This is a genomic window from Ruegeria sp. D4, assembly GCF_056534475.1.
This window is the reverse complement of record NZ_JBQFPJ010000014.1, coordinates 57672-115342: the sequence shown is the minus strand read 5'-3', so window position 1 is coordinate 115342 and position 57671 is coordinate 57672. Positions and strand designations below refer to the sequence as shown.

At 55.2% G+C, this 57671-nt stretch carries 51 protein-coding genes, 1 tRNA gene and 1 pseudogene (1 of these 53 only partly in view); 31 read left to right on the top strand and 22 right to left on the bottom strand.

The features are described 5' to 3' along the window. From ACR0MI_RS17615 to ACR0MI_RS17595, 5 genes are all read left to right on the top strand, one after another. On the top strand, nt 1–288 hold the 3' portion of the coding sequence (locus ACR0MI_RS17615) for an isochorismatase family protein (protein WP_170816914.1). Its footprint begins 327 nt before the window's first position; the window shows 288 of its 615 coding nt (coding positions 328–615); its start codon lies beyond the left edge, outside the window; the stop codon is at nt 286–288. 229 nt (nt 289–517) lie between these two features. Continuing rightward, nucleotides 518–1345: a Rossmann-fold NAD(P)-binding domain-containing protein gene (locus ACR0MI_RS17610; RefSeq protein ID WP_480855041.1), complete on the top strand. Its 828-nt coding sequence runs from the start codon at nt 518–520 to the stop codon at nt 1343–1345. Nucleotides 1346–1543: 198 nt separating this feature from the next. Further along, nucleotides 1544–2557, top strand: coding sequence for an AraC family transcriptional regulator (locus tag ACR0MI_RS17605; RefSeq protein ID WP_170816912.1), 1014 nt, complete (start codon nt 1544–1546; stop codon nt 2555–2557). A 136-nt stretch (nt 2558–2693) separates the two neighbouring features. Then, the gene (locus tag ACR0MI_RS17600) at nt 2694–3521 is read left to right on the top strand and encodes an NAD(P)H-binding protein (RefSeq protein WP_170816911.1); all 828 of its coding nucleotides are present in this window, start codon (nt 2694–2696) and stop codon (nt 3519–3521) included. Between the two features lie 28 nt (nt 3522–3549). After that, nucleotides 3550–3978: a DUF4345 domain-containing protein gene (locus ACR0MI_RS17595; protein ID WP_170816910.1), complete on the top strand. Its 429-nt coding sequence runs from the start codon at nt 3550–3552 to the stop codon at nt 3976–3978. A 391-nt stretch (nt 3979–4369) separates the two neighbouring features. Here the strand turns inward: ACR0MI_RS17595 and ACR0MI_RS17590 are convergent, their stop codons facing one another. From ACR0MI_RS17590 to ACR0MI_RS17575, 4 genes are all read right to left on the bottom strand, one after another. Then, nucleotides 4370–5347, bottom strand: a complete 978-nt coding sequence (locus ACR0MI_RS17590) for a 2-dehydropantoate 2-reductase (protein ID WP_170611056.1) — start codon at nt 5345–5347, stop codon at nt 4370–4372. A gap of 4 nt (nt 5348–5351) precedes the next feature. Next, nucleotides 5352–6887, bottom strand: coding sequence for an acyl--CoA ligase (locus ACR0MI_RS17585; RefSeq protein ID WP_170611059.1), 1536 nt, complete (start codon nt 6885–6887; stop codon nt 5352–5354). Between the two features lie 60 nt (nt 6888–6947). Continuing rightward, on the bottom strand, nt 6948–7631 hold the full coding sequence (locus ACR0MI_RS17580; protein WP_170611062.1) for a fumarylacetoacetate hydrolase family protein: 684 nt from the start codon (nt 7629–7631) through the stop codon (nt 6948–6950). A 194-nt stretch (nt 7632–7825) separates the two neighbouring features. After that, nucleotides 7826–8506 (bottom strand): FadR/GntR family transcriptional regulator, encoded by a 681-nt coding sequence (locus ACR0MI_RS17575; RefSeq protein ID WP_170611065.1) that lies wholly within the window; start codon nt 8504–8506, stop codon nt 7826–7828. Nucleotides 8507–8689: 183 nt separating this feature from the next. On the opposite strand from ACR0MI_RS17575, the gene ACR0MI_RS17570 reads away from it, so the two are divergent. The 5 genes from ACR0MI_RS17570 to ACR0MI_RS17550 are packed head-to-tail and all read left to right on the top strand — an operon-like array spanning nt 8690 to nt 13390. Beyond that, nucleotides 8690–9562 (top strand): fumarylacetoacetate hydrolase family protein, encoded by an 873-nt coding sequence (locus tag ACR0MI_RS17570; protein ID WP_480442362.1) that lies wholly within the window; start codon nt 8690–8692, stop codon nt 9560–9562. Between the two features lie 58 nt (nt 9563–9620). Further along, nucleotides 9621–10649: an ABC transporter substrate-binding protein gene (locus ACR0MI_RS17565; protein ID WP_170383461.1), complete on the top strand. Its 1029-nt coding sequence runs from the start codon at nt 9621–9623 to the stop codon at nt 10647–10649. Beyond that, on the top strand, nt 10646–11455 hold the full coding sequence (locus tag ACR0MI_RS17560) for an ABC transporter ATP-binding protein (protein ID WP_170336353.1): 810 nt from the start codon (nt 10646–10648) through the stop codon (nt 11453–11455). The genes ACR0MI_RS17565 and ACR0MI_RS17560 overlap by 4 nt, the downstream gene beginning before the upstream one ends. Beyond that, on the top strand, nt 11452–12324 hold the full coding sequence (locus tag ACR0MI_RS17555) for an ABC transporter permease (RefSeq protein WP_480855036.1): 873 nt from the start codon (nt 11452–11454) through the stop codon (nt 12322–12324). Before ACR0MI_RS17560 ends, ACR0MI_RS17555 begins: the two co-directional genes overlap by 4 nt. Next, complete coding sequence (locus tag ACR0MI_RS17550; protein WP_170611072.1) at nt 12314–13390, top strand: Ldh family oxidoreductase; 1077 nt, start codon at nt 12314–12316, stop codon at nt 13388–13390. The genes ACR0MI_RS17555 and ACR0MI_RS17550 overlap by 11 nt, the downstream gene beginning before the upstream one ends. A 42-nt stretch (nt 13391–13432) precedes the next feature. Here ACR0MI_RS17550 and ACR0MI_RS17545 read toward each other — a convergent pair whose 3' ends face one another. Further along, complete coding sequence (locus tag ACR0MI_RS17545) at nt 13433–14107, bottom strand: GntR family transcriptional regulator (RefSeq protein WP_170611075.1); 675 nt, start codon at nt 14105–14107, stop codon at nt 13433–13435. 9 nt (nt 14108–14116) lie between these two features. Further along, nucleotides 14117–16960 (bottom strand): FAD-binding and (Fe-S)-binding domain-containing protein, encoded by a 2844-nt coding sequence (locus ACR0MI_RS17540; RefSeq protein ID WP_480855034.1) that lies wholly within the window; start codon nt 16958–16960, stop codon nt 14117–14119. Nucleotides 16961–17127: 167 nt separating this feature from the next. Here ACR0MI_RS17540 and ACR0MI_RS17535 point away from each other — a divergent pair, with 167 nt between their 5' ends. Then, on the top strand, nt 17128–18291 hold the full coding sequence (locus ACR0MI_RS17535; RefSeq protein WP_170611081.1) for an aminotransferase class V-fold PLP-dependent enzyme: 1164 nt from the start codon (nt 17128–17130) through the stop codon (nt 18289–18291). On the opposite strand, the gene ACR0MI_RS17530 is transcribed toward ACR0MI_RS17535, so the two are convergent. From ACR0MI_RS17530 to ACR0MI_RS17490, 9 genes are all read right to left on the bottom strand, one after another. Then, a complete protein-coding gene (locus ACR0MI_RS17530; RefSeq protein WP_170816909.1) occupies nt 18278–19363 on the bottom strand; it encodes a cytochrome c peroxidase in 1086 nt (361 codons plus the stop codon). The two genes, ACR0MI_RS17535 and ACR0MI_RS17530, sit on opposite strands and share 14 nt — an antisense overlap. A gap of 41 nt (nt 19364–19404) precedes the next feature. Beyond that, complete coding sequence (locus ACR0MI_RS17525) at nt 19405–19782, bottom strand: hypothetical protein (RefSeq protein WP_170611089.1); 378 nt, start codon at nt 19780–19782, stop codon at nt 19405–19407. Beyond that, nucleotides 19779–20594, bottom strand: a complete 816-nt coding sequence (locus tag ACR0MI_RS17520) for an amidohydrolase family protein (RefSeq protein ID WP_480536037.1) — start codon at nt 20592–20594, stop codon at nt 19779–19781. Before ACR0MI_RS17520 ends, ACR0MI_RS17525 begins: the two co-directional genes overlap by 4 nt. A 12-nt stretch (nt 20595–20606) precedes the next feature. Then, complete coding sequence (locus ACR0MI_RS17515; RefSeq protein ID WP_170611094.1) at nt 20607–21473, bottom strand: dioxygenase family protein; 867 nt, start codon at nt 21471–21473, stop codon at nt 20607–20609. A gap of 10 nt (nt 21474–21483) precedes the next feature. Further along, complete coding sequence (locus tag ACR0MI_RS17510) at nt 21484–22788, bottom strand: TRAP transporter large permease (protein WP_010437378.1); 1305 nt, start codon at nt 22786–22788, stop codon at nt 21484–21486. Then, the gene (locus tag ACR0MI_RS17505) at nt 22785–23336 is read right to left on the bottom strand and encodes a TRAP transporter small permease subunit (RefSeq protein WP_480855031.1); all 552 of its coding nucleotides are present in this window, start codon (nt 23334–23336) and stop codon (nt 22785–22787) included. Before ACR0MI_RS17505 ends, ACR0MI_RS17510 begins: the two co-directional genes overlap by 4 nt. 30 nt (nt 23337–23366) lie before the next feature. Beyond that, the gene (locus ACR0MI_RS17500; RefSeq protein ID WP_170816908.1) at nt 23367–24440 is read right to left on the bottom strand and encodes a C4-dicarboxylate TRAP transporter substrate-binding protein; all 1074 of its coding nucleotides are present in this window, start codon (nt 24438–24440) and stop codon (nt 23367–23369) included. Nucleotides 24441–24587: 147 nt separating this feature from the next. Beyond that, nucleotides 24588–25253, bottom strand: coding sequence for a malonic semialdehyde reductase (locus tag ACR0MI_RS17495; RefSeq protein WP_170611104.1), 666 nt, complete (start codon nt 25251–25253; stop codon nt 24588–24590). Then, complete coding sequence (locus ACR0MI_RS17490) at nt 25250–26134, bottom strand: fumarylacetoacetate hydrolase family protein (protein WP_170611106.1); 885 nt, start codon at nt 26132–26134, stop codon at nt 25250–25252. The genes ACR0MI_RS17495 and ACR0MI_RS17490 overlap by 4 nt, the downstream gene beginning before the upstream one ends. An 84-nt stretch (nt 26135–26218) precedes the next feature. Here ACR0MI_RS17490 and ACR0MI_RS17485 point away from each other — a divergent pair, with 84 nt between their 5' ends. The 5 genes from ACR0MI_RS17485 to yghX all read left to right on the top strand — a co-directional run bounded on the left by ACR0MI_RS17485 (nt 26219) and on the right by yghX (nt 31111). Further along, nucleotides 26219–26581, top strand: coding sequence for a YciI family protein (locus ACR0MI_RS17485; protein WP_170611109.1), 363 nt, complete (start codon nt 26219–26221; stop codon nt 26579–26581). Nucleotides 26582–26647: 66 nt separating this feature from the next. Then, on the top strand, nt 26648–27313 hold the full coding sequence (locus ACR0MI_RS17480; protein WP_170611112.1) for a GntR family transcriptional regulator: 666 nt from the start codon (nt 26648–26650) through the stop codon (nt 27311–27313). A gap of 1 nt (nt 27314) precedes the next feature. After that, nucleotides 27315–28613, top strand: coding sequence for a malonyl-CoA decarboxylase (locus ACR0MI_RS17475; protein ID WP_170611115.1), 1299 nt, complete (start codon nt 27315–27317; stop codon nt 28611–28613). Then, nucleotides 28610–30133, top strand: coding sequence for a malonate--CoA ligase (locus ACR0MI_RS17470; RefSeq protein ID WP_170611118.1), 1524 nt, complete (start codon nt 28610–28612; stop codon nt 30131–30133). Before ACR0MI_RS17475 ends, ACR0MI_RS17470 begins: the two co-directional genes overlap by 4 nt. Before the next feature lie 90 nt (nt 30134–30223). Next, nucleotides 30224–31111: a YghX family hydrolase gene (gene yghX / locus ACR0MI_RS17465; protein ID WP_170611121.1), complete on the top strand. Its 888-nt coding sequence runs from the start codon at nt 30224–30226 to the stop codon at nt 31109–31111. 464 nt (nt 31112–31575) lie between these two features. On the opposite strand, the gene ACR0MI_RS17460 is transcribed toward yghX, so the two are convergent. Further along, on the bottom strand, nt 31576–32517 hold the full coding sequence (locus ACR0MI_RS17460) for a LysR family transcriptional regulator (protein ID WP_480442350.1): 942 nt from the start codon (nt 32515–32517) through the stop codon (nt 31576–31578). Nucleotides 32518–32617: 100 nt separating this feature from the next. Between ACR0MI_RS17460 and ACR0MI_RS17455 the strand changes: the two genes are divergently transcribed. The 3 genes from ACR0MI_RS17455 (at nt 32618) to ACR0MI_RS17445 (ending at nt 33792) form a co-directional block, all read left to right on the top strand. Beyond that, complete coding sequence (locus ACR0MI_RS17455; protein WP_170611124.1) at nt 32618–32842, top strand: DUF1127 domain-containing protein; 225 nt, start codon at nt 32618–32620, stop codon at nt 32840–32842. Next, nucleotides 32832–33059 carry a DUF1127 domain-containing protein gene (locus ACR0MI_RS17450; RefSeq protein WP_170611126.1) on the top strand — a complete coding sequence of 76 codons (228 nt, stop codon included), beginning with the start codon at nt 32832–32834 and terminating at the stop codon, nt 33057–33059. The genes ACR0MI_RS17455 and ACR0MI_RS17450 overlap by 11 nt, the downstream gene beginning before the upstream one ends. A 181-nt stretch (nt 33060–33240) precedes the next feature. Then, the gene (locus tag ACR0MI_RS17445; RefSeq protein WP_170611129.1) at nt 33241–33792 is read left to right on the top strand and encodes a GNAT family N-acetyltransferase; all 552 of its coding nucleotides are present in this window, start codon (nt 33241–33243) and stop codon (nt 33790–33792) included. A gap of 159 nt (nt 33793–33951) precedes the next feature. On the opposite strand, the gene ACR0MI_RS17440 is transcribed toward ACR0MI_RS17445, so the two are convergent. From ACR0MI_RS17440 to ACR0MI_RS17430, 3 genes and pseudogenes are all read right to left on the bottom strand, one after another. After that, entirely contained in the window at nt 33952–34215 is a 264-nt protein-coding gene (locus tag ACR0MI_RS17440; protein WP_170611131.1) for a PfkB family carbohydrate kinase, read from the bottom strand. A 165-nt stretch (nt 34216–34380) separates the two neighbouring features. Continuing rightward, entirely contained in the window at nt 34381–36264 is a 1884-nt protein-coding gene (locus ACR0MI_RS17435) for a DUF3604 domain-containing protein (RefSeq protein WP_170611134.1), read from the bottom strand. A gap of 10 nt (nt 36265–36274) precedes the next feature. Next, a pseudogene (locus tag ACR0MI_RS17430) lies at nt 36275–38206 on the bottom strand (DUF3604 domain-containing protein). 118 nt (nt 38207–38324) lie between these two features. On the opposite strand from ACR0MI_RS17430, the gene ACR0MI_RS17425 reads away from it, so the two are divergent. The 3 genes from ACR0MI_RS17425 to ACR0MI_RS17415 all read left to right on the top strand — a co-directional run bounded on the left by ACR0MI_RS17425 (nt 38325) and on the right by ACR0MI_RS17415 (nt 41271). After that, a complete protein-coding gene (locus ACR0MI_RS17425) occupies nt 38325–39023 on the top strand; it encodes a Crp/Fnr family transcriptional regulator (RefSeq protein WP_480855024.1) in 699 nt (232 codons plus the stop codon). Nucleotides 39024–39222: 199 nt separating this feature from the next. After that, on the top strand, nt 39223–40152 hold the full coding sequence (locus ACR0MI_RS17420; RefSeq protein WP_170816906.1) for a hypothetical protein: 930 nt from the start codon (nt 39223–39225) through the stop codon (nt 40150–40152). Nucleotides 40153–40605: 453 nt separating this feature from the next. Beyond that, on the top strand, nt 40606–41271 hold the full coding sequence (locus ACR0MI_RS17415) for a hypothetical protein (RefSeq protein ID WP_480855022.1): 666 nt from the start codon (nt 40606–40608) through the stop codon (nt 41269–41271). A gap of 281 nt (nt 41272–41552) precedes the next feature. On the opposite strand, the gene ACR0MI_RS17410 is transcribed toward ACR0MI_RS17415, so the two are convergent. Next, the gene (locus tag ACR0MI_RS17410; protein WP_170611144.1) at nt 41553–42551 is read right to left on the bottom strand and encodes an aldo/keto reductase; all 999 of its coding nucleotides are present in this window, start codon (nt 42549–42551) and stop codon (nt 41553–41555) included. A 203-nt stretch (nt 42552–42754) separates the two neighbouring features. Between ACR0MI_RS17410 and ACR0MI_RS17405 the strand changes: the two genes are divergently transcribed. Beyond that, a protein-coding gene (locus tag ACR0MI_RS17405) for an IS5 family transposase (protein WP_170815938.1) occupies nt 42755–43512 on the top strand; the annotation gives its coding sequence in 2 pieces (ribosomal slippage) (nt 42755–43079 and nt 43079–43512; 759 coding nt in all). A 123-nt stretch (nt 43513–43635) separates the two neighbouring features. On the opposite strand, the gene ACR0MI_RS17400 is transcribed toward ACR0MI_RS17405, so the two are convergent. Beyond that, nucleotides 43636–43720, bottom strand: a tRNA-Leu gene (locus tag ACR0MI_RS17400). Between the two features lie 422 nt (nt 43721–44142). Continuing rightward, a complete protein-coding gene (locus ACR0MI_RS17395) occupies nt 44143–45591 on the bottom strand; it encodes a trimethylamine methyltransferase family protein (protein ID WP_480855019.1) in 1449 nt (482 codons plus the stop codon). A 351-nt stretch (nt 45592–45942) separates the two neighbouring features. Here ACR0MI_RS17395 and ACR0MI_RS17390 point away from each other — a divergent pair, with 351 nt between their 5' ends. The 8 genes from ACR0MI_RS17390 (at nt 45943) to ACR0MI_RS17355 (ending at nt 57474) form a co-directional block, all read left to right on the top strand. After that, nucleotides 45943–46434: a hypothetical protein gene (locus ACR0MI_RS17390; RefSeq protein WP_480441549.1), complete on the top strand. Its 492-nt coding sequence runs from the start codon at nt 45943–45945 to the stop codon at nt 46432–46434. A gap of 3 nt (nt 46435–46437) precedes the next feature. Further along, complete coding sequence (locus ACR0MI_RS17385; protein ID WP_480855017.1) at nt 46438–48450, top strand: dynamin family protein; 2013 nt, start codon at nt 46438–46440, stop codon at nt 48448–48450. Between the two features lie 35 nt (nt 48451–48485). Continuing rightward, on the top strand, nt 48486–50186 hold the full coding sequence (locus ACR0MI_RS17380; RefSeq protein WP_480855015.1) for a dynamin family protein: 1701 nt from the start codon (nt 48486–48488) through the stop codon (nt 50184–50186). Nucleotides 50187–50238: 52 nt separating this feature from the next. Next, the gene (locus ACR0MI_RS17375; RefSeq protein ID WP_170611158.1) at nt 50239–50640 is read left to right on the top strand and encodes a hypothetical protein; all 402 of its coding nucleotides are present in this window, start codon (nt 50239–50241) and stop codon (nt 50638–50640) included. Nucleotides 50641–50662: 22 nt separating this feature from the next. Beyond that, nucleotides 50663–51517, top strand: a complete 855-nt coding sequence (locus ACR0MI_RS17370; protein ID WP_170611161.1) for a hypothetical protein — start codon at nt 50663–50665, stop codon at nt 51515–51517. Between the two features lie 67 nt (nt 51518–51584). After that, the gene (locus tag ACR0MI_RS17365; RefSeq protein ID WP_170611163.1) at nt 51585–53627 is read left to right on the top strand and encodes a dynamin family protein; all 2043 of its coding nucleotides are present in this window, start codon (nt 51585–51587) and stop codon (nt 53625–53627) included. Further along, nucleotides 53624–54916 (top strand): dynamin family protein, encoded by a 1293-nt coding sequence (locus tag ACR0MI_RS17360; protein ID WP_170816904.1) that lies wholly within the window; start codon nt 53624–53626, stop codon nt 54914–54916. The genes ACR0MI_RS17365 and ACR0MI_RS17360 overlap by 4 nt, the downstream gene beginning before the upstream one ends. A gap of 338 nt (nt 54917–55254) precedes the next feature. Further along, nucleotides 55255–57474 carry a serine/threonine protein kinase gene (locus tag ACR0MI_RS17355; RefSeq protein WP_170611168.1) on the top strand — a complete coding sequence of 740 codons (2220 nt, stop codon included), beginning with the start codon at nt 55255–55257 and terminating at the stop codon, nt 57472–57474. Nucleotides 57475–57671 lie beyond the last annotated feature (197 nt).

Genomic DNA, 57671 nt, shown 5'->3' with positions numbered 1-57671 from the left:
ATCTTCGCCGGGCTGTCGCTGGAAGTCTGCGCCGCGTTTCCCGCGATGCGGGCCGTGCGCGAAGGGTTCGAAGCCTACATCGCCGTAGATGCCAGCGGGACGTTTAACATGACAAAACGTGAGACGGCTTTGCACCGGCTTACACAAGCCGGAGTTGTCATCGCGGATGGTGCCAGCATGATGATCGAAATTCTTGCAGATAATGCGAACGCGCAGGCCGGTGACGTCTATAGCGCCTTGGGCATGGATTGGTCGATCCTAGTCGGCCAAGTTCGGGCGAGTGTATAGCGATGCGCCGCGAAACTCATACAACCCAACGCTGGCAGCTGGTCCGCAATTCGCGTTTGCACCGGGGATCGCAAGTCCAGTTCTACGTGATCTATCTCCCATCGCTTGTTTTCTTCGTCGCGATGGGACTGGCGGCCGCTGAGTTTCTTTAACCTCAGTAGTAATCCGACCAACTCCATTCCAAATCACACACAACCAACGAGCTCTCAGCTCACCATAGGAAATAACTATGACCAACCAACCCATTCTCGTAATTGGCGCCACCGGAAAAACCGGATCGCGCGTTGTAACCAAGCTTGAAGCCAAGGGCCTGCCCGTTCGTCGTGGCACGCGCCTCTCTGAAACGCCCTTCGATTGGGAAGACCAAAGCACATGGGCCCCGATCCTGACCGGCGTATCCAAAGCCTATGTCACCTACTTCCCCGATCTTGCCTTCCCGGGCGCGGTGGAAAAGTTGGAGGCTTTTGCCAAGGTCGCTCTGGAGACCGGCCTGCAACACATCGTATTGCTGTCTGGCCGAGGAGAACACTTCGCCGGCATGGGTGAGGAAGTGATCCGTAACTCTGGCATTCCCTTTAACATTGTGCGCGCGGCCTGGTTTGCGCAGAACTTCTCCGAAGGCTATCTGCGCGATCCGATCCTTGGCGGCGTGCTGCCCATGCCGGGCGGCGAAATTGCCGAACCGATCATCGATATCGACGACATTGCCGATGTCGTTGTCGCGACGCTGACTGAAGACGGGCATCTGGGTGAACGGTACGAGGTGACTGGCCCGCGTCTGATGACCTTTGCCGAAATGGCCGAGGTTCTCTCATCCGCCTTGGGGCGCCCGATCCAGCATATCCCCATCGCGTTCGAGGATTTCCATGCCAATGTCGCAGCCTCCGGCGGGAACTTCGTGGCCGACGTTTTCACACAAATCGCGCGTGAAACGCTCGACGGGCGCAACGCCCATACTGCGGACGGCGTCGAGCGCGCCTTGGGTCGCAAGCCGCGTGACTTCTCGGAGTTCGCAACGACCGCCATGGAAGCAGGCGCCTGGTCTGTGGCCGCCTGATCCACCCCAGATCAATCGGCGGGAGACACTGCGCTCCTGCCGCACCACCCGCAAACTGGAGTAAGCCCATGTCGACCATTTTCTTCTGTCTCATCCAATTCTGCTGAGGCGCGGGAACGAAAGCAATGGCACTAACCGCGAGAGTTTGTGCTATGGGTGCCAATTTGCAGCTTGGGCGTCTTCAGTTATCCTCGCCGAATGGGATGGATTTCGACGGTCTTCGTACACAAAGCACTAAATGCTGCAGTCACGCTTGAATGCGTCGATCCAGAAACACGTTTGGCACTATTCGCAAGCGTTGGGTTGGACCCGTCGGCTCCCGTTGATCCCGGTGCAATGATCTCGGATGGCGACTTTTTCGCGCTACTGGAACGCATAGCGGACATTGGAGATCGCGGCAGGTCCGTTGCCATCCACATGGGCGCGTTAATGCGATGCGACGACTATGGTGCTTTTGGGCTCGCTTTCAAATCTGCCCCTAATCTTCTCGGCTCCTACGCCCGTGTCGAACGCTTCGGAAAGGTAGTAACCTCGATCGCCAATTTCCGCGTCGGACAGGTGGGACCGTCTGTATTCATGGAAGTGATTCAAGGCCGAGATCGGCGACTTGGCCTTAAGATGACCAATGAACTGGCTTTGGCCGCCGCGACGTCGATCAGCCGGGAAGTTAGTGACGATGACTTCTCTCCGGTTGCGGTTCATCTCATGTCAGATCGACCCAACGATGACGGCGCCTATCAAGAGCACTTCCGCTGCCCTATTCACTTTGGTGCGGATCGCGATGCTCTCGAAGTGCTGACCACGATTGCAAGCCGCGCAAACCGGTTGTCTGACGATGGCATGTCCAAGTTCTTTGAGACACATCTCGACACCCAACTTAGCCAGATTGACGACACTTCCGAGCTTGAGCGGCGCGTCGTGGATCAAATCGGCGAGGTGCTCAGCGAAGGTGTGCCCACGCTTGCCGAGGTTGCAGTGCGTTTGGGGATGAGCACCCGGACTTTGCAGCGCCGACTGTCAGCAGATGGTCTGGCCTACCAAGACTTGGTCTTAGGCGCGCGGAAGACGCTGTCTGAGCAGTTGCTGCGACGCACGGATTACGCCTTAGCCGAGATCGCCTTTTTAACCGGGTTCTCTGATCAGAGCACGTTCACTCGGGCCTTCAAACGCTGGCACGGGCAAACGCCGGCAGGCTATCGGCGAGGCACATAAGCCCAAAGCAAACCGTCGAGGGGATCTGCGCGCGGGCGGTGGCGTCTTGGGCCCAAACTCTGGCGTCCGATGCAAATACGGTCGCGGCTAGCGATGGTTATCCCTTGGTCATCAAGTCAATCAAAGGAGACCAAACATGATATCCAAACCAATCCTCATCACAGGCGCGACCGGAAAAACCGGGTCTCGCGTCCTGGCTCGGCTCAAAGCCGCGGGACATGATGCCCGCTCAGGCTCGCGCAAAGCGCAGCCCCCATTTGACTGGGACGATCCCACCAAATGGGAGAAGGCCCTGCGCGGAATGGGAGCCGTCTACGTCAACTATCACCCCGACTACGCATTCCCCGGCGCCATCGAGAACCTGACACGCTTCACCCGTGTCGCTGTGTCGTGCGGTGTCGAGCGCTTGGTCATCCTCACCGGCCGTGGCGAACACCATGCGCAACTCGGCGAAGAGGTGATTGCCAAGTCCGGTCTGGACTTCACCATCGTTCGCTCGGCCTGGTTCGCGCAGAACTTCTCCGAAGGGTCGCTCTGGGAGCCGGCAATGGAAGGGGTCGTACCTATGCCCGGCGGCGATCTCGAAGAGCCTATCATCGATATCGATGATCTTGCAGATGTCATCGTCGCGGCCCTGACCGGCGCAGGCCATTCCGGCGAGACCTATGAGTGCACAGGTCCGAGGCTGCTGGGCTTTGCCGAGGTCGCCGACATTCTCTCCGGTGCGATGGGACGGCGGGTCGACTATCTGCCGATCTCTTTCGAGGATTTCCATGCCGAGCTTGAGGCAACGAGCGGAACTGTCTTCGCCGATATCGTCACAAGCATCGCGCGCGAAACTTTCGACGGTCGGAACGCCAAGATTGGCGACGGCGTGATGCGCGCCATCGGTCGGGCACCCCGCGACTTTACCGAATTCGCACAAGCCGCTGCAGCAGCGGGCAAATGGGCCAAAGCGGCCTAACGAAGTCAAACCAAAAGGAACAAGAAACATGCAACTTACACGTTTTCAGAAGATCACTCTCGGGATCAGCGGTCTCACAGCGCTGGCTATCGGCACCCTGATCACTCTGGCGCCTCATGCCTTCTATGCCAGCTACGGCATTACGCTTGGACAGGATCCCAACCTGCTGAACGAGCTTCGGGCGCCCGGCGCGGGATTGGCGATATTTGGGGCACTTATGCTGGCAGGCGTCTTCCGCGCGGCCATGGCACCAATTGCGCTTGCTGTCGCGCTCACGGTCTTCCTGGCCTTCCCCCTCGGGCGCATCGTGGGCATTGTCATGGATGGCATGCCGTCCGGCAGCGTGATCAGCGCTCTGGCGTTTGAGATCATCATCGCAGCCATTCTGCTCGCCGCGTTTAAGCCGATGCGCACAGCGGGCTCCAACCGGGAGCGGCTTGTCGACCTGCCTGGCTAAACGGTCTGTCAACTCGTGGGCGGTTCCGGGATGCCGGGACTGCCAAATCCATGTTTTGCCGAAGAGGCAGCGAAGAAAGCCGACATTGGCGCCCTACGCGGCTAAGGCAGGTTCGGGCTCGGTGCAGACGTTCGCCTGAATATCGCGAGCGACCGCTACGCGGACAAAGCGGATGTACAGCATCACCGAAAGGTGGATGATCTCGAGATTGGTTTTAAGAATTTGAAAGAGGCAGGTCTAGGCATATGCAAAAGCAAGCAAAACTCCTGCCCCGCCCAAGCAAAGTTCTTCTGACAAGACGCTTGAAAGATCTGCGTTTTGTAGCGCCGGATCGCTATTCAGCTCCCCGCCCGCCCAGAACTGATCTCTTCAGATGATCGCCAGCAGAATCTTAGTAAAGACCCGCGACCTTTGCCCTCAGTTTTATCAGTGATGCAACAGTGTCGATTGTGGGTGTTGCGATCCCGGTCAGTTGCCCCAATTCCTGTACTGAAGTGACCAAGGCATCAATTTCCATAGGTCGGTTCAGCTCCAAATCCTGCCACATCGAGGTCTTGTGTGCTCCGACAGCCGCTCCTCCGTCAATGCGCTTTTCGACATCAATCGGGAACCTAACCCCCAGTTTTTCACCGATTTCCTGAGCCTCTAGCATCATTCCACGTGCCACGGAGCGTGAACCTTCATCAGTACACAAGGCATCAAGTGTTGAGTGGGTAAGTGCGGAAATCGGGTTGAACGACAAGTTGCCCCATAGCTTCAGCCAAATTTCATCCCGTATTCTTGGTCTTACGGGCGCGCGCAACCCGGCGGTGGACAATGCAGCCGAAAGGTTGGAGGCACGGTCTGATTTAGTGCCATCGGGCTCACCCAAAGAAAAACGATTGCCTTCGACATGCTTGATCGATCCCGGAGCAATGACTTCCGCGGCCGGATAAACAACACACCCAAGCACACGATCCGGTCCGAAACCGTTCCATTGCGCGTCTCCCGAGTCTACAGATGACAATCTCGTCCCCTCGAAGGGACCGCCCAGCTTGTGGAAATACCACCAGGGTACCCCGTTCACTCCGCTCACTATTGTCGTTTCATCCCCAATCAGTGGCTGGATCGAGTCCACAACTGCTGGAACGGAATGCGCTTTCAGTGTGATAAAGACATAGTCTTGGGCGCCGAGATCGGCGGCATTGTCCGAGGCGCGTATTGGCACGTTGATTGGGTCCTGCCCATCCTCTTGGAGAGTCAGCCCTTTTTCTTGCATTGCAGCCAGATGTGGGCCACGTGCAACGACACTGACGTCGACGTCAGTCTGCGCGAGCTTCGCGGCAACGTAACCTCCGATAGCTCCGGCACCAAAGATGCAAACTTTCATGTGTCTAAGCCCTTGCCAGTCCCAATTTAGCGGCCAGCCCAATCCTTTGTATCTTACCAGTCGCACCTTTTGGTATCTCTTCGAGAATAACCACTGAAGTCGGCACCTTGAATTTTGCGAGCCGTGCGCCAACAAAATCCCGGACGTCCTGACCTGCAATCGTCGCTCCTTCTGAGAGCACCACCGCCGCCGCTATATCTTCGCCCAGTTTCTCGTGGGGAACGGCAAAACAAACCGCCTGAGCAACGTCCGGATGGCTTAGAAGCACGGCGTCAACTTCAAGTGGACTGATTTTTTCTCCACCGCGATTGATAAGCTCCTTAAGGCGTCCAGTCAGTCGCAGATAATCCTCTTCGTCGAACGACCCTTGATCACCGGTGCGAAACCAGAGTTTTCCATCCGCTTCAAAGAAATTATCTGCATTTGCCTGCGGGTTGCTCTCATACCCAGGGGTCACGTTCGGACCGCTGATAACGATTTCTCCGACATCCCGCGAAGCGATCAATACATTTTCCGTTTCGTCTGCAATTCTGACTTCAGGGCCCGCTGCTACTCCGACGTATCCGGGCTTTTGCTTTTGTGGAGGAAGCGGGTTGCAACACATTTGATGCGTGGCCTCAGTCATACCGTAGGCCTCGATGACAGGCGCATTGAATGTCGCCACCAACTCTTCCATGACCGGCGCGGGCAACGACGCGGAAGACGACCGCAAGAAACGCAAGCGCGATTGCTCAATGACTGATTGGTTTCGGGCGGCTCGGGCGAGAATAGCTTGGTGCATTGTCGGAACCGCCGTGTACCATGTCGGATCAACCTCAGCGACCTGTGAAAAAAAGCTAAGAGCGTTGAACCCAGGGGCGCAGCTAATTTGCGATCCGGCGCCTAAAGAAGCCGCGACTGCTGCGATCAACCCATGGATATGGAACAGCGGCATGATGCTTAGACAACGATCATCGATTGTCAGCTTCAAAGACGAAGCCACGTTCCGTGCCGACGAGTAGATATTGGCCTGCGTCAAAGGAACGATCTTGGGGCGCGACGTTGTTCCTGATGTATGGAGTATCAGGGCGACGTCATCTTCACCCGGCGCTGATGTATCAGCCACTCCAATTGGGTCACAGGCCAAAACGGAAAACTGTCCAGCTGGACGAGAACTATCGCTAGAAATCCGCAAGACGGCCACACCCAGTTCAGTCGCCGCTTGCACGGCTGGGCCACTTTCGTTTTCGCTTACTACAAGAGCCTTGGCTTTCAAGTCTTTGAGATAGAATACATATTCTTCGATAGTATAAGAAGGGTTTAAAGGCGCCGTCGTCGCCACTTGGGCGACGGATATGAATGCCGTCGCCATCTCTGGTCCGTTAGGCAACACAATTGCCACCCTGTCGCCGCGCCCTATTCCGATCTGATGCAGATCCTCTTTGACCTTCGCGCAATGCTCGCGCAAACCAAGGTAGCTCAACCAAGGCTGGCCAGGGGCGCCAATGGCATTTGCCGTGTCTGCATGGTGTGCAATCAATTCAGCGACTAAATCGGGCATCTGTTATCCGTTTACACAAGCATCGGTTTCTTTCGCAATGTTAGGTCGTCGCAGCAGGTTCTAAGTCACGCGTACGTTCAGGCTGCCCAACTTGTCGACGGCCAAGACCATAACATCCCCTCGGTTGACGGGACCAACACCAGAAGGTGTCCCTGAAAGGATAACGTCCCCGGCCGCAAGCTCGAAGTAGTCGCTCAGATACGAGATCATCTCGGGGACTTTCCAAATCATCTGGTTCAAGTCGCCTTCTTGCCGAACTTCACCATTCACCGTCAGAGTAATCGGACCTCCGTCGAGATGCCCGACCTCTGATGCCTTGTGAATTGGTCCGCATGGCGCCGAGCGCTCAAACGCTTTCCCAATTTCCCACGGGCGACCCATCTTTTTCATCTGCCCTTGCAGGTCGCGACGGGTCATATCAAGCGAAAGGCCGTACCCAAAGACATGATCCAATGCATCGTCCACCGAGATATTCGTGCCGCCGGACTTGAGCGCAACAAGCATTTCTGCTTCGTGGTGCACGTCGGAACTGTGCGGAGGGTACGGGAATTCCCCTGAAGGGTCCAAATTGTTTGGGTTCTTTTGAAAGAAAAATGGAGGTTCCCGGTTCGGGTCATGGCCCATTTCAATTGCATGCGCCGCGTAGTTTCGCCCAATGCAGTAGACACGCCGGAGCGGGAACGTGCCGCCCCCCGATACGGGTATGACATGCACCTGCGGCGCGGGAATTACATGATCGGACATCGCTTTCCTCCTGAACGCTTGACTGCCAAAGATCGGATTTCCGAACGGTCAGATACCTTCCAATCGATGCCACGCCACATTCAAACGGACGCGGCGGCTTACCAAGTCATCGCCAAAATTCAGGCTGTTTTGCAAGACCAACGGCTACAATCTGCCCCGACCATTTCCCGAATTGGTTGGGCGCCAGCGCTACTTCAGCTGTCGGACTGGATGCTCGTAGGCAGCACCCGCGAATAAACCGATTTCAGGTGATCCACCATGGCACTGGCCGCAAGCTCACAGTCGCCTTTTGCTATGGCAGACACGATCACATCATGTTCGCTAAAGCTGGAATAGTCTTCTGCGGGCTTTAAAGTTTCGCGTGGCTGCCCCCAAACAATCGATCTTCGAACCGAATTCAAAGTCTCAAAGAAGTATAAAAAGAGCTGGTTACGAGTGGAGCGGGCTATAGCGTAATGCAAATTATTGTCCCAAGCTTCGTACGTGCGCCAATCCTCTGCGGTACGACATTTGTCCGCGCATAGCCTCATTTGCTCACGATCGGAACGTGTGGAATGGAGCGCTGCGAGGCGGCTAAGCTGCGGCTCGATCGTAAATCTAACGGATACAACCTGTTCAGGTTTAATTTGGTTGCCCAAATAAGTTACATCGGTGAGGTTGAGAACCGGCCTGGATCCAACAAATGTTCCCCGCCCCACATGACGCCAGATTAGCCCCTGGGCCTCAAGCTCTGCCAACGCTCTTCGCAACTGATTGCGAGTGGTCCCAAGTTTTGAACACAGCTCACGTTCAGGTGGGAGCCTGTCGTTATGCCTATATCCGGCATTGTTAATCAGGTCGCGTACGCGGTGCGCGAGTTCGGTTGGTGCACTCATATCTCCACCCAATTTGGCGATTGGTTGATTGATTGAAACGCCAAGTCGGAAAAAACTCAAGGGCAAGAGGAAAGCAAGAAACGAGTCGCCGGACAGGATCCGTGACCACGTCTTGACACAAGCACGAGGGAGGAGTGCCGAGTGCGGTTAGCAACTGTTTCCGTAGAGGGCCACGCCGTTTGCGTGGCAATACTAAACGATGGCGGCAAGTTGGACGTTTTGCGCGCAGCGCAAGTGCTTGGCGAAGCGCTGGACGCAGGTTCAATGCAGCATCTGATCGCAGGCGGAAAAGAAACACTTGGCGTTTTGAAAACCCTCGTTTCATCGGCCGAAACGGGTAATCTAAACGACGCACTGGTCCCGGATGACGTGCCGTTTCTGGCACCAATTCCTTCCCCGCGTAAGAACGTTTTCTGTGTCGGGCGCAATTATGCTGAACACATCGCCGAGGGCGAACGTGCCCAAAACCAAAAAATTGGCGTAACAGAGCATCCGGTCTTCTTCACAAAACCGCCGACATCGATTGTGGCGCCAGAGGCAGACATTCTGATATTCCCCTCAGTCTCACAAGCCATTGACTATGAAGTTGAACTGGCAGTTGTGATTGGAAAACCGGGGCGAAACATAGCCAAGGCTGACGCATACGACCATGTATACGGCTATACGATTCTCAATGACATCACCGCACGCGACATTCAACGCCGACATGGTGGGCAGTATTTCAAAGGCAAAGGTTTAGATGGGTCTTGCCCATTGGGCCCCTTCATAGTGACCGCTGATACAATCAGCGATCCGCACGCTCTATCAATCGGATTAACAGTCAACGGCGAACAGCGCCAAAACGGATCGACGTCGGACATGATTTTCGACATTCCAACGCTGATCGCATCCCTTTCAGAAGGTATGACCCTGGAACCTGGCGACGTAATCGCGACCGGCACACCGTCTGGTGTCGGATACGCCATGGACCCACCACAGTTCCTGAAAGACGGGGACACTGTGGTTTGTGAAATTTCAGAAATCGGCACGCTCAGGAATACCGTGCGCGTCGTTTAAGTGGCTCCTGCATAGCTGAATCTGCGGGTTGCCAACCATGCAAGGGAGGAAGACTAAAATGATGAACAGAAGGACTTTCACAGCGTCCTTGCTTTCGGCGGTTCCGGTAGCAGGAGCACTAGGAACACAGGGCTTTGCGCAGGACTTGCGTAAAATTACCTTCGTGCAGCCAAGCCCTTCGGCAATCAATTCATTTCCGGTTTTTGTCGCCATCGGCGAAGGTTATTTCGCTGATGAAGGGTTGGATGTGACCGTCGAGGCGATCAACGGCTCAGGAGCCGTGCTTCAAGCATTGTCCGCCGGGCAGGCTCACTTCGGTCGCCCCGGTCCTGGCCCCTTAATTGCCGCACGGTCGCGGGATGTAGATGCCGTACACATCTACAACGTTGCGGCACGCAGCAACTTTGGCATAGCCGTGCCAGAAGACTCTGACATCCAAAGTGTTGAAGAGCTTCGAGGTAAAGTTATCGGAACAGGCACGGCCGATGGCGCAGAAGTCGGCTTTGCACGTAACGTGATGACCGGAGCAGGCATGAAAGAGGGTGAAGACTTTACCTTCCTTACCGTCGGCGACGGTGGCCCGGCGACCGCGGCTTTCCTAAACGGCGAAATCGACGCTTACTCTGCTTCGACGGCTGACACGGCAATTCTGAACCAGCGCGGAATGGCGGTGCGTGACATCACGCCTGCGGAGTTCGGGCGTTTCTTCGGTAACGGCATCGCCACAATGGCTGACACAATCGCCAACGACCGTGAATTGGTCGAAGCTTGGAGCCGCGCGTTCGCACGTGGTCATGCATTTGCACTGGATGATGCCAACCGTGAAGCTGTTTTGAAGCATTTGGCGGATGGCAACCCGCAGGAAGGCGAGGACAAGGAGTTCCAGTCAGCACTTTTCGATGCCGTACGCTCGAAAACTATCGCGGCGGATCCGAGCAATGGCCTGGGATGGTACCCCGCCGAAGTTTGGCAGGAATGGCAAGACGCACTTGTTGCAGGGGGCGAAATCCCAGGGCCGTTGGATGACCTGAGCGCTGCTTGGACCAACGAGTTTGCTGCCATCGGCAACGCGGCTGTCAGCAAATGAACGCTGTAGTCACACATGAGTTTTCCGGCGCGCCTTTGGGCACGCCGGTCTATGAGTTGACCCATGTAAGCAAGACCTATGCACGCAATCTTGTTGTCGCTCTCGAGGACATCAATCTGACGCTTCGGAAAGGAAGCTTCACATCTGTCATCGGGTCCAGCGGGTGCGGAAAGTCAACTCTACTAAAGATCATGGCGGGTCTGATCCCGCCCACCAAAGGGCGTGTAATCCTTCAGGGGCAACCAGTCACTGGGACCCGCCGGGACATCGGTATGATGTTTCAGCAAGCGACGCTTTTCCCCTGGAAAACAGCGGTGGAAAACATCGTCTTGCCAATTGAGATCCGCGATGGAAAAGCGGCGGCCAAGCAAGCTATGGCCAAGGCGCATGAACTTTTGGACATCGTAGGTTTGCAAGGGTTCGAAAACGTATATCCGAACGAATTGTCAGGCGGTATGGCACAACGCGCTTCGATCTGCCGAATGCTGATCACGGAACCAGCCGTACTATTGATGGACGAACCGTTCAGCGCGCTCGACGAGTTGTCACGCGACATGATGAACATGGAATTGCAGCGGATTTGCAGGGAACAGGATGCGACTGCTTTTCTTGTGACGCACTCAATTCAGGAAGCTGTTATTTTGTCTGACGAAATCGTCGTCTTGAAACCGCGCCCAGGCAGGATTGCTGAAATCGTCGAGGTCGACCTGCCACGCCCACGAACACTCGACATGATGACGACACCCAAATTCGGCGCTATCGTAGACTACATTCGCAGCCTCCTTGATAAGGGAGAAGAAATGTGAGCGAAGTTCAGAATTACTCACCTTCCGTAAAAGACGCTGCCCACTCAGAAGACACTGTATGGGAGCAGAAGGTTCACTTTACCGACTCGGTTCCTCGCTGGCTGGCGATGACCTTTGTCTTCGTGGTTTTTGTCGGAACTTGGCAAATTGTAACCAGCCTTAGGCTGGTCTCTCCGATCATTCTACCGACGCCGATGGAGACCCTCAAAGATATGATCTTCGTGGGGCAAAACCTTTTGACCGGCGGCTACATGCTTGGGGCACTGTGGATTACCATCAAAGAGGTCATCTATGGTTTTACGCTGGCAATCGCGATCGGATTTTCGCTGGGTGTTTTGGTTGGCGAAACAGCCTTTGGCGAGAAGGCAGTAATGCCCTATTTGGTTTCTATCGATACGATGCCGAAAGTCGCGTTCGCTCCTCTTTTTGTGGCTTGGTTGGGTTTCGGCATTGAATCCAAGGTGGCACTTGCGGCCTTTATCGCGACGTTTCCAATCGTGGTTGGGACTGCGGCCGGACTTCACGCCGCCGACGAAAACGCGCGCATGTTGTTCAAGACGATGGGCGCCAGCCGGATGCAGACATTGATCAAGATGAAGCTGCCAACCGGTCTGCCGCAGATATTCACCGGCCTCAAAATCGGAGCAGTTGGTGTTATGGCAGGCGCGATCACAGGAGAGTTCCTGGGGGGCGGTAAGGGATTTGGTGAGTTGATCCGTGTTGCGGCATCGCAGCTCAATACTCCGCGCGTGTTCTCCTTGATCCTGTACCTAAGTCTCGTTGGTCTCGCTGTATTTGCGACGGTGGTTTGGACACAGCGAAAACTGGTGTTCTGGCACAAAGAGCAGGTTGGCAGAGATGACTTCTGAGCCTGTGAAGATAAATTGCCAAGCCTTGCGTGAATTTGTGGCAAGCGCGCTCGTAACGAAAGGTGTGCCAGAAGCCGATGCGGTCAAGGTGGCCTCGCTGATGGTTGAGGCCGACATATTCGGCTACGGCACTCACGGAGTTTTTCGCCTGCGCCAGTACCTTGCCCGATTAGCAGGTGGCGGTTGCAATGCCACGCCCAACGTCACTATTGAACATGAAACCGTCGCAACCGCGTTGATTGACGGCGATGACGGCCTTGGGCATTTGGCTATGTCGGCAGCGCGAGATCTTGCGATAGAAAAGGCGAAAGAGGCAGGTATCGGATGGGTCGGTGTTCGGCGCGGCAATCATGCTGGACCTTTGGCACTTTATGTGCGCCCACAAGCCGAAGCTGGAATGCTTGGCATGGCCGCAGCGGTGGGCAGTGCTAACCACGTTCCGCCCTATGGCGGAAGCGACTTGCTTCTTGGCACCAATCCTATCGCTTTCTCTGCACCTGCCGATGGCCCCGACCCGTTTGTGTTTGATATGGCGACGACAGTTGCCGCGATGGGTAAGATCAAGACCCTGTTGCAGCAAGGCGAACCTATGCCCGAAGGTTGGATGGTTGGGCGTGATGGCAATCCGTTAACGGACCCTGCCCGCAAATCAGAAGGGTTTCTTTTGCCGATCGGAGGTCCGAAGGGTTTCGGCCTTTCCGTGGCCATAGGGTTGATGGCCGGAGTCTTGAACGGCGCTGCCTTCGGCTCTGACGTAGTCAACTTCACATCAGACACAACCTCACCCACAAACACAGGGCAATTCGTAATGGCGCTTGATCCGGCGGCCTTTGGAATGGAAAAAGACTTTGCTTCGAATGCAGCCCGCGTCTTCTCTGAAATGCGCGCATCCGCCCCCCTGCCCGGTCATGACCCGGTACGCCTGCCCGGAGACGGAAAAACGGCTGCAGCTGAGGCCCGTCGCAAAGACGGTGTAAGCCTCAACCCCGCTCTTTGCCGAGACCTCAACAATCTCGCCCTGTACTGTGGACTGACTCCCCCGTTTCCTGATGTTAACACTGACTAGCGGCATATCTGAGGGAAGCCGGACTGCACTTTTGACCAGGGTTTAGCGAGGCGTCACTTCTGGCTTCAGCGCTTTTACAAGCGCCGAAAGTTTGTTCATCATGTGAATTTTCATTGCCTTACCAAGCCCATCTGCATCTCGGGCCTTGAGCAACTCCGTCATGGTTTCATGTTCGTCAATTGCCTGTGCCCAACGCTCGTCCGACAAGTTGGCCAAAAAACGTGCACGGCGGGCCCGCGCGGCCAAAAGCTTGTGGTGGTTTTCCAGTATGTCGTTTCGCGCGCCCTTTATAAGTGCCTGATGGATGTCTTGATTGGCTTTAAAGTACGCCTGTCGATCACGCGCTTCGTACGCGCTCAGCATATCCTTGTGGCTACTTTCAATCCGTTGAATTTCCGCAACGTCCATTTGCTGACACGCTAGTTCCCCCGCCAGTTGCTCAAGCGCTGCGAGCACTGGAAACGTGTTTTCCAATTCTTCCCTCGTAACACTCGCGACACGGGCACCCCGGTTGGCTTGAAGCACCACAAAGCCTTCGGATGCAAGAACCTTTAGGGCCTCTCGCAATGGTGTCCGGGAAACACCCAATGAGTCGCAAAGCTGTTTCTCGGGCACTTTCTCACCCGGCTTCAAAACGTCTTCGACGACAAGATTGCGCAAGCGTTCGACCAACTCTTCATGTAGGGTCGGGCGATTAATGCTATCCGTCAGGTTCATATCCACATCCTAATATTCAAGGACCATATCCAGCAGGCGCGCGACGTGCATCGCTTGGCGCTGCGTACCTTCGGCGATTTGGTGGCGGCATGATGTTCCATCCGCCACAACAATTGCATCCGCAGGCGCCGCCTCCAATGCTGGAAACAGGTCGAGTTCCGCCATCTTGATCGAGACATCAATAGTGCCGGGCGCGTATCCAAACGCCCCGGCCATACCACAACAACTGCTTTCGATCATGTGAACCTGTGATGCGGGAATACGCTTAAGTAAGTTGAGCATCGGTGTAACGACATCGTGTGCTTTCTGGTGGCAATGACCATGCACATAAATGGGGCGATCTACCGATTTGAGAGGCAGATCCGGCTGTTTGGCCAGAAACTCCTCAAAGGTATGAGAGGCTTTGGATAGCAACTCCGCATCCCGCCCCGGACAAAGAGCCAAAAATTCGTCCCGGAATGTGAGGATAGAAGAAGGTTCGAGACCGACTACCGGTATGCCCTGTGCAGCTGCTTCTCGCGTCGCGTCAATCACACGCTGTGCCTCGTGACGCGCCTCTTCCACGCAACCCTCGGCCAAAAGAGTGCGCCCGCAATCCAGCGGCCTTCCTGTTTGGTCATCTCTTGCTATGGCAACCCGAAGCCCTAGCGCACGCAGAACCCGGACAGCGGCGCGCAGATTGTCTGGCTCGAAATATCGGTTGAACACATCGGCAAACAGAAGCACCTGCGGATCTGTGTCTTGGGCCTCGACATCCCGGAACGGGTCGGAGGACCACACTGGCAGGTCACGTCGCGCCGAAATTCCAGTTGGTTTCTCCAACAGCGTACGCAAGGGCCCAATTTTGTTCCGAGCATTCAATAACCACGCGAATTTTGCAGCTTTTGGCGCATATCTCGGCAGATAAGCTATTAATTTATCAGCCAATGTCAGCCCGTCTTTTTTGCGCTTTGCTGAAAGTACTTCGATCTTCATGCGGGCCATATCGACGCCAGTCGGGCATTCATGCGCACAAGCCTTGCAAGACACGCAGTATTCCATCGTGTCCTGCATTGCGTCTGAAGTTAAACCACCCGGCAACTGCCCGCTGATGGCAAAACGCAACGTGTTTGCCCGCCCACGTGTGGCATCACGCTCGTTTCTCGTCGCACGGAAGGAAGGACACATTACTCCGCCCTTGAGCTTGCGACACGCACCGTTGTTGTTGCACATCTCGACGGCACCCTGAAATCCTCCTCCGGCACCCGGCCAAGCGGACCAGTCCAGCGCCGTTTCGAATTCAGGAACTGAGTAGTCCGGGCTGTAGCGGAATAGGCGGCGATCATCCATGGCAGGCGCGTGCACGATTTTGCCGGGGTTCATTAGCCCGGCAGGGTCAAACCGGGCCTTAACCTGTTCAAACGCGGAAAAGATGCGAGGGCCGAACATCTTTTCATGAAACTCTGATCGCACGATCCCATCACCGTGTTCGCCTGAATGAGACCCTTTGTATCTCTTGACTAGATCAAAGGTCTCTTCGGCAATCGCCCTCATTGTCCGGACGTCTTTGTCCTGCCGCATGTTCAGGACAGGACGAACATGTAGACACCCGACTGAGGCATGCGCGTACCATGTCCCTTTTGTGCCGTGCCGGGTAAAAATTTCGGTCAGGCCAGCGGTATAATCGGCGAGATCAGGCAACGGGACGGCGCAATCTTCCACAAAAGAGATCGGCTTGCCGGCCTCTTTCATCGACATCATAACGTTCAACCCGGATTTTCGGTATTCGGCGATCGAGTTTTGCAGTTTGGTATCAGTAACTGATACAACCCCTCCCCAACGGTTTTCAGTCCCACTGAAATCAAACCCGAGATCTCCCATCAGTTGCGATAGCTCGACCAGCTTTGCAGCATTGGCGTCAGCGCTACCCTCAGCAAATTCCACTAACAACAACGCTTCAGGGCTGCCTTCTACAAACGCCTCAATCGTACTGCGGAACAATGGGATATCTCTCCCCAACGCAATCATGGTGTCGTCGATCAATTCTACCGCCTGCGGCTTGAGCGTCACGAGGTGCTGTGTTGCCTCCATCGCAGCACGGAACGTCGGGAAATGACACACGCCGACAACTTTCTCGCCCGGCAAGTGAGCAAGGTTCAGTTCCAATTCAGCGAAATAGGCCAGAGTGCCTTCTGACCCCACTAGCAAATGAGACATGTTGACGTCGTTGCCGACAAGCGCATCGATGTTATACCCGCCCACACGACGCTGGAGATTGGGAAACCGGGCGTCAATTTCCGCAGCCTCGCGACGCCCCAGAGCACGCATGTCCCCAACAAGATCGGCATAATCGCCAGATGCCGTCGTATCGGCGCTGAACCGTGCTTCCATACCATCGCTGAGGATTGCACTTATTGCACGGACGTTATCGCGCATGATCCCGTAGCGCAGGGATTTTCCACCAGAAGAGTTGTTGGCGGCCATTCCTCCAAGCGTGCAACGCGACGCGGTCGAGGGGTCTACGGGAAACCATAAGCCATATTGCTTTAGTGACTGGTTCAACTGATCCAGAACAACGCCGGGCTGAACACGCGCGACACGGTTCTCAACGTCCACGTCAAGAACACGATTCAAGTGCTTGGTGTTGTCTAAGACAACGCTTTGATTGACCGTTTGCCCACATTGCGATGTGCCGCCGCCGCGCGGAAGAACGGAGCATCCTTCGTCGCGCGCTACAGACATCACGGCCTGCACGTCCTCTTTGTTTCGGGGAATGACCACGGCGTCCGGCATCATCTGATAGATCGAAGCGTCAGTCGAGTATCGTGCGCGTGATGCCGGGTCAGCCATCACCTCGCCTTGGACGTCAGACATCAGTCGGCGATGCAACGATCCATTCTCAAGCATCGGGTTCGCCTTCCCTTCCCAACTAGCCAATTAGAAGCTTCACTTCACCGTTGACTGAATAATGAATTCATAATTAACTTTTGCCAATAGGTAATTGCGCCACTGTTTCGGCGCCAGCGGAAGGATCAATTCAGATGCGCCAGGCGGGCAGACATTTTTTGCAAATCCCAGGGCCAAGTGCCGTGCCGGAACGCATCCTGAAGGCCATAAGCATGCAGACCATCGATCACCGGGGGCCAGATTTTGCAGAAGTAGGCCACAAAGCCCTCGCTGGGATGAAAACAATTTTCAAGACGGAACAAAACGTCTTTATCTACCCTTCATCCGGTACAGGCGCGTGGGAAGCTGCGCTTGTGAACACAGTATCGCCGGGCGGAAATGTTCTCATGTACGAAACAGGACATTTCGCATTCATGTGGTGCAACTTGGCTGAAAAAATTGGGTTACAGCCAGAGTTGATTGAAGGGGATTGGCGTGGCGGTGCGGACCCCAATCAGATAGAAGACCGCTTGCGCGCGGACAGTCAGCACGAGATCAAGGCGGTATGCGTCGTCCACAATGAAACCTCTACCGGGTCAGTCTCGCCTATTGAGGAAGTGCGCAGGGCAATAGACACGGCGAAACACCCTGCCCTTCTTTTGGTTGATTCAATCTCTGGCCTTGCATCGATCGATCTTAGGTTCGACGAATGGGGCGTAGATGTCTGTGTCTCCGGTTCGCAAAAAGGGATGATGCTACCGCCGGGGCTCAGCTTCAACGCTGTGAGCGATCGTGCTCTGGAACATTCAAAATCCGTGACCATGCCACGCAGCTATTGGAATTGGCAGGATATGGTCGAGCTGAACCAGAAAGGGTTCTTCCCTTATACCCCTAGCACCAATCTTATCTATGGATTGAATGAGGCCATTGATATGTTGCACGAGGAGGGGCTGGAGAACGTATTCGCTCGTCATGCCCGCCACGGAGCCGCGACTCGAGCTGCCGTGCAAGCATGGGGGCTTGAGGTATTGTGTGCCCGCCAAGGTCAGGAGTCAGGCGTACTGACCGCTGTCAAAGTGCCTGAGGGACATTCTGCTGATGCCTTTCGTGCGACGGCGCTGGAGCACTATGATATCTCACTCGGAAATGGTCTATCCAAAGTAGCCGACAAGGTATTCCGAATAGGTCACTTGGGCGATTTCAACGACCTGATGTTGATGGCCACACTCTCAGGCGTAGAAATGGGACTCGCCAAAAGCGGCGTGCCGCACACTACAGGCGGTACTCAGGCTGCATTGGAGTATCTCAAGGCCGCGTAACGCCGGACAGAGTCTCCAAAAACTCAACCAGGTCTGCAATCTCCTGCTCGGATAAATTCAGTTCAGAGAGTATGGCTTCGCCATCGGCGTGAAGCCTTTCTATATCAATTTCGTTATAGTGTCGGACCACGGCGTCCAGATCATCCAGGCTGCCGTCATGCATGTAGGGGGCGGTTTCGGCCACACCTCGAAGGCTGGGCGTACGAAAGGTTCCAAAATCGGAATGGCTCCTTCGTACATTTCGGACCGCCCACGCGCCTTGCTTTTCCGGATCGTCAGTCCAGTCTCCGTCCAATGTGTAAGGGCTGGAGAGCAAGAAGTTCAGCCCTCCGAACCGGCCATCGTCAACTTCGGTTTCACTCAGAAAATATGGCACGCCCGCGTCGTGGAATTCGTTGTTGGAAAATCTCGGGCCATTATGGCAGAACGCGCAATTCCCGCGCCCCAAGAAGAGCTGAAGCCCTCGCTGGGCAGCTTCGGGGTAGTTCGCAGCCTCTGCCAGATCGCTGCGCTCCAACGCGTCGCGAAAATCGTCAAATTGTGTCCGCTCGGTTACCAGCGTTTCCAGATAAGCCGATAGGGCTTTGGCAATGTTTACCAAGACCTGCTCTGTGTCTTGGCTTTGAACATCGCCAAAAATGACCTCAAAATCTTCAATGTACGTACTCTCGGAAATGGCTCTCATTAGGCTTTCTTTGCTGTGCGCCATCTCTTGTTCTTCAATGATCGGATGCAAGCTGGCAGCCCACAGATTATCGCTCTTTCCGCCCCACCCGTACCATCGCAGACCTGCCAGATTTCGCAGAGATGGCGTATTCCGATCCAAAATCACGCGACCGAATGTTCGTGCCTCGGAGTTGGTGAGTGCCTGCTCGGGGTCGTGACAACTTGCACAGGCAAATGCACCATCAATCGACAACACCGGATGGTCGAAAAGCGCTGCGCCCAGCGCAATCGCTCGGGGATCGTTTGAAACCTTGTTGCTTGGATCAGGTTGGAATGATGGTGGCCACGGCCCAAAGGACAGCGTTTGTTGGATTTCGTCTTCTGACAATAGGACTTCTGCACGCACCGAACTCGTCAGTAAGACTAGCGCAGCTGTCACCCACAACTTCATTTCAGCGCAATGTCAAAGGTGTAGGATACCGATTGCCCGTTGTATTCGACGTCCACTTGAAGCTCCCACATTCCCGGCATGTGAAACAGCATATCATCAATACGGAACACACCGTCGCCTTTTGCAGTGACGACTGGAAGGTAGTTCATCCCGTGTTGGTGAGCAGGCATGATTGCATCGACGCGCATATCACTCACGGCAATTTCGCTGCACACAGTGAGGAGTATTGAAAACGGTTGAGCCAACGGAATTTCGTTGACAGTCACATGCACAGCAGGCGCGTTCTGAATTTCCGAACCCATCCGTTGCCCGGTCGCCTCACAAGCGACGGCAGCGCCGGAAGATACCAGAAACCAGACGAGCCAGCGGATCATTTTGTTGCCAGCAATCGTTCTGCGTTGGCATAGGCAATGTTGTCCGCTATCTGGTCTGGAAGCAAATCCAGCCATTCGCGTGAAAAATCTGCATGCGGGCCGACGTAATACCAGCGCTCCGGCGCAAATGTATCGGTACCGACCATAAACCGATCAGGATGCGCTTCGAACGCAGCTTGCCAATCCGGATCGACACGGCCCCGCGAGACCATGTCGGAACGGAACGCCAGATCGGCCCAAAGCCGGGGATACGCATTCAAAGCGTCGACAACCTTTCCTGGATCGTCAAAGCCAGAATGTGCCCACAGTACCCGAGCTTCAGGCCAGGTTTCGAAGATCAGGTCAACTGCCTCTCGATCGCCGTGGTGGTGTAGAATGAGGTTCCGCTCTTTCGCCAGTGCAATCATGCGCTGGATAACCGGCGTCTTAATGTCGTCTCCGTAAGCGTGAAACTCGCCGATGGCTTCGTAGTCGTTCTTGGCCAGATTTGCTTCCAAATAGTCGATTACGGTTTCATCGTACATCCAGGTGTTGATTTCACCGCGACGCCGGTAAGGGCGCAGTGCCGGAACAACGATATCTGGTGCTGCGGCCAACAATAGCTGAGTACCATTGTCATCCGAGCTGGAAACCAGGGCTTTCCGCACGCCTGCATCCCGCAGGATTTTGGCCACTTGTTCGGGCGGAACCAGTTTCACGGCATCATGGCTATAGTGAATATGTGCATCGAAAATCGGTCGCTCATCGGCGATGGCCACTCCACTGACTAGCGCTGCACATACAATAAATATGTATTTTAGCACTTCAAGCATCCTCCATAGCGTTCAGTCCCGAGCAAGCGTGACGTCGAAATTCACGTGCAGGTAAGGTTCAGTGATCCTACCAGAAAGTGCCATGTCATCGGGAAATTCCGAAGCTGGTCGTTCAACATACGTCATCACCAGATCGTCTCGAACACCAAAGACCGTATCCTGATCCAGATAGGGATCGTCGTCCGGAAAAATCTCGGTCACGAGTGAGCGATAGCCGGGGGCTTTGACGATAAAGTGCAGGTGTGAGGGCCTCCACGGATGGCGACCGCAAGCACGCAGAATATCGCCAACTGGCCCGTCAGACGGCACAGTGTATTCAACTGGCTTTACTGTGGTGAACGCGTATCTGCCATCGTCACCAACTGTCATCAACCCGTGGAAAGAGTAGGTGTCCTGTTCTTCATCCTGACTGGCGTAGAGGCCGTTGGGTGCCGTTTGCCAGATGTCGAGTTCTGCTCCTGCAATTGGATTGCCCGCTGTGTCTCGAATGATGCCTTCAGCAAGCAGAACCGGCCCGCCGTAGTGTCGTTTCATATCCCCACCCATGGGCAGCGGAGGTGCGCCGGATACATGAAACGGGCCCAACACCGACGAACTTGTTGCGTCTGGACTTGAATGCAGCATGTCCACCAAAGAAGACAGGCCCAGGACGTCCGACGCCAGCACAAACTCGTGCCGGTCCTCGGTTTCCACAGCGGCACAGCCCTCGAGAAACGCAATCCCAGCTCGCCATTCGTCATGCGTCAGGTTGGTTTCGCGCGCGAAGTCATGAAGGTGTTTGACAAGTGACCCCATGATTTCGCGCATCCGCGGATCGGTGTCCTTGGACAGGTATCCCATGAACACGTCGGTGATATTATCTTTGGTGACAGAGCGCATCTGTGCCTCCTTAAATCAGGGCAAGGCTGAGGATCGGGAACTCGATCAGAATAAACAGAACGATCAGCATCACGAACGCAAAGGGAAGTGCGCCCATGAACACATCCTTGAGCGATATTCGGTCATCGTTGATCGTCGATTTGATGACGAAGCAAGATATGCCCAAAGGCGGGGTCAAAAGCCCGATTTCGGCGCCGACCACAGTGATAATGCCAAACCAGATCAACGACATGTCCAGGGCTTCGGCCATAGGCAGGAACAGCGGGACGACGATCAGAATGATGGACGCTGTATCGAGCAAAGTTCCCAGAAAAAGCATCAAGAGAACGTAGAGCAGCATGATCGACCAAAAGGACGCGGAATTTCCCGCGAGCAAATCCTGCAACTGATTGGGCAGCCCGGCCAGCCCCAGCATGCGACTATAGATCGAAGCCGCCGTAATCAGGAACAAGATCGCCGCTGTAATGTGACCGGTTTCCAGCAACGCGTCCCAGAACGCTCTTGGTGTCATGGACTTGCGTACGACTGCGATCACGAGCGCAACCAGAGCCCCGGCGGCACCCGCCTCGACAGCGGTTAGCCATCCTGTGTAAATGCCACCGAGCACTACCGTGATAATGAACAATGTGGGCAGGGTCTTGGATGCGATCTCGCGCCCGGACATCCATTCGGTGTCTTCGACGACCCGGCCGCCCACAAATGCAGGTGTAAAACGGCCCATCAACCAGATCGCGCCCACATAAGCTATTGCCAGCATGATACCGGGTATTACTCCCGCCAGAAACATGTCCCCTACGGACTGTTCGGCGACAAAGGAATAGATGATCAGCATCGCCGAGGGTGGAATAATCATCCCCAAAACCGACGACCCGGCCACAACCCCAACCGCAAAACGTGGATTATATGCCTGCGCCATCATCTGCGGGACCGAGACCTTGGTGAACACTGATGCGGACGCAATGGACGACCCGGTAACGGCCGCAAACACAGCATTTGCTCCGACGGTCGCCATTCCGATACCGCCTTTGACCTTGCGAAATCGCATGGTCATGACCTCGTAAATATCCCTCCCTAGTCCCGCTTTTGAAACGATGAGGCCCATAAAGGTAAACAGCGGGATTGTCGCGAAACTGTATTCCATCGCGCTGTCGCCCACCGCAACCTTCAGCAGGTTGAGCGCAAGCGTGAAGTTGTCCCGCATCAGCCAGATCGACACGAAGGAGACCACGCCCAAAGCAATCGGAATGTAGACGCCCGCGTAAATCAGAAAGACTATGGCAACGACCGAGATCAGGCCAATCTCAATCGGCGTCATTCTGCGGCCTCGTCATGCTCTGGGGTGCGAATAAGTTGCGGGCGGTCCTGCGCCGTGACGACCTTGAGCAGGAAGATCACGCAGGCAAGCGCAGTACCGCACGCGATGACCAGTTTGACCGGCCACCAAGGCAATGTGAAAAGACCGGGCACTCCGAAGTAGTCCTGTGTTTCCCACATGTGAAGTAACTCTGGATAGGTTACATAGGCGATCAAGGCCATGAAGATTGCCGAAATGGCGTTGATGATGCGCCTCAGGTTGGCTGTCAGACCGGGGCGACGATGGTGTAGCAGGTTCAGAAACCCATCTGAGCGCGTCAATCGATCCACTCTGACAACGTCGGCCAGCTGCAGGAACACGATCATCACGACCGAGAATTGCACCATCTCGTAGGTTCCGCGCATTGGGGCCGAAAACAGGCCCCGCGCAATGACGTCAACATTCAGAATGACCACCAACGCTAGGACGACAAGCGTACCCAATGCGTTGGCGGCGATAGCAAGCGAATTGGCGACCCGCGACAGGACGGCAACTGCGGTCTTCAGCATGTCTGGCCCCTTTCTCGGGTCGCCGAACGATTATTCGGCCGTCCAGTCCCGCACACCAGTGAAACCAGCATCCTGAAGCTTGCCGAGATAAGCGGCCAGCATATCTGTGCCCTGCTCGCCGTTCTCATTCAGCGTTGCAGCCCATTCCTGCGCAACATTGGGCATCGCATTTGCCCACGCAGCGCGGTCTTCGTCCGAGATTTCAATGATCGATCCGCCAGCTTCTACAAATGCATCTCGCGACGCAGCGGCTCGATCCATTGCAATACCTGCCACGTGGTCACGGTAGTCGATAGCCACGGCCTGTAGTACTTCTTTGACCTCATCGGGCAGACTCGCCCAGTAGTCGGCATTGACGGTGACTGTTTTTGTATTCACCGCACCAAGGTCTGCCTTCAACATGTAAGGGGCCACTTCGACGATTTTGAACGTCTTGGAAGCTTCCGGCCAAATCATTACGCAATCGACAAGGCCGGTTTGAACCATGTTGTAGAAATCAGTGAGGCCTCCGCGTACGCCCGCCGCGTCCTTGATACCCTCGAGATAGCGCAAGTTCAGGCCGGCACCCGCGATCTTGCGTCCTTCAAGATCTGCAACTTTCTCGACCGGCTCTGAGCAGAACATCTGATATGTGTCGAGCACAACACCCGTCGCCAGATAAACCTGATTTTGCGCAGCAAACTCATTCTGCATAGCCGGGTATTCTCGCGCGATTTCGTCAACTGCCTTGGCCACTGCACGAGCATCCGACGCGACGAATGGTGTCGAGCCCGAGATCCCCTGGCTGGGCAGCTTGGACGAATGGAAGATGGTTGTGACGATGCCAATGTCGCCCAAACCCAACTGTACACCTTCCAGAACACCTTTGGGTTTTACAATAGAACCGCCATAGTTCTCCTGCCAGTTCATCTTGTAATTGCCGGACTCTGCCAACCGCTTATCCACTTCAGGAATAAAGAAGTTTGTGATTTCTTTCACCCACAAGGCCCGGTCTGGGTAACCATCAATTACGACAGCTGAAATGGTCTCTTCCGCTGCGACTGACAGTGCCATAGTGCTTGCCACGGCAACACCCAGTAGACTGCACTTGGTCCAGTTTTTCATTATCTCTCCTCCCAGAAAGTTTGATCTTGTTGCCCTTTATTTGTTCGCCTTGAACCCCGGCAGTCAGTCCTTTCCACACCAACGGATTTGCGCAGCATTGCGACGGCAAAGTACGTGGCCGATTGGCCGCCCACTTGCGTCATTTCCTCATGCATAAGAACAAACCCTGTCGAACGGAAATCGCGGCAGTTTGTGAAACAAACCCGTTTCATCGGCGTAACCTAGATTGCACAGAAAGTTCGATTTGAGGGTGGTTCCTGCAAAGAACTCCTCGTCGACAATCTTGTTCGAAAAGCCTGACATGGCACCAACGTCCAACCCAACGGCCCGTGCCGCGATCATGAAGTAGGCGCCCTGAAGCGTACCATTGCGAAACGCCGTGTCGGCCACGTAATCGGGATTATTTTCGAACAACGGCCGGCGATCTTCGTGTGGGAAAAGGAAGGGCAGTTCCTTCCAGAACTCCATGTCGTGGGCAATTATGGCCGTGACTGGCGCGCCCATCATCTTTGGCACGTTCTTTGGCTTCAAAGACTTGGCAAGCCGCTTTTTGCCCTCGGCACTTTTCACGAAAATGAACCGCGCAGGCAGTGTATTCATACTGGTCGCGCCGCTGATCGTGATGTCGTAAATCTCTTCAAGCAACGCGTCGGAAACCGGCTTGTTTGTCCACGCATAGTGCGACCGGGACTCGCGCAGAATCAAGGCGATTGCGTCATCCGACAGACGAGGAATTCGCGCGCGCAGTTCGCGATGATCTTGCTGCGCCTTGGCGCGAAGTGCCTCCAGCTCTGCCCCGGTCGGTGCGCTCATTCTGCTGCCACCTTTGACCTGTTGTCTTTTTCGTCCACGATCGGGCTGGAACAGACGCCGATACCTTCGATCTCGACTTCAACGGTTTCGCCCGGCTTCAGCCAGCGAGGGTCGGGTTTTTTGGCGTGGCCCACGCCCGGCGGTGTTCCCAATGCAACCAGATCTCCCGGTTCCAGGGTCATGAATTCCGAAATTGTCGCGATCACCTGGCGGACACCCCAGATCATGTTGGCGGTATTCGAACTTTGAAGAACCTCATCGCCAACGCGGCTTTCGATCTTGAGGCCCGAAGCGCCTTCAGGCAACTCATCCTGAGTCACGGTGAAGGGGCCAATTGCGCCCGTTTCGTCAAAGTTCTTACCCGGTGTCCACTGAACCGTTTTGCGCTGATAGTCCCGCACCGAACCATCGTTGAAAACGGTATAACCAAACACATGATCCAGCGCCTTTTCTTCCGAGATATGGCGACCGCGTTTCCCAACGATCAGCATCAATTCCGCTTCATAATCGAAATGCTCGGAAGCCGCCGGTCGCACCATGGGTTTGCCAGCCGCCATGATTGAGTTCTTTCCGCGCATGAATAGCGTGGGGTACTCGGGAATGTCGTATCCACCTTCTTTGATATGGTCGGTATAGTTCAATCCCATGCAAACAATGGTGCCGGGGGCGGCCACCGGCAATGCCGGCGTGATAGTCGAGACTGGCACAGGCACCGCTGCTGAGATTTTATCGGCCAGTGAGTCGCTCAAACCAGGATCGGCAATCAACCCCATCAGATCTGTGCCGACACCAGAGTCCAAAGCCGTTAAATTTACTGCTTTTTCGCCGTTCACGGCAAACACCGCGGTACCTTCTAAAGTCTCTCCCACTAGGTATTTCATTTTCGTCATCCATATCAGTTTGCTTGATTTTTGCCGATTATTTTGCCATATGTCAATTAATATCGATTTTATTGGAGGGCGCAGATGGTTGCCTGGGCAGACTACAAATCAGAAGCACAGAGCCGCGGCGCACTTGCTTTGGAGCTTTACGTTGCACACAGCACGCCTGCCAAAGCGCCCGAAGACGTGAAGGCGTCACTTCCTGATCACCTGGCATATCAGGCGCAGCTTGAACGTTCGGGTCAGCTGGCTTTTGCCGGACCAATGTCGGATGAAACCGGTGAGCATATGCAGGGAATGGGCCTGATCATCTACCGCGCCGACAGCCTTGAGGCCGCTCGAAATCTAGCCGAGGACGACCCGATGCATAAAAGCGGTGCGCGCAGTTTTGTTCTTCGGCGCTGGATGATCAACGAAGGCTCACTGAACCTGACAGTCGGTCTATAGACCGGAACAAGCGCCCTCAGTTAAAAGCACTTCAAAGATTGCGCATTCAAAGAGGAAAAGTCGGATATGGACGTCATGCTTGATACCGAGGGCAAAGAGAAATCAGCCACTCATGGTGCGTATCGACGGCTGCGCGATATGATCCTCACAGGCGAGTTGCCGCCCGGACAGAAGCTCAAGATCGAACAACTCCGTGGCCTTCTGGATACGGGCGCAAGCCCGGTTCGGGAGGCGCTTAGCCTCCTGACGTCTGACATGCTGGTCGAACGGATTGATCAGCGCGGATTTCGGGCGGCGCCAGTCAGCAAATCCAACTTCGAGGAAATACTGTCGCTCCGATGCAACCTCGAGGAAACAGCGCTGCGCGCTTCCATCGCTAATGCAGATGGAGCTTGGGAGGACAGGCTTGTTTTGCGGCATCACCATATGAAAAAGGCCAGTCAAAAAAGTGCACCAGACTTCGAAGACGCCCACAAAGTGTTTCATATGGCCTTGTTGGAAAATGCAAAACTGCCGTTGCTGCTACGGTATTGCTCGCAGCTTTATGACCTCAACATTCGCTATCGTTATCTGGCGGCGGGAGGGCCCAGTTACAAAAAGCGCGATATCGCTGCCGAACACCAGCAAATCCTGGATGCCGCACTCAACCACGATGCAGACAGCGCGACCCGGCACTTGCTCAACCACTACCGCCGAACGGGTGAGTACCTGAGCAGTCAGATGGAGTCCTGAAATGCAGCGGAACTGGTTTCTGGGCGATCTGCTGAATCAGCTGTTCGATCGTCCCGGCAAAAAGCGCGGCAACGATGACTATCGATCCATTGCAGAGCTTTGTGAGGCCTTGTTGTCCGCCGAAGGCGAAGTATCGGGCTTCACCCTCGCCTCCACAATTCTTGATCGCTACCAGACCCTGGAAGACCCCGAGAAATTGGAGTTTTTCGCCTATTTGAATGACCAACTTGAGCTGGACGCGGATCAGCTTACCGAAGTGGCAAGCCTCTATGCCAACGACAGAAGTGTCAATTTATATCAAAAGCTTAGCGAAGTCGTGGAACCCAAACGGCAAGAGTTGTTGCGCCGATTGAACCAACCATCTGGCGCGACACAAGAACTCGTAGCAATGCGCGTTGACCTATTGCGCTTTCTTAAATCCAACCCCGAGCTCAAACGAACAGATATTGATTTCGTTCATTTGCTGAGAAGTTGGTTCAATCGGGGCTTTCTTGTCCTCAAACAAATCAGTTGGGATACCCCTGCCCGCGTTTTGGACAAGATCGTTGCCTACGAAGCGGTCCATCAAATCAACGATCTGGATGATCTGCGACGCAGGCTCTACCCGCCGGATCGTCGTTGCTTTGCATTCTTCCATCCTTCGATGCCAGATGAGCCGCTGATTTTTGTCGAAGTTGCTCTGACGGCTGAAGTTCCAGACGCAATCGATGCGCTTTTGTCCGAAGATCGGGAACCGATCGAAACTGAACAAGCGAAAGTCGCGGCGTTCTACTCTATCTCGAATTGCCAGAAAGGTTTAACCGGTATCAGCTTTGGCAATCTGTTGATCAAACAGGTTGTAACTGAGCTGTCGCGAGAACTTGAGGGGCTTGATACATTTGTGACCTTGTCGCCGATACCGGGACTGAACCGTTGGCTAGAGGGCGAAACAGACAATCCTGAGCACGGCCACGCCGCCGAGGCCGTACTTGCGGCAACAACCTCGCCGCAAGATTTGCGCGCAATGGCCGCCCGGTACCTGTTGTTCGCCAAGCGCGAGGATGGGATGCCGTTGGATCCCGTGGCCCGCTTTCACCTCGGAAACGGTGCCGAGTTGCACGAGTTGCACGCCGAAGCCGATTTGTCACCGAACGGACGATCACAATCCGGCGGTGCGATGGTGAACTACCTGTACGATTTAAACAAAACAGAACGTCATCACGAAGAGTTCGCGACACATGCGACGATCGAAGCCTCGCGTTCTGTTCGCGCGGCCTCAACCGCTGCGCTTGCGACCAAGCCAAGGGAAAATACAGCGTGACCAACACTCTATACGACAGCCTGTTTGCCCGGCATGAGGGCAACGAGGCTCCGTTCCTGCAACTCGACGATGACCAGATTGTGTCCTATGACGCGTTTTTGAAGCGCACCGCGCAGGTCGCGCATGTTTTGCAAAACAACGGCGTTTCACCAGGCGATCGCATCGTTGTGCAAGCGCCCAAGTTGGCCGATACGATTGCCCTCTACGCCGCTTCGGTACAGGCAGGTGCAGTCTATCTGCCGCTTAACACTGCCTACACTTTGGCAGAGTTGGACTATTTCATCTCTGATGCCCAACCTTCGATGATCGTTTGCGATAGCAGAGACGAAATTGAAGTCGGAAAATTGGCGGCTCGGTCTGGGGCAAAGCTGCGGACACTCGGCGGCGTTTACCCTAGCCTGAGCAGCGAGGCCGACGCGCAGCCCTGCGTATTCGAAACCGTGGATCGCGCTCCGGACGATCTTGCCGCGTTGCTCTACACATCAGGCACCACAGGCCGTTCCAAAGGCGCAATGCTGAGCCATCAAAACCTATTGTCCAACGCCCAAGCTCTTGTTGGTCTGTGGGGTATCACAAACGACGATCGCTTGGTTCACGCGCTGCCGATCTTTCACACGCACGGGCTTTTCGTGGCGATGAATACGTCACTACTCGCCGGTGCCAGAGTTCGCCTTATGCAAAAGTTCGACCTCGGCGCCATCCTGGATGAATTGCCCAAGTCGACCCTTTTGATGGGGGTTCCCACTTTCTATACCAGACTGTTGGCAGACGACCGGTTCACAAAAGAGATCACAGGGAACATGCGCCTGTTCGTCTCGGGCTCTGCCCCCCTGCTTGCCGAAACCCATCAGGCATTCGAAATGCGCACCGGCCACCGAATACTTGAGCGCTATGGCATGACCGAGACAAACATGAACACCTCTAACCCCTATAGTGGCGAACGTCGCGCGGGAACTGTTGGCATGGCACTGCCCGGCATCGAGGTGATCGTCACACATACGAAAACCGGAGAACCACTTCCCCCGGGCGAAGTTGGAATGATCGAAGTCCGCGGCCCCAACGTGTTCAAAGGCTATTGGCAGATGCCCGAGAAAACCGCCGAAGAGTTACGAGAGAACGGGTTCTTCATCACCGGGGACTTGGGCCAATTCAGCGAGGACAGCTATCTATCGATTGTGGGGCGGTCGAAAGACCTGATCATTACCGGTGGTTACAACGTGTATCCCAAAGAAATTGAAGAGATCCTGAACGACATCGACGGTGTTCTGGAATCGGCGGTTTTCGGCGTCCCCGACAACGATTTTGGCGAAGCAATCATCGCCGCTCTGGTTATTGAGCCAAGCGTAAAACTTGAAGCGGATCAGATTGCTGAGACCATCAGGGACAAGCTGTCGCGCTTCAAACATCCGCGCCGCTACGAATTCGTCTCGGAATTGCCGCGAAACACTATGGGAAAAGTTCAAAAGAACGTGCTGCGCGAACGGTACGCGGACATGGAACTGTCGCCGGCAGAATCTTAGTAAGCCCATCCAGACGCTCAATCAAATCAAGACTTTCAGATCGGATACTACCCTCCCCTTCAGACTGCCAAACTCATTAGGAGATCCATAATGACCCGCATGACGGCAAAAGACTTCGACCAGGAACTTCTGGACCTGTACGACTTTTACGCGCACGGCAAGATTACCAAGCGCCAATTCCTGGATCGCGCAGGCAAGTTCGCGGTCGGCGGCGTGACTGCGGTCGCGCTGCTGAACATGCTCAGCCCGAACTACGCGATGGCTCAGCAAGTGTCGTTCAACGATCCCGATATCCACGCGGACTACATCACCTATCCTTCACCGAATGGAACCGGTGATGTCCGAGGGTATCTTGTCCGGCCCGCTGGCGTTGAAGAGCCCCTACCTGGGGTGTTGGTGATCCACGAAAACCGCGGTTTGAATCCTTACATCGAGGATGTGGCGCGCAGGTTGGCAAAAGCCGGATTTATGGCGTTGGCCCCCGACGGTCTGACATCGGTTGGCGGCTACCCGGGCAACGACGCCGATGGGCGCGAGTTGCAAAAGACAGTGGACCGTGTCGAGTTGATGAACGATTTCTTCAATGGGTTTGAATACCTGTTGAACCGAGATGACAGCACCGGAAAGGTCGGCGCAGTGGGTTTCTGCTATGGCGGCGGTGTAGTCAGTGCAATTGCCGTGGCCTACCCAGAACTGGCCGCAGGCGTGCCGTTCTATGGTCGCCAGCCAGCAGCTGAGGATGTTGCCAAAATTCAGGCGCCGCTACTGATTCAAATGGGAGAGCTTGATGAGCGCATCAACGAAGGCTGGCCGGATTTTGAGGCTGCTCTGCAGGCCAACGACAAAGTATACGAGGCATATATATACGAAAACGCCAACCACGGTTTTCATAACGACAGTACGCCACGCTATGATGAGGAAATGGCAAACCTAGCCTGGGACCGCACAATTGATTGGTTCAACACCTATCTGAAGTAATTGGTACAAGCTACCAAGCCAGTCATGCGTTGATATCTTTTCGTTGAAATCCTCGCCCCATCTTGGCCAAGACCTTAGAAGCTACAGTAACTTGAACTTCGCAGTTAGAGATTCTGCGACAAGGTCTTGGCCCGCAATCCCTACTATTGGATGTTTTTATGGTTTCGAAACCATGGGCGGATATTGTCGAAGCGGTTTTAGATGAAGCGATTCATCGTTAAGTGTTCAGCTCATCTGCGGGTTAAACGTAATATCACTTTTATGCCGCTGATATCAGCCATTGATAACGCGTTCGGAGAAGGCAGCTAGGTGACCGAAATGACCTATGTAGTGTTTTTTGATCAATGCCAGGTTTTTGATGGAGGTACCCCTTCAGTTCTCTTCCAATGTCGGCCGGAATTTTAACCACTCACAGCGGACGGGACCGGAATATTTTGGACAACTACGACCGTTTCTATGCGTAGTTAGCCGTTCCTTTGGTTCTCTTCGGCATCCCGAAACCGCCGCGCGAGATAATCCACAAACGCGCGCGTTTTTGGTGCCAGATTCCTCCGTTCGGCAAACATTACGACAATATCCGTGCTGGGAGGTGCATACTCCGGCATGACATGGACAAGTTCGCCAGAGAGAAATTTCCTGTTTGCCATATAGCAGGGCAGCCGTGCGATGCCGATACCAGCCAGAGCGGCTCTAAAGACGACATCGGTGCTGTTCCCCTCAAAGCTGCCCGTTGCTTCAAACTTTTCGCCTGCGTTCGGTTCGATGCTGTTCCAAGCGTTCCGTTGGCTTCTCCCAGCAACTCTCAAGCAATTGTGCTCAGCCAGTTCGGCAAAATTCGACGGTGTTCCACAACGCTCAAGGTATTCAGGTGAGGCACATAGTACCCTTCGACTCTGCATAACGCGCCTAATCACCATATCTGGATTCTTCCGTTGTTCCGCAAAGCAGATCGCCGCGTCGAACCCTTCGCTCCGAAGATCAATTTCTCGGTCGGTCAGATTTAAAGACATTTCTACCTCTGGGTTCTCTTTCATGAACTCTGGGAGGGCAGGAATCAGTTGGGACTTACCGAATGCAACAGTGGATGCGATCCTGAGTTCTCCGCGTGGGACACCGTCAAAGCTGTGGATCATCGCTTTGGCTTCATTGAATTTGTCGGCCATCTCTTTGCATTTTTCATAGAAATCTTGGCCTTCCCGCGTTGGAGAGACACCCGTTCTGGTACGATTCAGAAGGCGGTAGTGCACCTGATCTTCAAGTAACCCGATCTGCTTACTTACTGCTGATGGGGTCTGCCCCATTGATCTTGCAGCCGCAGAAATACTGCCCTGCTCGACAACCGTCGCAAAGATTAGCATTTGCGCAGAAATGTCCATGTCATAACCTTTGCTGTTCCAATATGGCATGGGGCCTTTGCCAAAATGGCGAGTTGTGAGCGCTACCAAATGCCCTTATCTCTGCATTGCAGCATAAATACTGCATTGCAGCAATGGACGAGGCAATATCATGGCAATTACTCGATCAAACAGCGCGCTGGATGTCGTTTTCGAAGCTGGCCGCACGTTCTTTCATCAAAAGCTGGACACGATACGCAAGGCACGGGCCAAACGCAGGGTTTATCGCGAAACTTGTTATGAACTCTCGGTGCTATCTGACCGTGACTTAATAGATTTGGGCATTCCGCGCAGTAGCATCAAAAGACTTGCTATGGAGGCTGCATATGGCTGCTAACACCCAAACGGCTGGTACAGATCGTGGTCACGCCATTGCCCTATCAATCAGCTTCTTGGCGTGGATCAGATCCACGGCAAAAGCTGCCTTGAAAGCACTGAAATTGGCCCGGATGCTCTCTGCGCTTTCAAATATGAGCGATTACCAACTCTCTCAGATCGGAATTTCGCGATCTGAGATCCCGGAATATGCCGGAAAATTGATGGCTGACGAATAGGTAAGCGAGCCCTCAGGTCCAAAAGCTTACACGAAAAATGCTGGTTCTCGCTCCTCCCAGAGTAAGCCAGCATGAGCGGTGGCGAAAAAGCCGACAGGGAGCGCCAACGCACGGGCCAGCATTTTCAACTCCTCCCGAAAGTGCTGGCCCAAACCAACCTGCCAAGCAGGAGCCCCGAAAAATGAGCGATAGGAGAACTTCACAAGATCTGGTCGTCCGTCGTCTCGGTTTCGGCGATCTAGATAACATCTGTGATCATTTTCTGCGGTTAGATGTCCGAACGCGGCGGGCACGATTTTGTGGAGCCGTCGACGACAATGGTGTCTTGAGTTACGCACAGAATATCCTCCGGTACGACAGTATCGCTTGTGGAGCGTTTGTCTGGGGCCAATTGAGAGGCCTTGTCGAACTGCGCGGCCTCTTTCATTCATGGCCATCAAAGCCAGAGGCTGCACTCTCTGTCGAAGCTGAGTGGCAAGGCATTGGGATTGGCGACGCTTTGTTTCAACTGATGTACGCGATGGCGCAGAACAGAGGCGTCCGGACTATTCAAATGATGTGCCTGAAGGAAAACCGCCACTTGCGCTATCTTGCGGCGAAACATAACGCGCAGTTTGTAGCTGACGCGGATATTGTTGAAGCAATCTTGCACCCCAACTGGCCGACGCCCGCGTCAATTGCCATTGAGATTATCGCTGAAACTAGGGCACACTCACATCTGCTTTTTACTTAGACGACCAATAACACACTGCGTATTGCGGTCGTTTAATTGGACTTAAGCGAATGACCTTTTCTAATACCTTTATTGTTTCAGTGTTTAAGTTGCCTTTCTTGAGATAATGGCCGTGCGGTGCGCATATTCCACGTTAAACACAAGTCGGGATTTATCGTCTCAGGCTGTAACACGCAGTGCATCGACAGGAACCAGCGCTCCCTTGGCTTGGATTACGTAGCTGGCCAATTGGCAGCCTAATGATATTCCTGCGCGGAAATCGCTTTTCTCCAAAACGCTGAGCAAAACGCCAGCGTTGAAGCTGTCACCAGCGGCTGTTGTATCAATAGCGGAAGTTTCCGGCTTAGCGGGCACCTCCCCTCTAATATTCCCATCTTGATAAACCACAGAATGCTCGCCGTTCTTTACGACGATCCGCTCCACACCATGTCTTGCATATCGTTCAAGAGTCGCGGTCGGACAAGGGCCGCGGTACCCAGCGCGGGACGCAGGCCGCGTAGAAATTTGTCCATTTATGTCACCTCGTTCAGACGAATTCACGCGTTTGTCGCGTTGTCCCTTCGTGCGGGGGTTGATTACTGATTGGGATCAGGGCGTGTACCAGATGGGCGATGTGTAAGCCCGGTCCTGAATGGACTCGGGCGCGCCTTCGGGCAGTTCGACGCCAAAGAACTTGCGGTCAAAGGTGGTCCAGCGCGGGGTAGGGATTTCCAGAACCCGGACGTAGTAGAACGCGCTTTGTGTGGGTTCGAAATCAGGGTCCTCCCAATAGCCACCTAAAATCGCCTGGCCGATGTCGTTGGTATAAGTAGCCTCTTGCGCATCAACTGAGTTTCCAACCGGGCCATCACACGCCCCGTCGACAATCTCGCGACCACCGCATGAGACGTCATAGACTTTCTCGGATGTGGTGCCGTCGGCGTTCAGCCAGCCCTTGATGACCTGAACCCGGTCCAGATTGGCGCCATCCGGGTCACGCAACGCCCGAATTAGGAATCGCGGCGCACGACCTTCACTCGTTTCCAGATCACCCCCCATAGGTACGCCATTGGCGTAGCCGTGCGCCGCGAAGTCCGACCGAGGGAGGTCAGATTCTTCAAAGTCATATCCGGCAAACACACGGACGCGGATGCGCGTTCCGGTGGTTGCGAAAACCTCGCGCCGCATCATCGCGTCAAAGATCTCTTCCCGTGTATTGTCACGAGCCCAGACGGCTGCAAGGCCGGATGCGCTGGTCTGCCACGCCCGCAACCATGTGTCTTGTGGCCCGAGCCGTCCGGCGACCGGTTCCTCAAAACGGATCGGATCCGCCGTTGGCTCAAGCTGCGCAACTTTGCCGAAAAAGTTGTTTTCACGCGTCGATGCCAGAGAGGTGTGGGCATCCGTGGATCCGATCACCCCAAATTTCCATGGGTTGGCACCCAGTTCCGCACCATGTGCAAGGCCACGTTTTAATGCTTCACGAGCATACTCGCCCGAGACCATCTCGGGCACCTTTGGTTCAAATCCGCCCAGCGAGGTCGTATCCCAAGTCTCAAAATCGGCAAACGGATCGTCTGGCGACAGCATCGGGTGGGCTTCGCCATCCCCTTTCATCTGGGTGACCTCGTAGATTGGCTCCCACCGCTGACGTCGCGCGGCATAGTCCGCGTTTATCGGTTCGTCTGTTCCATATCGCGTGTCATTGAACATTAAACCGTTGGAAAGGTTTCCGTTGTGTGGGATGGCCAACAAACTGCCACCGGTCTCGGCCTCAACCTCTTCCATCCAGTCCCACAGCGCTTCAGGGTTCGGATCAAGGTCAGATGACAATGGTATCCTGCTGTTCGCAACATCTTTACCGTCCTTGAAGACAACGACACGATGCAAATTGTTCCCATTAGGGGCCGACGTCCATTCAAACCCGATGAGTGCCGTGAACCTTCCGGGCTCGTTGGCAACTTCTGCAGCGTCGATGATTTCTTCCCATGGAGCCACTGGCACATTCGGGTCGGACGCGAGAGTGTTCGTTCCATCCGCCTTTGTCTTGGTGAAAAGGTTAAAGGCTTCTCCCGCAGCATCCGCGGTTCCTTGCATCACCAGGGCATGCAACTCCTGCCCCAATGGGTCTTCCAGAATAATCGGATCAGACCGGGCAATCATCGGGGCAACCCCCAGCGCTTCGGCGTGATCCGAAATCACAAGCCAGTCGAGAGGCCTGATGAGCTGTGTTTTGACGCCCATCGATGAGGTGACTGTTTCGCCTTTGGCGTATCGGTAGGCTTCATCGGGGCCCAATGTGTTGCCAATCATCCCTGCATCAACCGAATAAGACGTGTGCAGGTGGGTATCTCCAAATAAAATCTGATTGGGAAAATCCTGTCCCGGGTACTGTGAGTATTCACGTTCCCCCGGATTCCACGGTGGCGCGTCCTGCGCTAACGCGGCCGAGGACAGTGCAAGGGCTGATACTGTAAGTGCTTTCAAATACATGGTGAAATCCTCAGGACGGTGTGTACCAGATGGGTGAGGTATAGGCGCGCCCCTGGATGGAGATTGGAGCACCCTCGGGTAGTTCAGTGCCAAAGAACTTTGCGTCAAAGGTGGTCCAACGCGGCGAAGGAATTTCCAGCACGCGCACGTAGTAAAAGGCAGACTGCGCCGGGTCGAAATCGGGGTCTTCCCAGAAACCGGCCAGAGTGGCCTGACCGATATCGTTGGTCCAAGTGGCGGTTTCCTGATCCACCGTATCGCCCACCGGACCGTCACATGCTCCGTCAATCAGGTCACGTCCACCACAGGCGACGTCGATCACCCATTCCGTGGTCGTGCCGTCCGCGTTCATCCAGCCCTTAACGATCTGAATACGGTCCAGGTTGGCACCATCTGGATCACGAAGCGCCCGCACCATGAAACGCGGCGCGCGACCATCGCCCGAGGCGGCCAAATCGGCCCCCGTCGGCACGCCGCTCTCATACCCATAAGCGTCAAAATCCGAACGCGGCAGGTCGGTTTCCTCGAAGTCGTATCCCGCAAAGACACGAACTCTCATGCGTGTCCCTGTCGTAGCGAAGACCTCGCGCCGCATCATAGCGTCAAAGATGGCCTCGCGAGTGTTTTCGCGCGCCCAGACAGCGGCCAGCCCCGACGCGGAAGTTTCCCAAGCCTTGATCTGGTTGGCCTCGTCGCCGAGCCGACCGGTAATGGCTTCATTGAAGCGCATCTCGTGGGCCGATGGCTCAAGGGCCGTGATTTTGCCAAAGAAATTCTCTTCTCGTGACGTCGACAAAGACGTGTGAGCATCTGTCGATCCAATCATCCCGAACTTGAACGGGTTCGCACCAAGAGCAGCTTCGTGTTGCAACCCCAAACGATAGGCCGAGCGCGCGTATTCGCGAGGCAGCATTTCCGGTGTTTTTACTTCGGTCCCGAAACTGCCCTAGTCCCATGTCTCAAAATCCGCGAATGCGTCATCCGGGGACAAGGCCGGGTGCGTCTCACCATCCCCTTTCATCTGGGTCACCTCGTAAAGAGGCTCCAGACGTTGCCGTCGCTCGGCATATTCTGCTGACAGAGGTTCCCCCGAGAACCGTTTGTCATCGAACATCAGCCCGTTGGACAGGTTCCCATTATGTGGGATGGCCAGAAGCTGGCCGCCGGTTTCGGACTGGTAGTCCTCCATCCAGTCCCACAGTGCTTCGGGATCATTGCTGAGTTCATTGGACAGCGGAATACGGGTATTCGCCTCTTCCTTGCCATCCCGATAAACGACGACACGGTGCAGGTTGTTGCCGTCCGGGGCCGAGCTCCATTCATATCCGATGAAGGCTGTAAAGCTGCCGGGCACATTGGCCTCTTCAGCGGCATCGATGATCTCTTCCCACGGAATCTTGGGGACATTTTGATCCGATGCCAGATGGTTCGTGCCTTCATAGGCGCGGCCAAGCCACAAGTTATAAGCGGCCTGCGTGCTTTCGATCGTCTTCTGGCTGACCAGCTCATACAGCTCTGCGCCCAGAGGGTCTTCCAACAATGTCGGATCAGAGCGTGTCAGCAGCGGAGCGATGCCAAGACCGTCAGAGTGGTCGGAGACCACCAGCCAATCCAGCGGCCTCTGCAGTTTTGCGGGGATACCCGTAGACGCAACCACCGTTTCGCCTTTGGCAAATTTATAAGCATCTGCAGGGGATAGTTTGTTAAAGACCAATCCGGCATCCCACGAATAGGATGTGTGGAGATGCGTGTCGCCGAAAAAGACCTGATTGGGAAAACTTTGTTCTGGGTAAGGGGAATATTCAGCCCGATCTGGTGCAACATTGGGCGCATCCTGCGCTGCTGCCGAATGTGCTATTATACCTGCAATGCAAGTAATAGCAGCGCAGCTGACAACAGAAATCGAGAACAGAAACCCACGAGAATTCTGAGCGGAATGCATCCCTAATGCCCCCATAATATTGTTTATTATCAGATATTTATACTATTGTAACGTAAACGTTATTGGGCAAAGCTAACAGAACGGTTTGTCAAATACTTTCCCAAACGGGGTAATTGCGATGAAGAAGGAATCTAAAGATACATTTTTCCCTATCTTTTCTTCAGCATGGCTAAGAGGCGTATCTCAAGAAAGCTTAGAAAAACTCAAACAGATTTCCGAAATCGTCACGTACAAGGATAAGGAAACAGTTTACGCTATTGGTGGGCCGCAAAGCTTTCTCTATGGCACCGTCTCGGGAAAGGTTCAGGTTCGCCTCGCCCTGACCGAAATAGAGCCGGTCTTGGGTCATATCCACCACCCCGGTGCCTGGTTCAGTGAATCAGAGTTGTTGCTTGGCGTTGACGGTCTGGTGGAAATGAAGGCCGCAGGCGGTGTCAGATTGGTTAGGATCGCATATTCTCCGTTTCGGCCACTGGCAAATGCACGCCCTAAACTATGGGAAGCATTTGCCCGCCTCACCTCGATGAACCAGCTACTGGCCATGTCTGCAGCCAATGACCTTGCGCAACGAAACACTCGCAAACGCATCGCTGCCGCGCTTTTGCGGTTGGGCGGATGGCGTGGCGTTTTACAGGGCGCCGAACCGACAGACACCGTTGTAGCCAGCCAGCAGGAACTTGCGGACCTGTCGAATATCGCCCTGTCCAAGATCTCGGTGTATTTAGGAGAAATGGCGACCGAAGGACTGATACGCTTGGAATATGGGCGCACCGTCTTGATCGACTTGGACGGGTTGCAGCGCGTGGTCGAGGAATAGAGTGATGCGTGCTGTTCCATGTCATAACCGTAGCCAATCTTGGAAAAAGCTACCCCTATCCTTTTCTCGGGTTTTCATCGTATTTTCGATCTTCTGCTTTGGGCTATTCGGCCCGCGTTCGGCTTTGGCATGCCAAGTTTGCATCACGCTGCCCGAGGCCTCACTTGCGGATCACTTGATCACGGCCGACGTCGTAGTCATGGCAGGACCAGCACAGGACAATCCATTCAAGTTTGCCCCACGTCAGATCATAAAAAGTACATCGGACGATCTGGAGAGATTTCCTGAAATTCCATTCTTGATCGACAGCACAACCCGCGCTGCCTTCCGCGCTGACCCCAAGATGTCAGTTCTGCTGAATTACGGAACTGTTGCCAAGGATGGTGCCGGACGCGGCTTGTCACGCAAGTGGACAAGGATATTCTCGCTGACCCCCGAGCGCGAGAAATTCTTGGAAGCGCTTTGGACCGAAGCCGAGCTGTGGCAGGACCGCACTACGGCATCCAATGCGCGCGTTGCGTTTTTTGCCCGATACCTTTCGCAAGAAGATCGGGTGCTCAGAGATACTGCCCTGATCGAAATCGACCGAGCGCCGTACGGCAGTATCCAAATGTTGCGCAACACGGTTGCTGCAGAAGAGTTATTGCGTGAGTTCGACAGCCTCGCTCGCATGAGCTTCGTTCCGGTTGCGATCCGATTGCTGGGCCTCCAGGCCGACGATGACAAGGCCAGACAAATTGTCCGATCAAGATATCCCAGGTCGGTTTTTCAAAGCTCGGGGTATGCGTATGATTGGGCTTTGGCTGGGATATCTGTCGATGGGCCATACGCTGTCACAGTTGTCGACGCCGCGTTGGGGTCGGCAAACCTCAAACAGGACCATAAGCAATCCCTCATTCGCGCCCTGGCTGACTCAGGTTGGGTGTCGCCTGAACTCAGAGATAAGATCATCAAGATTTTTTCCCGCGAGTTGGAACAGGATCACTCGTCGGCTTTGGAGATTGCGATTGCCATGCGCAATTGGAATGAAACGCGCTTGGATACCCAGTTTGCGTATTTGCTGCAAAACGATGAAATTGACCCGGTAACCAAGTTCGTTATCCAAACCAAACTAGCCTCAATTGAGTGACAACTGACGGTTTCGATCTGCGCCGAAACTGCTTCATTGATTGGCCCCACATACTAAAGCAGCTGATCTTTGTTGCGTATTAAAATTGCACTCCTGCCAGACGCCCGTCTAGAATTATTTCATGGTTGGTTGATCCGAACGTTCGGTTTCTGGGAATCGAAGATCCATTTGGCAAGCGCGGCGAGTGTCAGCCTTCCGCCCGTGAGCGACGAATGCTGCGCTCATGATCTATGTCGTCTTTCGGCTCAAAGCGGTCATCCGCATTGTTTGGTCGCTCATCTGGTTTTCCAACTTCGGCAATGCGGACAAAGCACCATTTCGCGGTCGCTTTGCGAACAACTGCTTTATCGAGAAACTCGACATCTCGACAACGTATTCTCTTGGCCGGTGAAGCAGTCCGGCGCAGTAGTTAGCATGCTTGCCGAGATACCGTCTCTTTCGTTAGGCTCAGCTATGAATAGTTTTGAGCCAACCACGACTTCCTACGCATTGTTCTCGATGCCGCTTGACGAAGCTGCGTCGGCACTAACGGCATTTTTCTCCACCGGTGCCCTCGACCCTGTCCAATCCGATCTGGAAGGCAAAGCCGACGAGCTATTTCCCAATCTTGAGCCGTTGAGCATGGCTTCGGACCGAGCGCTTCTTGTCGCCAACGGGAAGAATTGGACGAGCTACTTCAACAACAGCCTGCTTGGATCAGACGTCTTTTTGGAAGTGTCTTGGCTTGCAAGGGCGCATAGTTGCACTGGATTGCGGATCGTAAAGAAACCGAAAGCGACCATTTTTGAAGCCTATAATTGCCCTGAGCGGGGTGGACAGGCCCCCAATAACTGCAGGCGAAGCATTTACGCCGCACCAGAAGGAAAGTGGACGTTCGGTTCGTCCGGAGCGCCGTATCCATTCGAAGACGTCTCGCGCTACGAGGCAAAAAGTATCCGGGATCGCTTCACACCTGAAACGTTGGATTACATATTGCGAGGCCTTGGCGCGCCACATGAGCCATTTCCCGTTTGCGAGAAACTTATAGCCAAGCTGTTCGTTTTTGATGGCCGTGCCCCGCAGCTCCCAAGATGGACGTATGCCGAAGTGCAGGCAGGACAACCATGGAAACCGGGCTAGGCAGTTTCCAGTCCGGTCATCCGACAAGTCTCTTGGGTCCCAATTAGCAAAAAGCTGCCGTTGGTATGCGATGCAGCATCCGTCGCAATGGGCTCGAAGCAGACCTTGGTCACCTGTAGAGTAGCCCCTGACCAGTCCAACAAGGGAACGGACGACGGCTGTGCGGGACGAAGCAGACGTTTAGCCGGGGTTTCAAACTTATCGCCTCGAATGTCGACGCACTGCATTTTGGAGTATGGATCATCGTATTGTCGATACCTACGACTGATCAGACTACCCATTTAACAGTATCTCTCTGGTCCAATCCACTGCTCCACCGAATAGCGGTCCCCGTGCGTCCAGCCGACTGGCAAAACTTCTTCTATTCGTTCCAGGTCGGCATTCGTAAGGTTCAACTCCGCACCTGCGATGCACTCTCGGAAGTGATCAACAGACCGCGTTCCAGGGATCGGTATGACGTGAGGCCCACGGGTCAGGAGCCAAGCATTCGCCAAACCTGCAGCTGACGTGTCCATTTCTGCCGCTAGTTTTCGGAACCCATCTGTGATGCGGAGATTTTCAGACAGGTTGGGTTCCATAAAGCGCGGGTTGCCAGCTAAGAATGGCAGGCTTGTGATGCGCTCACGCGGGATCGGGTTGTCCGTCAGTAGCGACCGCCCGACAGGCGAAAACGCTACCATAGCGACACCCAGTTCGGCGCACGTCTGTACCAGTCCAAGATCGGGAAACCGGGTCGATAATGAGTATTCGGATTGGACGGCGGCGATTGGAAAGGTTTGCATCGCGCGGCGCAGCGTCGTAGGCGCGACTTCGGAAAGCCCGATTGCTTTGGTTTTTCCCTTCTCGACCAGTCGGCCAAGATTGGCCGCAGTCTCTTCTGGCGTAAGGCGAGGATCGCGGCGGTGCGCATAGAACAGGTCAACGCTGTCCAGCCCAAGACGTTGCAGCGACTTGTCCAGCTCGGCCTCCAGATGCTCCGCCGAGTTATCGAATACGCGATTGCCGTCGGCGTCGCGTGTAATCGTCGCTTTGGTCGCAATGACAAACTCTTCACGGGCGCTTGGATTGGCTTTCAGATAGGACCCGATGGCATTTTCTGATTTACCCATGCCATAGACGTTGGCCGTATCCAGATGTGTGACGCCGAGGTCACGACACGCATTGAGGATCGCGTGGCTAGCTTTCTCATTTGTTGGTCCATACATGTCTGAGAACGACATTGCGCCATAACCAATGGCACCGATTTCAGGTCCGTTTGCGCCTAGTTTACGTGTCTTCATTTTCTTCCTTCGACAAGCCACAACGGCAGCTGACCATGAACCAACTGGCGATCCAAACAGCAACGCGCTGGTATTCTAATTTTTAGTCAATAGCCTAATACCGAAGTTCGTTAATATGCTACGTAGGCGTTCGGTTGCCTAGGGTCAGGACCCATTGATTTCCGTTCTTCGGCATGATTCACCGTTCGAAAACGAGCGGTGACATGTCTGACCTTTTCTGGCTGAGCGATGCGCAGATTACGCGTCTGGAGCCCTATTTCCCCAAGTCCCACGGCAAACCTAGTGTCGATGATCGGCGTGTGTTGAGTGGGATTATCTTCATCAACCGCAATGGTTTACGGTGGCGGGATGCGCCCAAGGAATACGGGCCGCACAAAACCCTGTACAACCGTTGGAAACGATGGAGCGACAAAGGCATCTTTGCCCAGATTATGGTCAGTCTGGCCGCTGAGCATGGCGAAGAGAAGACGATCATGATCGACGCCACCTATCTGAAAGCCCACCGCACAGCGTCCAGTTTGGGCGTTAAAAAGGGGGACGCGGTCGCCTGATTGGCAGAACCAAAGGCGGTATGAATACCAAGTTGCACGCCATCTGTGACAGTAAAGGCCGCCCACTGAACCTGTTTGTAACCGCTGGACAGGTGAGCGATTACATCGGGGCAAAAGCCCTTTTGAGCAGCCTGCCCAATGTCGACTGGCTGCTCGGAGATCGAGGTTACGACGCCGATTGGTTCAGAGAAGCCCTGAAAGACAAAGGGATACGCGCATGTGTCCCTGGCCGGAAGCAACGCAAGGCCACCGTCAAATATGACAAACGCCCCTACAAACGACGCAATCGGATCGAGATTATGTTCGACAGGCTCAAGGATTGGCGGCGTGTGGCAACCCGATATGACAGGTGCCCAAAGGTATTCATCTCCGCCATCGCTCTCGCCGCCACGGTCATCTTCTGGCTATGAAACAAGGACGAGTCCTGACCCTAGTCCGCAGACTATGGTGAGACTAAGGTTGGCCTGTTAGTGGGTCTGGTGGCCACTGCTTTCATCTAACTATTTGATATATATTATGATTTATTAAAATTATGGTGCGGGTGGAGGGACTTGAACCCCCACGCCTTGCGGCGCCAGAACCTAAATCTGGTGCGTCTACCAATTTCGCCACACCCGCATTCCGGCATTTGCGCGCCGGATTGACGGGGTCAATATCAAAGCTTGAAACCAAGTGCGAGAGGGAATTGCAGGCGACGCCAAAGTTTATTCCCGTTCGCAATATTACGCCTGATCAAGGTACTGATCCAAATTCTTTCATGGCAACCGTCAGCTGAACGAAATCCTGTTCAATGTCGTGTAGAAACAATGACATAGCGATACAATTGAACAGGCCCTGCTGAGTTTATTCGTCTCTACTGAGATGATCGGCAATATAGGTGCGCAATCGGATGAGGTGTTCATGAAGTCATCTGCGCGAGCATTTCTGCTTCGCAAATTCCGCTGGGTCCAATCAATCAGAACTCTGCGCACCAAAGCAGAAAAACCAATGCGAGTCCGCCCACTACCGGCAATCCCGATTTCTGCTGACGCGTGGGGTGCTCAAATCTTCAGGCGAATAGGCAGCCGCGCACGCAAAGCCTCCTCGGCCTTAGCGGGCAGATGGTCGGGCGCGGGTTGTGCCTCGATCTGGGCAACGCGGGCGATGGCGCGATCCCATACTGTCTGTGCACCGCTTTCCAGCCAATCATTGACGCTTTGTCGATCACCCAGAGAGGGGTAGACATATTCGCGGGTCATCAGGTTCAGTGTTTGAGCGGTGCCAAGATAGTGCCCGTCGCCTGTGACGACCTCTTCAATCAGGTCAAGATCAATCGAGGTGTCACACATCTCGACCCCGCGAACCGACCGCAGGATCGCACCGCACATGTCGTTGTCGATCACCAGCGCCTCTTTGCTGGCGGCCATGATCGAGCCCAGCATGCCGACCGAAAGGTTGATCATGTCCGCCCCGGACTGCGCGGCCAGGGCGATGGTATAGCCCTTCTCGTATCCTGACTGCGCGTCAGCCGTCTTGGCATCGGTCATCCCCGCGGAAACAGTCGATGGCAAGCCGAGGCTCAGCAACAGCTGCGCGGCGGCGGCATTGGCGATTGCGGCTTCACCCGATCCACCGGTCATGGCCCCGGTGCGCAAATCCGAGATGAATGGTAGAAAGGCAAGGATGCAGGGAAAGCCAGACCTCATCATGTTGACCAGCACCAGACCCGCCAGCGATTCTGCCAGACCTTGCGCCAGCGCTCCGGCCAGAGAGGCGGGGCTGGTTGCCCCCGCCTGAGCCGCCGAACAGATCTGGAGCGGCATCCCAAGACGCACGCATTCGCGCATGACACCACATGCTTCTTCTGCCAGCGTCAACGGCGGCACCACATGACATACCGAGGCAAAACAAAACGGTTGGCTCCCGAAACCCCCTTCTGCCCCCAACGCTTGATCAAACATCTCGATCACTGGGGCGACGTGCGCCGGGTCAAAAAAGCTGGTGCCGATGGGCTTTGATGTCGCCTTCATTGCCGCAAAGGCGGTGTTGATATCCAACGTCAACGGGTCTTCCAGATCCCGCGCGACCACCGGGCGCAAAGAATAGTGAATCGCATCACAGGAATCGACGATCCGCATCAGACCATAAAGGTCCTTCAGCGTGCTGTCGCGATATGTATTGGCTTCGGAATCAAGGATGTGTACGGCCGCGCCGCCGGTACCTATATGAACCTTTCCACCGCCTATCTCGATCCCGCGATCCTTGATGAACCCGGGCAGTTCGACCCGCTTGCAGGCCTTAGAAATCACCTCTTCAACCAAAGCGTGGGGAAAGGTGATACGCCCGTCCGCCCGCTGCAACGCGCCGTTGTCCAGTGCAAGTTCACGAATATCACGGGACGCACCCGACACTCCTGTCCGTTCCAAAATATCAAATGCGGCGTTTGTAATTTGGGCAAGTTTGCCCTCGTCCAGCGGTCTGAACCGCCCACCGAAAGGAGGCGGCGTCATTTGGTGCGCAGAAAGTGCCAAGCCCCGACCGGATCGTGATCGCCGCATGTCTACATCCTATGTGGATCCCAGTGCGGAGGCATCTTAGGAAGCGCCACTTTCAAGCTCAATTCTATTAGTTGCATAATTTCGTGAAATTATTTCGCTCAAGGCAGGCCGGGCCCACCACCCGCCCTGAACGACGGGACGTCCTTTTTCTTGTTGCCGGGAAGGAAATCAAGCGAACTCTCCCATGGGTTGAGGCATTCTTATGCGCGCCTCACCACATTCGCGCCACAATTCAAACGTTAAAATATCTTATTCGCGTCAAAATAACACCGCCTTGAGGGTTCTTCTTGGGCACAGGAGTTAATGAGTCTTTTTGCGCATCTGCTGCGCTGTACCAGTGTTTCACTCAACTCCAGCACAAGGGTCTTTACCGTGACCGACATGATGAACTCCGCCGCTGCCGAGCAAGACGCTGTCGTTTTTGCACGTCAAAGCTTTCTTGGTGAACTCAAAACACTGAACCGCGATTACCCTGACACGGGATTTGGCATTGCGTTGCGAACCCATTCCGGCGACCACTATCTGCTTGCCAATGCACGGATGCCTTTGCCTTCCGTCAAATCTGAAGGGTTTCCCACCGGACGCCAGGTTGCACGCCTGGAAAATGGTGATCATTTCAGTCTGATCGAAGTTCTGGCCGATGCCGGAGCATATGAAAACATTTCTCCGCGCGCCGAAGCCGAAATTCTGGGCAACGCTCTGGATTTGATTGCCCGGATCGACACCCTGACCCGCGCGCCTTCTGGCCGTATGCCGGAAACCCTGCAAATCGCCGCAACTGGAACCGGAGGCTGATCCATGGCGCGCAACGAACATCTTCTGTCCGTAGGTAATGAGGCCCTGTCACCTATGACGTCGGCCATGACGTCCCTGACGGCTCAGATCGACCAATTGACGGAAGTGGCCGATGCGCGCTCTTCGGCGCGGCTGGCGACACTCAAAACGCGGATGGAGAACTTTACCGCGTCAGTGACGCTGGTCGGGCAGGTGAAGGCCGGTAAATCCTCGATCGTGAACATCCTTGCGGGCCGTCCAGCCCTGCTGCCGTCGGATGTGAACCCATGGACCTCGGTTGTCACCACCCTGAACATAAACACCCGTACGCAGGGCGGCACCAAGTCCAGGTTTACCTTCTTCGAGCAGGAGGAGTGGGACAATCTGATGGTTGGCGGCGGCCGGCTAGGCGAACTGGCCAACCGGGCTGGTGCGGACGACGAAATGGACGATATCCGGCGTCAGATCAATAAGATGAAGTCCAAGTCCGAAGCGCGGTTGGGAAAGCACTTCGACCTGATTCTCGGCCAGAGCCACCAGTACGACTATTTCGATGAGGAACTGATCCAGCGCTATGTGTGTCTGGGGGACGAAGACGACCCGGATATTAACCCAAAAACGGGGCGGTTCGCCGATGTCACCAAATCAGCGGAACTGTTCATGGATATTCCTCAATACCCGATCTCGCTGAAGCTCTGCGACACGCCCGGTGTGAACGATACTTTCATGGTGCGCGAACAGATCACCTTGCGCAGCTTGCGCGGATCCGAGGTCTGTATTGTGGTTCTCGCGGCCAGTCAGGCGCTGACCACCATGGATATGGCGCTGATGCGGATCATCGCCCAGTTCGAACACCGTCAGATCATCCTGTTCGTGAACCGGATCGACGAGCTGGCCGATCCCGTCAATCAGGTTCCGGAAATCCGCGACCGGATTCAAGACACGCTGAAACAGAACAACATCGACATAAACACCAGCGTTGTATTTGGAAGCGCTTTGTGGGCCGAGGCCGCACTGACTGGCAACCCCGACATCCTGACAGAAGAATCTCGACAGGCGTTGAACACGTTCTATCTGGCGGCCGGATTTGGCGATCAGGCACCTTCGCTTGACAAAATCTGGGCGTTGTCCGGTCTGCCTGACCTTCTGCTGGCCATGAATGAACGCATTGCCGAAGGCGCGGGCACCCGTCTGCTGGATCGTGTGCGCCACCGGGCCCGAAACATTGCCAGCCAGATTCGGGCCACGGCCGTCGCCAAGACACTGTCTGGTGACGAAGGAGTGGTTCGGGATCTGGACGGAGTATCGCCAGAAGACGCCATTTCCACCGTAGCCGCCGAATACGAAAAGAAGGTCGCTGACCTGACCACGTCGCTGCGCGACAAGGTGCTTGAACGGTTGGCCTCGGCTGAGGCAAATTTTGTCAAACGGGCGACGGATTCCCTGATTTCCCATCTGGAACAGAACGGCGAACAAGGCACCTGGCAGTATGATCCGGCCGGGCTGCGCACCCTGCAGAAGGCCGCCTATTTCAGCTTCGCCCGAACCATGCGCAAGGAAGCCGGAGCGCTTTACGCAACCGCCGCAACGGACGTGGAGGCGCTGTATCACAGTTTGCTGGGCAACCATTTGGGTGAATTCAAGATCGAAGCCCCGATTGTACCGCGCGTCCCGCCGCCATTGGGCATCGGGCGAACCATTGCGCTTGATTTGCAAAGCACCTGGTGGCGCCGCTGGTGGAAACGCCGCAAAGGATTCGAGGCTTATGCGGCGGATTACACCCGCCTGATCGCCTCCGAAGCGAACTCGATCACCAAGGATATCGAAGAAAACCAGATCGCAGCCGTTCTGGAAAACGTCAGGGCTACTCTGTCCGATTTCATGCGTGAACAGAATGAGACCCTGCTGAACATCTCGGCTACGGCGGAGCAGGATCCCGGACGCAACACCGCATTGATGGCAGGCATCCAACTGCAGAAATCGCGGGACGAAATCCTGGGTAGCATCCTTAAAGATCTAAGTAACGAGGCAGCATAAGTAGAGATATGACAAAAGACTCACAAAACCGCTTCGTGTCACCTAAGGCCTGGGAACGCATCGAGCAGTGGTCCCGCCGCAAGCCGGTCTTTGCGCTAATGGGGGAATTCAGCGCCGGGAAATCGACGCTGATGAATTTTCTCCTGCGCACGCAGGCACTGCCGACACAGGTCACGGCGACGCAATTGCCGCCCATCTGGTTCAGTTGGGGCAACAAACCTGCCTTCGTAAAACGGCATGATGGCAGCACGGAAAGTATCACGCTGGATCAGCTTGAAAGTGTTGGCGTGAATGATGCGCAGTTCATTCGCATCTATCTCGAGGCCGACATTCTGGAAGCTGTCGACCTGATCGATACCCCGGGCATTTCGGATCCCAAGATTTCGACCGATGTGTGGCGGCGCGCAATCGGTCAGGCCAATGGCGTTCTGTGGTGTACCCATGCAACGCAGGCCTGGCGCGAGACTGAACGCGCAACCTGGGTATCCCTGCCCGAGCGTTTGCAGAACAACTCCCTGTTGCTGGTCACCCGCGTCGATGCACTTGATGTCAAAGACCGCCAGAAAGTGCTGCGACGGGTCAATCGGGAAGCCGGACATCTGTTCAACAGGTCGATCCTGTTTTCTGCGCGCGATGCCATTACGGCACGGGACAAAACCGGTGATGCCGAGCTTTGGTCGCGCAGTGGTGGCGGCAAGATGGTCGACAGCTTTCTGGAGATCACTGAGCACATTATGGACAACCGGGCAGAACAGCTGTCCCGTTATCAGATCGACAAGACGCTTTCCAACGAACCCAGGGTTCAGCCGCTGCGTCCGTCGCGTAAGGCTGATGGCGAGGGGGACAAACGGCCCGAAAGTGAAGCGGTGCCCCTCCAGCTGATAAACCCCCTTGCCGACGAAAGCGACGAACCCAAGGTCGTCACCAGCTTTCCAGTGCGTCCTGCACGTGTGGAGCGGCAAGGCGAGGATTCGGAACGACCGAGAATTGACGCGGCTGAGGCCGAGCGACTGCGGGCTGAGATGGTGCCCGATACCGTAGACTCGAGCAAAGACGGCGTAGACGACGACGATTTACGGACCTTTTTCCGCAAAACGTCGGAGGGCCCGCTGGACCTGACGGCACTGGCCAGATCCACTTCGGATGAAGACGAGTTCGATCTGCTGGACGAAGACGAACTGGATGAAGAGGCTCGCGATCCCGCGATTGCAACCAGTGAACCCGAAGATTGGGACGAGTCTGAAACCCTGATCTCGGCGACTGAAGACAATCCAGCGGATGCGCCTGAAGTCTCGGTCGAGGACGAGGCTGAAAAAGAAGAGGGAATTGAGGTTTCGGTCTGGTCGATCACCGCTTTGCTGGCCCAGCAATCGGACAAGTCAGACCAGGAATACGAACCCGAGCCTGAAGACCTTAGCCCGGCCGAAGCCGAGATTCTGTCCATGCCGGGCGGAAATGCCGAAGCGCAAAGCCGCGATTCCGAGAACATAGATGCGATAGCTGGTCAGATGTCGGCGCCTAAGGAAAGCTCGCTCAGCGCATCCGCCATGTGGCGCGAGGTTGCGAAGGACGAAGACCTGCCGGAAGATGTCGAAGGCTTAAAGAACGTATTTACGGCGTTTCTGGCTGAGTTTGACAAGATCGCCATTGAGCACAACGAGCAGCAGACCAAAGAGGCGTTGCGCCCAATGGCAAAAACCAGTGAAAACAGCAGGGCGGAATGGCATGTGCTTTAGCCCCGGAAACATTGTCCTGACGGACAGTTTCGACAGAATTGCCAGGTGTTAGATGTCGATCGAAGCTGCGTTGACCACTGCAATGGAATCAATACCCGACTGCATCGCAGCCGGGTATATCGATATGGAAACCGGGATGTTGCTGGGGACAAAAGTCGCTGACCCGGAAGGTGGCGACGCATTGGACACACTTGCAGTTGCTGTCGCCAACCTGTTTCAGGGCCGGGGAGTACGGGCCTTTGAGCAGCTTCTGCGGCAGGCAGAACCAGTAACCCCAAACGGTTCCGGCTTTGGCGAGATTGCAGTGTTTTCCAATGATCGGCTCAATATTTTTCTGCGGACCCGGGAATATCCCGATCATGTTGTCTGCTACGTCTGTCACAACAGCGCGAATGTCGGGTTGGCGCTGGCGAAATCACATCTCAGTCTGGGCTCGGTGGCGGCTGCAGTCTAGTTGGACCTGAGGGGGTCAAGGCATGATGGATACTGACATACTTGACATGCTCGAAGACATCGGGCGGTCATCAGTTGCTCGGCTTTCTCCGGCTGTGACGCTGGCGGGTGACACGCCCGTAACACGTCGCGCTGAAGTATTGCGCGCCATTCGCCGCACCGTGTTGCCGCGCCGCCTGGAATTTACGGCCGCCAATGGGGATTGCCTTGCAATTGAGGTCAACAGTTCAAGGGTCACGGATGTCTTTCGCGTCCGGTCCGGTTTGGTGCCGGATTTTGAAACCGAACCGCGGGATGCGTTGACTGACAGGCTGGCCCATCTGGTGTCGGACATTGCCGCTGCCCCTGCCCCGCTGGAACTGACGTCATTGCAGCCGGATACCGCGCTGGAAGCAGATGATGTCGGGATAACCCTCAGCGAAATCCAGGTTGCCTGCCAGAGTATAGAGTTTCCAACCGAACCAATTGTTTCGATTGTGCCCAATGTCGAACCGGACCTGCAACCGCCCGTACCCCAATCGGATACGCTGGCGGCAAGATACTTTGACGCGGCCGACAAATTTGCGCTGGGACGCATTCTGGCGGAAAGCTCAGATGGGCGCGAATTGCAATCCGATGGTATTTGCGCACCCGGCCAAAGCGCTGGGCCAGATCAGGAACTTCTTGCACAATTTGCGAAGGATTTGAGCGGTTGGAACGCCGATCTGGCTATCGATTCCGAAAAGCCGCAACTAATTGTCATGCGTCCGTCCGGCGGTAAAGGAGCCGGCCTGGCGGTACTGCAGCATGGTGATCAATTCGCGGTCGCCTTGCATGAGGCGCGCAAGCTGGGTTCAGCGGTCAATCTGTGGACCACTCTGAAGGGAACAGAGGAATGACCGCGCCCAAAACAATCAAATTTTCGAATAATTCAATCCGTGAGTACGAGTAAACAGGTAAAATGTTATGAGTGAAAATAATCGTCGCGAGTTAATTCGCATCGCAGAAGACATGAATGAAGTGAGCAATGACGAAACCCGTCAGTTCATTTCGCGCATTGTCAGAGACCTTACAAATCTGAGGCCCTCCATCGCTTTTGTCGGTCAGATCAAGGCCGGTAAGTCTCGTCTGATCAATGGCTTCACCGGGCAGGCCGAGTTCCTTCCGTCGGATGTAAACCCGTGGACCACCGTAATCACCGATATGCATTTCGGGCATCCTTCGGGCCGGACGGACGGGGCCGAGTTTCATTTCTTCGACAATCGCCAATGGCAGGCGCTGATCGCCGAAGGTGAAGAATTGCGCAACATGTTCCCCGACGACGAGGACAGCTATAAGCGCGAGATGATCGAGGAACAGGTCGAGGCGATGAAAACCCGCGCCCGGCTGCGTCTGGGCGAAAGCTATGAACAACTGCTGGGTCAGCACCACGATCTGGAGCATCTCAATACGGACGATCTGGCGCGCTATGTCTGCGCCGGGGATGATCCAACCGATACTGAAACGCACGACCCCGGTTCTGACCGGGGCCTCTACAGTGACATTACCCGCAAGGCCGAAGTCTATTTTGACATCGGCCACTTTCCGTTCCCGCTGACCGTCACGGACACACCCGGTGTCAACGACCCGCTGCTGATCCGCGAGGAAATCTCGCGCCAGTATCTGAAGGAATCCGACTTTTTTGTTGTGGTTCTTTCGGCGCATCAGGCCCTGTCCCGGGCTGACCTGAAACTCTTCCGTTTGATGCAGGCGTTGGAGTTGGGCCAGATCGTCGTGTTTATCAACCGCGTGGACGAACTGGGCGGTGGTGCCGAAGATGCCACGAAAGTGCGTGCGGATGTTCGCGACGGACTTGAGAAAGCCCTTGGAAACTCGGATATCGACGTTTTGATGGGCAGTGCCCAATGGGCACATTATGCCCTCACCGGAGATGACACCGGGATCAATCACGATCACGTTCTTGCCTGGTTGCGAGCCCATCCCGAACAGATGAAGCAATATCTGAAAGGTGTTGAGGAGATCAAACAGGGGCCCGGTCCCATCAGTCGCGAAGGTGTCCTGCGCTTTGCGGCCATGATCGCCTCGGGCCTTCCGGATCTGCGCCGGCATGTGACCCGCGCCCTCACCGAGGGCCCCCGGAACGAACAGATGCGCATGGCGTGGCAGCACCTGAACAGTTTCGCCAAGGGCGAGGTTGAACGCTCTGGCGCGCATCTTCGCGCTTTGGAAGTCGATTCCGGCAAAGACACTTCAAGTGCGGATGAAAACGACAAGACGCTGGGCGATCTTCGCGCCTTGGTGGTCGAAAAAACCAGCGAAATCACAAATAATATGGACGACGTTCTGGCCAATCTGCGAGGTGTCATGGATGACACGGTGGCTGAATCCGTATCGGGCGTGGTGCGCGGACCGAACGGGCAATCGCCGCTGCTGATCAGGGGCGGCGATACCGAATTGAACTTTACCCCGCTGCGCGACCGGATGCGGGAACTGGTTCAGGGGGCGACGCAGGTCGTCCGTCAACGGATGCTGAGCGAACTTTACGCCATCGACATGCAATGCAACGCGGCACTGCGGACACTGGCAGGCTGGCATGATCCGGCTGACAACCGCATGAACACCAGTGCCGTGCGGTGGTACCGGCCGGACACAACCGCCCTGACACGCGGAATCACGGTAGAGTTGCGTGTGAACTGGCTCTCTCGCCTGATATCGCGTAATAGTGTGGTATCCAGGGCCGAACGAATGATCGTTCAGGAATTCGAGATGATCGGTGATGATCTGGTCGACACCGCGCGCGGGGATTTACTGGAACGTCTGAATACCGTTCTGGATCACTACATGGCTCTGTTGGCCGGACATCTTGAACATCGCGCCGGTAGCGGAGAGGCAAATGCGAGAACACAGGCGCAGACCGCATATGATCGCGCCCGGCGGATTGCCGATGAACTGGGTTCCGTATTCGGGCCGAATTTGGCGGAAAACACACAAGCAGAGGCTGCTGAATGATTGAATTTCCCGGAACCGAAAAGGAGGTGCGTCAGCTTGAGCTCTTTCTGACCGCGACGGAGGCATTGCCTTCCGATACGGCGCTGGACAAAATGCGCGAGCGTGCGCTGGCCCACGCCGAACGGTTGTCCAATGCTGTCAATATCGGTTTCGCGGGCGAGTTCGGGGCTGGCAAATCCAGTCTGGCCAACATGCTGGCCGGGGCCGACATACTGCCGACCGGGCCGCAACATCTGAAACTGCCCTTGGTGATTGTTGCCTATGCCGATACACCGGAAACCACCGTCGGGTGGTGGGATAAAGAGCCAAGGGTGTACTCTGGCATAGCGCTTGAGAAGGCGGCTGCGGACAATCCCGATTTCATCTCAGTCGGGCTGAATACACCTGCACTCAAGGAAATCTCACTGTTCGATCTGCCGGGGTCTGGTGCGCTTGACGATACGTACAAGCAAACGCTGGACCTTCTGAAGTTTGTCGACTGCGCGATCTGGTGCACAATCGGAACCAATGCCTGGCGCGAAACCGAACGTCATCTGTGGGCCCGGGTTCCGGAAGAACTGCGGGCAAACAGCCTGCTGGCCGTCACTCATACCGATCTGCCGCCGGTCCGCGATGCGCTGGATCGTGTTCTGGCTCGGTTGAACAAGGAAAAAGGTGACCTGTTCCGTACGGTTGTCCCAATCGGCACACCGATAGCGGTCAAGGCAATGGCGCAAGAGCCCGAGCCCGATTTCGACCTATGGGAAACATGCGGCGGGCGAAATTTAGCGGAACAGGTATTGCAAGTCGCATCCGACCGACGCCTGAAGGATCTGGAGGCCGCTCGCACCGACCTGCGGCAACAATTTCTGCCCTATCTGGAAAGCCTGCCCGGTGAGGAACCGGCGCCGGAGTCAGAAAGCGCCGATGCGTCGGCCATGCACACGGCGCTCGGGACCGCCCTGCCCCCATTGGACAACCCGATCCTGGAAGACTGGCTGGCCGCAATCACCAGCATCTACGAGGACCTGCGGGAATCGTCCAGTATCGAACCCGCAGCCTTCCTTCAAAGCTGCCAGGATATCGTCGAAGACTTCGCCGAACGTCTGGAACAGGGGGACGAAATCGACCCCGAGGCAGACTGGATACCGGGTGAGTTCGAAAAGGCCACTGACCTGCTGCTGTTGCTTCAGTTCGAAAGTGGCGATGCGCCGCTCAAGGACGCGATCAGCATCTTGGCGCAGCTGGGCGACAACCTGGCCTGGGCCGGAAGCAAGGTTTCCTCACCACAACCGAAAACCGGCACCTGACAATTTTCTCTTTAAAATTGATCTTGGATATCGCGAATCGAGCCCGGCAGAATCGGCCTTTTATTGTTTCTATTTCGTGGACCAAGAGCGTTTAGCGGACGATCAGTTCACACGCTTGACGAGCTGGAACACAACATATAGCTACAACACCCGCCTCTGTTACTGTATGTAGTTTTTGATCAAAAACGATCCTTAGTGAAGCCATCAGGTGGCCCCAATAAAGTCAAATTTGAAACGTCTAACCGTTCTCAAGTGTTCTGCGGTTGTTTCTGGTTGTGAGTTCGAGGGCCATTTGCCCGGTTGTCATTACGCCGCAAAGTTTAGAACGGGTGGAAAGAATGAGCCGCAACCAGGCAGTCGGTGCATCGCACGACGAACCGAAAATTGAAGGATTAGAACCGGGCGCAAAGCTGTTGCGCGGTCAGTATGAAATCCTTCGCTATCTCAGCAACGGCGGATTTGGGATCACCTATCTGGCGCGCGACAGCCTGGAGCGCGATGTGGTGATCAAGGAATGCTATCCCGGTGCCCTTTGCCGCCGGAATGGCGATCTGGTGGAACCCAACGACCCTTCATATCAGGAAGATCTGCGCGCGATCATCGACCTGTTCATTCAGGAAGCCCGCAACCACGCTCGGCTTGTCCACCCCAATATCGTCGATGTGCATCAGGTGTTCGAAGACAATGACACCGCGTATATCGCCATGGACCTGATCCGGGGTTGCGACCTGCTGGACTACGTCGAGAACCCGGAAAACGATGGCGGGCCCGACTTTATCGTTCAGGTCACCGAAAAAATGCTGTCGGCCGTGTCCTTCATTCACCAAAGCGGCATGTTGCATCGTGACATCTCGCCCGACAACATTCTTATCGACGAAAACGGCGATCCTGTTCTGATCGATTTTGGTGCGGCCCGGGAACAGGCAGCACATCAGAGCGCGGCTCTTCTGACGCTTCGCGTGATCAAGGACGGCTATTCCCCCCACGAATTCTATGTGCGCGGGGCCGAGCAAGGCCCAAGCAGCGACCTGTATGTTCTTGCGGCGACCCTGTACCACGCGATCAGCGGCGAACGCCCCATAGATGGCCAGACCCGCCTGAACGCCTTCAACAGCAGCCAGGATGACCCCTACACTCCGTTGGCCGGTCAATTTGAAGGTTATCCCGAGGGATTTCTGGAAGCGATTGACAAGGCGATGGAAGTTCACGCCACGGACCGGTTGCAAAACGCGCTGGAGTGGTTGCGGATGTTCCGTGGTCCGAGCGTGATGTTCGACAGCTTTGCCTATCGCCCTGTGTCGGTCATCGTCGGCATGGACCGCAAAGATGACGAGGAAGAAAAAGCCCGCATCAAGGCCGAAAGCGAAAATGCTGAGGCGGTGGTTACCGCCCTGCTCGCGGGCAACCAGGACATCGTCATCGGCAATGACGATGACAAAGATCTGGCCAAATTCGCGCCCAAGGCCGACGAGCCGGTTGCGGTAGACACCGTTGTACAAAACCGGTCAGGCGGCAGCGGCAAAATGATTGCCGGCCTTGCCGTAGTCGCAGCACTTGCGGCAGGTGGTTACATCTTTATGGAGAGCAACAAAGGCACCGATATCTCCAGCACCACGGAAATAGCCACACCTGCGGCCGAAACGGCGGAACCTGCGGTAATTGCCGCGGAACCCGCCGAAGAAAAGACCGAAGTTGCAGCCGCCCCAGTCGAAGAACCCCCAGAGGTTGCGGCGCCGGTCAGTGCAGACACCACCGCAGTCGAGACCCTTCAGACCGAAACGGAAACAGCAGTTGTCACACCTGCCGAACCCGTCACCATACAGGAAGAAGACCCCCAGGAGCAGCCTGTCGAGCAGACACAGGCCAAACCGGCGGCCCTGAACGAGGCCGAAGCAAAGACCGCCGAGGGAACAGCGGAAACAGAAACACCCGCGGCCCCGGCGGCACCGGTTAACCTCGCTGAAACGCAAGTTGCATTCGCTCATTGGGACGTAGAAATTCCTTTTGCGACCGCCAAACGCCGCGCCTCAACCGGTAACGTGATCGCCGTTACCGAGGTTGATCCGTCGCTTGACATGGGCGTCATCGGTGAATGGGTCCAACGCGGTGCCGCGATTTTCACACTGAATGGCAATCCAGTGCGCTCGGATGTGACGTTTGCCGCCCAAGTTCTGGATGACCTAAAGGTCGATCCGGACGGCTATATCCGGGTATCTGCACGCTATCGCCCATTGGGCAAGACCCGCGCTCAGAACGGATTGCTGGCGTTGCCTGCTCATCGCAAGCTCGGGCTGGAGAATGGGTTTGCCTTTGATATCCGTCACAACGGTGACGGCTGGCAGACGGTTGTCACCAGTGCCCCTGCAGGTAAAGCAGGCGGCCTTCGGCAAGGGGATGTTCTGCGGAATGAAACGCATACCGGTCTGGCCATTGACGGCCCGGAAAGCCTGGATGCTGTACTGGCCGATCTGGTCTCGGAAAATCAGCCCCAGGCACGGCTGACTGTGTTGCGCAACGGTGCGGACACGTCTGCCACCATGCCTTTGGCGAGGGAGTGATCGGACAGTTTGAAATGTGATCTGCCAGTGTGTGTTTGCTGAGGGTCGCGGGTCAAACCCGCAACCCTGACGGGAACCGGCCCGTCGCGGAAAGTTAAGTTAGTTCTCTGGTTTCTCAAATCGTAGGTGCCGCTGCGCATGTTGCGCGGAGGTGAGTAGCAGCCGCGCGGGACAGTCGTCCTGTGCCCAAAGTCAAA

Excerpts from the sequence above, each read along its gene's own strand:
- ACR0MI_RS17480 (WP_170611112.1), top strand. The coding sequence starts at position 26,648 with ATGGACGTCATGCTTGATACCGAGGGCAAAGAGAAATCAGCCACTCAT.
- ACR0MI_RS17385 (WP_480855017.1), top strand. The coding sequence starts at position 46,438 with ATGGCGCGCAACGAACATCTTCTGTCCGTAGGTAATGAGGCCCTGTCA.
- ACR0MI_RS17355 (WP_170611168.1), top strand. The coding sequence starts at position 55,255 with ATGAGCCGCAACCAGGCAGTCGGTGCATCGCACGACGAACCGAAAATT.
- ACR0MI_RS17565 (WP_170383461.1), top strand. The coding sequence starts at position 9,621 with ATGATGAACAGAAGGACTTTCACAGCGTCCTTGCTTTCGGCGGTTCCG.
- ACR0MI_RS17410 (WP_170611144.1), bottom strand. The coding sequence starts at position 42,551 with ATGAAGACACGTAAACTAGGCGCAAACGGACCTGAAATCGGTGCCATT.
- ACR0MI_RS17370 (WP_170611161.1), top strand. The coding sequence starts at position 50,663 with ATGATGGATACTGACATACTTGACATGCTCGAAGACATCGGGCGGTCA.
- ACR0MI_RS17460 (WP_480442350.1), bottom strand. The coding sequence starts at position 32,517 with ATGCCATATTGGAACAGCAAAGGTTATGACATGGACATTTCTGCGCAA.
- ACR0MI_RS17490 (WP_170611106.1), bottom strand. The coding sequence starts at position 26,134 with ATGAAATACCTAGTGGGAGAGACTTTAGAAGGTACCGCGGTGTTTGCC.
- ACR0MI_RS17395 (WP_480855019.1), bottom strand. The coding sequence starts at position 45,591 with ATGACGCCGCCTCCTTTCGGTGGGCGGTTCAGACCGCTGGACGAGGGC.
- ACR0MI_RS17420 (WP_170816906.1), top strand. The coding sequence starts at position 39,223 with ATGGCAGGACCAGCACAGGACAATCCATTCAAGTTTGCCCCACGTCAG.
- ACR0MI_RS17415 (WP_480855022.1), top strand. The coding sequence starts at position 40,606 with ATGAATAGTTTTGAGCCAACCACGACTTCCTACGCATTGTTCTCGATG.
- ACR0MI_RS17435 (WP_170611134.1), bottom strand. The coding sequence starts at position 36,264 with ATGTATTTGAAAGCACTTACAGTATCAGCCCTTGCACTGTCCTCGGCC.
- ACR0MI_RS17590 (WP_170611056.1), bottom strand. The coding sequence starts at position 5,347 with ATGAAAGTTTGCATCTTTGGTGCCGGAGCTATCGGAGGTTACGTTGCC.
- ACR0MI_RS17515 (WP_170611094.1), bottom strand. The coding sequence starts at position 21,473 with ATGCGCTCTGTCACCAAAGATAATATCACCGACGTGTTCATGGGATAC.
- ACR0MI_RS17375 (WP_170611158.1), top strand. The coding sequence starts at position 50,239 with ATGTCGATCGAAGCTGCGTTGACCACTGCAATGGAATCAATACCCGAC.
- ACR0MI_RS17540 (WP_480855034.1), bottom strand. The coding sequence starts at position 16,960 with ATGTCTGACGTCCAAGGCGAGGTGATGGCTGACCCGGCATCACGCGCA.
- ACR0MI_RS17600 (WP_170816911.1), top strand. The coding sequence starts at position 2,694 with ATGATATCCAAACCAATCCTCATCACAGGCGCGACCGGAAAAACCGGG.
- yghX (WP_170611121.1), top strand. The coding sequence starts at position 30,224 with ATGACCCGCATGACGGCAAAAGACTTCGACCAGGAACTTCTGGACCTG.
- ACR0MI_RS17545 (WP_170611075.1), bottom strand. The coding sequence starts at position 14,107 with ATGAACCTGACGGATAGCATTAATCGCCCGACCCTACATGAAGAGTTG.
- ACR0MI_RS17525 (WP_170611089.1), bottom strand. The coding sequence starts at position 19,782 with ATGATCCGCTGGCTCGTCTGGTTTCTGGTATCTTCCGGCGCTGCCGTC.
- ACR0MI_RS17425 (WP_480855024.1), top strand. The coding sequence starts at position 38,325 with ATGAAGAAGGAATCTAAAGATACATTTTTCCCTATCTTTTCTTCAGCA.
- ACR0MI_RS17605 (WP_170816912.1), top strand. The coding sequence starts at position 1,544 with ATGGGATGGATTTCGACGGTCTTCGTACACAAAGCACTAAATGCTGCA.
- ACR0MI_RS17475 (WP_170611115.1), top strand. The coding sequence starts at position 27,315 with ATGCAGCGGAACTGGTTTCTGGGCGATCTGCTGAATCAGCTGTTCGAT.
- ACR0MI_RS17450 (WP_170611126.1), top strand. The coding sequence starts at position 32,832 with ATGGCTGCTAACACCCAAACGGCTGGTACAGATCGTGGTCACGCCATT.
- ACR0MI_RS17390 (WP_480441549.1), top strand. The coding sequence starts at position 45,943 with ATGAGTCTTTTTGCGCATCTGCTGCGCTGTACCAGTGTTTCACTCAAC.
- ACR0MI_RS17535 (WP_170611081.1), top strand. The coding sequence starts at position 17,128 with ATGCGCCAGGCGGGCAGACATTTTTTGCAAATCCCAGGGCCAAGTGCC.
- ACR0MI_RS17610 (WP_480855041.1), top strand. The coding sequence starts at position 518 with ATGACCAACCAACCCATTCTCGTAATTGGCGCCACCGGAAAAACCGGA.
- ACR0MI_RS17520 (WP_480536037.1), bottom strand. The coding sequence starts at position 20,594 with ATGCTTGAAGTGCTAAAATACATATTTATTGTATGTGCAGCGCTAGTC.
- ACR0MI_RS17575 (WP_170611065.1), bottom strand. The coding sequence starts at position 8,506 with ATGAGTGCACCAACCGAACTCGCGCACCGCGTACGCGACCTGATTAAC.
- ACR0MI_RS17500 (WP_170816908.1), bottom strand. The coding sequence starts at position 24,440 with ATGAAAAACTGGACCAAGTGCAGTCTACTGGGTGTTGCCGTGGCAAGC.
- ACR0MI_RS17360 (WP_170816904.1), top strand. The coding sequence starts at position 53,624 with ATGATTGAATTTCCCGGAACCGAAAAGGAGGTGCGTCAGCTTGAGCTC.
- ACR0MI_RS17495 (WP_170611104.1), bottom strand. The coding sequence starts at position 25,253 with ATGAGCGCACCGACCGGGGCAGAGCTGGAGGCACTTCGCGCCAAGGCG.
- ACR0MI_RS17580 (WP_170611062.1), bottom strand. The coding sequence starts at position 7,631 with ATGTCCGATCATGTAATTCCCGCGCCGCAGGTGCATGTCATACCCGTA.
- ACR0MI_RS17560 (WP_170336353.1), top strand. The coding sequence starts at position 10,646 with ATGAACGCTGTAGTCACACATGAGTTTTCCGGCGCGCCTTTGGGCACG.
- ACR0MI_RS17510 (WP_010437378.1), bottom strand. The coding sequence starts at position 22,788 with ATGACGCCGATTGAGATTGGCCTGATCTCGGTCGTTGCCATAGTCTTT.
- ACR0MI_RS17455 (WP_170611124.1), top strand. The coding sequence starts at position 32,618 with ATGGCAATTACTCGATCAAACAGCGCGCTGGATGTCGTTTTCGAAGCT.
- ACR0MI_RS17595 (WP_170816910.1), top strand. The coding sequence starts at position 3,550 with ATGCAACTTACACGTTTTCAGAAGATCACTCTCGGGATCAGCGGTCTC.
- ACR0MI_RS17550 (WP_170611072.1), top strand. The coding sequence starts at position 12,314 with ATGACTTCTGAGCCTGTGAAGATAAATTGCCAAGCCTTGCGTGAATTT.
- ACR0MI_RS17365 (WP_170611163.1), top strand. The coding sequence starts at position 51,585 with ATGAGTGAAAATAATCGTCGCGAGTTAATTCGCATCGCAGAAGACATG.
- ACR0MI_RS17485 (WP_170611109.1), top strand. The coding sequence starts at position 26,219 with ATGGTTGCCTGGGCAGACTACAAATCAGAAGCACAGAGCCGCGGCGCA.
- ACR0MI_RS17505 (WP_480855031.1), bottom strand. The coding sequence starts at position 23,336 with ATGCTGAAGACCGCAGTTGCCGTCCTGTCGCGGGTCGCCAATTCGCTT.
- ACR0MI_RS17445 (WP_170611129.1), top strand. The coding sequence starts at position 33,241 with ATGAGCGATAGGAGAACTTCACAAGATCTGGTCGTCCGTCGTCTCGGT.
- ACR0MI_RS17585 (WP_170611059.1), bottom strand. The coding sequence starts at position 6,887 with ATGCCCGATTTAGTCGCTGAATTGATTGCACACCATGCAGACACGGCA.